This window comes from Kytococcus schroeteri (assembly GCF_002847825.1).
In the GTDB taxonomy this organism is placed as follows: Bacteria; Actinomycetota; Actinomycetes; order Actinomycetales; family Dermatophilaceae; genus Kytococcus; species Kytococcus schroeteri.
In genome coordinates this window covers 57,672-100,188 of the sequence record NZ_PKIZ01000011.1, presented here as the reverse complement: position 1 = coordinate 100,188, position 42,517 = coordinate 57,672, and the positions used below count along the sequence as shown (strand labels likewise).

The 42,517-nt window shown below is 74.1% G+C and carries 48 protein-coding genes and 1 riboswitch (1 of these 49 running past the window's edge); of the genes, 21 read left to right on the top strand and 27 right to left on the bottom strand.

The annotated features are described in order from the left end of the window. The first annotated feature begins 367 nt into the window (after positions 1–367). From CYJ76_RS13200 to CYJ76_RS07110, 3 genes are all read left to right on the top strand, one after another. On the top strand, positions 368–601 hold the full coding sequence (locus CYJ76_RS13200; protein ID WP_414467282.1) for an integrase core domain-containing protein: 234 nt from the start codon (positions 368–370) through the stop codon (positions 599–601). 350 nt (positions 602–951) lie between these two features. Further along, positions 952–1,326 (top strand): hypothetical protein, encoded by a 375-nt coding sequence (locus tag CYJ76_RS12205; RefSeq protein WP_141762151.1) that lies wholly within the window; start codon positions 952–954, stop codon positions 1,324–1,326. Between the two features lie 148 nt (positions 1,327–1,474). Next, on the top strand, positions 1,475–2,317 hold the full coding sequence (locus tag CYJ76_RS07110) for a DUF1963 domain-containing protein (RefSeq protein WP_180802242.1): 843 nt from the start codon (positions 1,475–1,477) through the stop codon (positions 2,315–2,317). A 15-nt stretch (positions 2,318–2,332) separates the two neighbouring features. Here CYJ76_RS07110 and CYJ76_RS07105 read toward each other — a convergent pair whose 3' ends face one another. Beyond that, complete coding sequence (locus CYJ76_RS07105; protein WP_070706135.1) at positions 2,333–2,965, bottom strand: LysE family translocator; 633 nt, start codon at positions 2,963–2,965, stop codon at positions 2,333–2,335. A gap of 78 nt (positions 2,966–3,043) precedes the next feature. Here CYJ76_RS07105 and CYJ76_RS07100 point away from each other — a divergent pair, with 78 nt between their 5' ends. Then, positions 3,044–3,574 (top strand): DUF1697 domain-containing protein, encoded by a 531-nt coding sequence (locus CYJ76_RS07100; RefSeq protein WP_070706137.1) that lies wholly within the window; start codon positions 3,044–3,046, stop codon positions 3,572–3,574. Between the two features lie 27 nt (positions 3,575–3,601). On the opposite strand, the gene CYJ76_RS07095 is transcribed toward CYJ76_RS07100, so the two are convergent. Together CYJ76_RS07095 and CYJ76_RS07090 are read right to left on the bottom strand one after the other, a co-directional pair. Beyond that, on the bottom strand, positions 3,602–4,423 hold the full coding sequence (locus CYJ76_RS07095; protein WP_070706139.1) for a cytochrome c biogenesis CcdA family protein: 822 nt from the start codon (positions 4,421–4,423) through the stop codon (positions 3,602–3,604). Further along, a complete protein-coding gene (locus CYJ76_RS07090; protein ID WP_070706141.1) occupies positions 4,424–5,194 on the bottom strand; it encodes a DsbA family protein in 771 nt (256 codons plus the stop codon). Between the two features lie 113 nt (positions 5,195–5,307). On the opposite strand from CYJ76_RS07090, the gene CYJ76_RS07085 reads away from it, so the two are divergent. Beyond that, positions 5,308–6,000 carry a maleylpyruvate isomerase family mycothiol-dependent enzyme gene (locus CYJ76_RS07085; RefSeq protein WP_101849658.1) on the top strand — a complete coding sequence of 231 codons (693 nt, stop codon included), beginning with the start codon at positions 5,308–5,310 and terminating at the stop codon, positions 5,998–6,000. Between the two features lie 9 nt (positions 6,001–6,009). Here the strand turns inward: CYJ76_RS07085 and mnhG are convergent, their stop codons facing one another. The 6 genes from mnhG to CYJ76_RS07055 are packed head-to-tail and all read right to left on the bottom strand — an operon-like array spanning position 6,010 to position 12,271. After that, positions 6,010–6,399 carry a monovalent cation/H(+) antiporter subunit G gene (gene mnhG, locus CYJ76_RS07080; protein WP_070706143.1) on the bottom strand — a complete coding sequence of 130 codons (390 nt, stop codon included), beginning with the start codon at positions 6,397–6,399 and terminating at the stop codon, positions 6,010–6,012. Beyond that, positions 6,396–6,686, bottom strand: coding sequence for a monovalent cation/H+ antiporter complex subunit F (locus tag CYJ76_RS07075; RefSeq protein WP_070706145.1), 291 nt, complete (start codon positions 6,684–6,686; stop codon positions 6,396–6,398). The genes mnhG and CYJ76_RS07075 overlap by 4 nt, the downstream gene beginning before the upstream one ends. Next, positions 6,686–7,300: a Na+/H+ antiporter subunit E gene (locus CYJ76_RS07070; RefSeq protein ID WP_070706147.1), complete on the bottom strand. Its 615-nt coding sequence runs from the start codon at positions 7,298–7,300 to the stop codon at positions 6,686–6,688. Before CYJ76_RS07070 ends, CYJ76_RS07075 begins: the two co-directional genes overlap by 1 nt. Beyond that, positions 7,297–8,862: a Na+/H+ antiporter subunit D gene (locus tag CYJ76_RS07065; protein WP_070706149.1), complete on the bottom strand. Its 1,566-nt coding sequence runs from the start codon at positions 8,860–8,862 to the stop codon at positions 7,297–7,299. The genes CYJ76_RS07070 and CYJ76_RS07065 overlap by 4 nt, the downstream gene beginning before the upstream one ends. Beyond that, complete coding sequence (locus CYJ76_RS07060; protein ID WP_101849657.1) at positions 8,859–9,347, bottom strand: Na(+)/H(+) antiporter subunit C; 489 nt, start codon at positions 9,345–9,347, stop codon at positions 8,859–8,861. Before CYJ76_RS07060 ends, CYJ76_RS07065 begins: the two co-directional genes overlap by 4 nt. Then, positions 9,344–12,271: a Na+/H+ antiporter subunit A gene (locus CYJ76_RS07055; RefSeq protein WP_101849656.1), complete on the bottom strand. Its 2,928-nt coding sequence runs from the start codon at positions 12,269–12,271 to the stop codon at positions 9,344–9,346. Before CYJ76_RS07055 ends, CYJ76_RS07060 begins: the two co-directional genes overlap by 4 nt. 238 nt (positions 12,272–12,509) lie before the next feature. Between CYJ76_RS07055 and CYJ76_RS07050 the strand changes: the two genes are divergently transcribed. The 5 genes from CYJ76_RS07050 (at position 12,510) to CYJ76_RS07030 (ending at position 17,347) form a co-directional block, all read left to right on the top strand. Then, positions 12,510–13,304: an N-formylglutamate amidohydrolase gene (locus CYJ76_RS07050; protein WP_101849655.1), complete on the top strand. Its 795-nt coding sequence runs from the start codon at positions 12,510–12,512 to the stop codon at positions 13,302–13,304. After that, the gene (locus tag CYJ76_RS07045; protein ID WP_101849654.1) at positions 13,301–14,524 is read left to right on the top strand and encodes a flavohemoglobin expression-modulating QEGLA motif protein; all 1,224 of its coding nucleotides are present in this window, start codon (positions 13,301–13,303) and stop codon (positions 14,522–14,524) included. The genes CYJ76_RS07050 and CYJ76_RS07045 overlap by 4 nt, the downstream gene beginning before the upstream one ends. Continuing rightward, on the top strand, positions 14,521–15,564 hold the full coding sequence (locus CYJ76_RS07040) for a glutathione synthase (RefSeq protein ID WP_101849653.1): 1,044 nt from the start codon (positions 14,521–14,523) through the stop codon (positions 15,562–15,564). The genes CYJ76_RS07045 and CYJ76_RS07040 overlap by 4 nt, the downstream gene beginning before the upstream one ends. Before the next feature lie 75 nt (positions 15,565–15,639). Beyond that, positions 15,640–16,857 carry a tyrosine/phenylalanine carboxypeptidase domain-containing protein gene (locus tag CYJ76_RS07035; protein WP_101849652.1) on the top strand — a complete coding sequence of 406 codons (1,218 nt, stop codon included), beginning with the start codon at positions 15,640–15,642 and terminating at the stop codon, positions 16,855–16,857. Positions 16,858–16,891: 34 nt separating this feature from the next. Next, positions 16,892–17,347, top strand: coding sequence for a Rieske (2Fe-2S) protein (locus tag CYJ76_RS07030; protein ID WP_070704794.1), 456 nt, complete (start codon positions 16,892–16,894; stop codon positions 17,345–17,347). A 7-nt stretch (positions 17,348–17,354) separates the two neighbouring features. Here the strand turns inward: CYJ76_RS07030 and CYJ76_RS07025 are convergent, their stop codons facing one another. From CYJ76_RS07025 to CYJ76_RS07015, 3 genes are all read right to left on the bottom strand, one after another. Beyond that, positions 17,355–17,969, bottom strand: a complete 615-nt coding sequence (locus CYJ76_RS07025) for a LysE family translocator (RefSeq protein ID WP_083323506.1) — start codon at positions 17,967–17,969, stop codon at positions 17,355–17,357. Positions 17,970–18,200: 231 nt separating this feature from the next. Then, positions 18,201–18,584 (bottom strand): type II toxin-antitoxin system VapC family toxin, encoded by a 384-nt coding sequence (locus tag CYJ76_RS07020; RefSeq protein ID WP_070705955.1) that lies wholly within the window; start codon positions 18,582–18,584, stop codon positions 18,201–18,203. 54 nt (positions 18,585–18,638) lie between these two features. Beyond that, a complete protein-coding gene (locus CYJ76_RS07015) occupies positions 18,639–19,256 on the bottom strand; it encodes a DnaJ family domain-containing protein (RefSeq protein ID WP_101849651.1) in 618 nt (205 codons plus the stop codon). A gap of 185 nt (positions 19,257–19,441) precedes the next feature. Between CYJ76_RS07015 and CYJ76_RS07010 the strand changes: the two genes are divergently transcribed. Further along, positions 19,442–20,611: a metallophosphoesterase family protein gene (locus tag CYJ76_RS07010; RefSeq protein ID WP_101849650.1), complete on the top strand. Its 1,170-nt coding sequence runs from the start codon at positions 19,442–19,444 to the stop codon at positions 20,609–20,611. An 84-nt stretch (positions 20,612–20,695) separates the two neighbouring features. On the opposite strand, the gene CYJ76_RS12460 is transcribed toward CYJ76_RS07010, so the two are convergent. Beyond that, positions 20,696–21,022 carry a snapalysin family zinc-dependent metalloprotease gene (locus CYJ76_RS12460; protein WP_180802241.1) on the bottom strand — a complete coding sequence of 109 codons (327 nt, stop codon included), beginning with the start codon at positions 21,020–21,022 and terminating at the stop codon, positions 20,696–20,698. A gap of 275 nt (positions 21,023–21,297) precedes the next feature. Here CYJ76_RS12460 and CYJ76_RS07000 point away from each other — a divergent pair, with 275 nt between their 5' ends. Then, positions 21,298–21,687, top strand: a complete 390-nt coding sequence (locus tag CYJ76_RS07000; protein WP_101849648.1) for a thiol-disulfide oxidoreductase DCC family protein — start codon at positions 21,298–21,300, stop codon at positions 21,685–21,687. 102 nt (positions 21,688–21,789) lie between these two features. On the opposite strand, the gene CYJ76_RS06995 is transcribed toward CYJ76_RS07000, so the two are convergent. Beyond that, the gene (locus tag CYJ76_RS06995) at positions 21,790–22,767 is read right to left on the bottom strand and encodes a polysaccharide deacetylase family protein (protein ID WP_101849647.1); all 978 of its coding nucleotides are present in this window, start codon (positions 22,765–22,767) and stop codon (positions 21,790–21,792) included. 63 nt (positions 22,768–22,830) lie between these two features. After that, positions 22,831–24,126 (bottom strand): MFS transporter, encoded by a 1,296-nt coding sequence (locus CYJ76_RS06990; protein ID WP_331250397.1) that lies wholly within the window; start codon positions 24,124–24,126, stop codon positions 22,831–22,833. Positions 24,127–24,309: 183 nt separating this feature from the next. On the opposite strand from CYJ76_RS06990, the gene CYJ76_RS06985 reads away from it, so the two are divergent. Genes CYJ76_RS06985 through CYJ76_RS06970 form a run of 4 tightly spaced genes read left to right on the top strand, consistent with a single transcriptional unit; the run spans position 24,310 to position 28,235 of the window. Next, positions 24,310–24,543, top strand: coding sequence for a ribbon-helix-helix domain-containing protein (locus CYJ76_RS06985; protein ID WP_070703542.1), 234 nt, complete (start codon positions 24,310–24,312; stop codon positions 24,541–24,543). A 1-nt stretch (position 24,544) separates the two neighbouring features. Beyond that, positions 24,545–24,862 (top strand): type II toxin-antitoxin system PemK/MazF family toxin, encoded by a 318-nt coding sequence (locus CYJ76_RS06980; RefSeq protein WP_070703534.1) that lies wholly within the window; start codon positions 24,545–24,547, stop codon positions 24,860–24,862. Positions 24,863–24,897: 35 nt separating this feature from the next. Beyond that, positions 24,898–27,534: an excinuclease ABC subunit UvrA gene (locus CYJ76_RS06975; RefSeq protein WP_101849646.1), complete on the top strand. Its 2,637-nt coding sequence runs from the start codon at positions 24,898–24,900 to the stop codon at positions 27,532–27,534. 35 nt (positions 27,535–27,569) lie between these two features. Further along, positions 27,570–28,235, top strand: a complete 666-nt coding sequence (locus CYJ76_RS06970) for a lytic transglycosylase domain-containing protein (protein WP_101849645.1) — start codon at positions 27,570–27,572, stop codon at positions 28,233–28,235. Positions 28,236–28,274: 39 nt separating this feature from the next. Here the strand turns inward: CYJ76_RS06970 and trhA are convergent, their stop codons facing one another. The 7 genes from trhA to CYJ76_RS06935 form a co-directional block, all read right to left on the bottom strand. Next, positions 28,275–28,961, bottom strand: a complete 687-nt coding sequence (gene trhA, locus CYJ76_RS06965; RefSeq protein ID WP_070703537.1) for a PAQR family membrane homeostasis protein TrhA — start codon at positions 28,959–28,961, stop codon at positions 28,275–28,277. Further along, entirely contained in the window at positions 28,958–29,668 is a 711-nt protein-coding gene (locus CYJ76_RS06960; protein WP_101849644.1) for an alpha/beta fold hydrolase, read from the bottom strand. Before CYJ76_RS06960 ends, trhA begins: the two co-directional genes overlap by 4 nt. Before the next feature lie 58 nt (positions 29,669–29,726). Beyond that, positions 29,727–29,975: a hypothetical protein gene (locus CYJ76_RS06955; RefSeq protein WP_141494347.1), complete on the bottom strand. Its 249-nt coding sequence runs from the start codon at positions 29,973–29,975 to the stop codon at positions 29,727–29,729. A 282-nt stretch (positions 29,976–30,257) separates the two neighbouring features. Continuing rightward, a complete protein-coding gene (locus CYJ76_RS06950; RefSeq protein WP_070703540.1) occupies positions 30,258–30,581 on the bottom strand; it encodes a hypothetical protein in 324 nt (107 codons plus the stop codon). Positions 30,582–30,650: 69 nt separating this feature from the next. Continuing rightward, on the bottom strand, positions 30,651–31,349 hold the full coding sequence (locus CYJ76_RS06945) for a 5'-methylthioadenosine/adenosylhomocysteine nucleosidase (RefSeq protein WP_180802240.1): 699 nt from the start codon (positions 31,347–31,349) through the stop codon (positions 30,651–30,653). Between the two features lie 68 nt (positions 31,350–31,417). Beyond that, positions 31,418–32,521 carry a homoserine O-acetyltransferase family protein gene (locus tag CYJ76_RS06940; RefSeq protein WP_101849643.1) on the bottom strand — a complete coding sequence of 368 codons (1,104 nt, stop codon included), beginning with the start codon at positions 32,519–32,521 and terminating at the stop codon, positions 31,418–31,420. After that, a complete protein-coding gene (locus CYJ76_RS06935) occupies positions 32,518–33,918 on the bottom strand; it encodes an O-acetylhomoserine aminocarboxypropyltransferase/cysteine synthase family protein (RefSeq protein ID WP_101849642.1) in 1,401 nt (466 codons plus the stop codon). The genes CYJ76_RS06940 and CYJ76_RS06935 overlap by 4 nt, the downstream gene beginning before the upstream one ends. Positions 33,919–34,168: 250 nt before the next feature. Then, positions 34,169–34,269, bottom strand: a riboswitch (SAM riboswitch). Between the two features lie 102 nt (positions 34,270–34,371). Between CYJ76_RS06935 and CYJ76_RS06930 the strand changes: the two genes are divergently transcribed. Together CYJ76_RS06930 and CYJ76_RS06925 are read left to right on the top strand one after the other, a co-directional pair. Further along, a complete protein-coding gene (locus tag CYJ76_RS06930) occupies positions 34,372–35,091 on the top strand; it encodes an aminotransferase class IV (RefSeq protein WP_180802239.1) in 720 nt (239 codons plus the stop codon). Continuing rightward, positions 35,088–37,166, top strand: coding sequence for a chorismate-binding protein (locus tag CYJ76_RS06925; RefSeq protein ID WP_202820463.1), 2,079 nt, complete (start codon positions 35,088–35,090; stop codon positions 37,164–37,166). The genes CYJ76_RS06930 and CYJ76_RS06925 overlap by 4 nt, the downstream gene beginning before the upstream one ends. A 30-nt stretch (positions 37,167–37,196) precedes the next feature. On the opposite strand, the gene CYJ76_RS06920 is transcribed toward CYJ76_RS06925, so the two are convergent. After that, the gene (locus CYJ76_RS06920) at positions 37,197–38,315 is read right to left on the bottom strand and encodes an alanine racemase (protein WP_083323636.1); all 1,119 of its coding nucleotides are present in this window, start codon (positions 38,313–38,315) and stop codon (positions 37,197–37,199) included. A 1-nt stretch (position 38,316) separates the two neighbouring features. After that, the gene (locus CYJ76_RS06915) at positions 38,317–38,904 is read right to left on the bottom strand and encodes a TIGR03086 family metal-binding protein (RefSeq protein WP_070705544.1); all 588 of its coding nucleotides are present in this window, start codon (positions 38,902–38,904) and stop codon (positions 38,317–38,319) included. A 152-nt stretch (positions 38,905–39,056) separates the two neighbouring features. On the opposite strand from CYJ76_RS06915, the gene CYJ76_RS06910 reads away from it, so the two are divergent. Both CYJ76_RS06910 and CYJ76_RS06905 read left to right on the top strand, forming a co-directional pair. Then, positions 39,057–39,596: a YbhB/YbcL family Raf kinase inhibitor-like protein gene (locus CYJ76_RS06910; protein WP_070705545.1), complete on the top strand. Its 540-nt coding sequence runs from the start codon at positions 39,057–39,059 to the stop codon at positions 39,594–39,596. Further along, positions 39,597–40,121 (top strand): hypothetical protein, encoded by a 525-nt coding sequence (locus CYJ76_RS06905; protein WP_101849640.1) that lies wholly within the window; start codon positions 39,597–39,599, stop codon positions 40,119–40,121. 70 nt (positions 40,122–40,191) lie between these two features. Here CYJ76_RS06905 and CYJ76_RS12860 read toward each other — a convergent pair whose 3' ends face one another. Both CYJ76_RS12860 and CYJ76_RS06895 read right to left on the bottom strand, forming a co-directional pair. After that, positions 40,192–40,506, bottom strand: a complete 315-nt coding sequence (locus CYJ76_RS12860; RefSeq protein WP_101849639.1) for a hypothetical protein — start codon at positions 40,504–40,506, stop codon at positions 40,192–40,194. After that, entirely contained in the window at positions 40,503–40,850 is a 348-nt protein-coding gene (locus CYJ76_RS06895; protein ID WP_070703410.1) for an ArsR/SmtB family transcription factor, read from the bottom strand. Before CYJ76_RS06895 ends, CYJ76_RS12860 begins: the two co-directional genes overlap by 4 nt. An 88-nt stretch (positions 40,851–40,938) precedes the next feature. Here CYJ76_RS06895 and CYJ76_RS06890 point away from each other — a divergent pair, with 88 nt between their 5' ends. Continuing rightward, complete coding sequence (locus CYJ76_RS06890) at positions 40,939–42,120, top strand: NYN domain-containing protein (RefSeq protein WP_070703409.1); 1,182 nt, start codon at positions 40,939–40,941, stop codon at positions 42,118–42,120. A 4-nt stretch (positions 42,121–42,124) separates the two neighbouring features. On the opposite strand, the gene CYJ76_RS06885 is transcribed toward CYJ76_RS06890, so the two are convergent. Further along, positions 42,125–42,517, bottom strand: partial view of a siderophore-interacting protein gene (locus CYJ76_RS06885; RefSeq protein ID WP_070703408.1) — the end only. It continues 540 nt past the right edge of the window; the window shows 393 of its 933 coding nt (coding positions 541–933); its start codon lies off the right edge, out of view; it ends in the stop codon at positions 42,125–42,127.

Below are 42,517 nucleotides of genomic sequence, written 5' to 3'. Positions count from 1 at the left end.
TCGGTGTAGGAACCCCCATCATCAGGGGACCTCGACCCCTACCTCGACCCGGTCACACCACCACTGCTACACCCTCAGATCGGAAGAGCCGCTTTCGCGGGGTGGGTGTACGCCGTGTTCGTGATCGACGTCTTCTCCAGGATGGTCGTGGGCTGGCAGGTCTCGAAGTCGCTGCGTACCGACCTGGCGCTGGACGCCCTGGAGATGGGGCCGGTGGAACCGGTGCCGTCAGTGCCAGGACGTCACGGGGTTGAAGCATCACAGCGACAAGGGCGTCCAGTACGTCGCCATCGGCTACACCCAACGACTGGCCGGGGCCGGTGTGGTCGCGTCGGTTGGGTCCACAGGTGACTCCTAGGACAATGCCCTGGCCGAGGCGTTCAACTCGCTGTTCAAGGCCGAGTTCGTCGGCAACCACGGCCCGTGGCGAGGCATCGACGACCTGGAGATCGCCACCGCGGAGTGCATCGACTGGTTCAACCACCAGCGCCTCCACGGCGAACTCGGCATGGTCCCACCCGCTGAGAAGGAAAACAGGCTCTTCCGATCTGAGGGTGTAGCAGCGGTGGCGCAGCCATCGCTCGTCACCCTCCGGAGCTGACGGCGGGAACCACATCGCTGGGGTGACCTACGGCCCTTGCACCCTGAAGCCGGAGAACGTCCATCTACGCACTTCCACCGGTCGCAGTAACGTGGGCTTCAAGGCGCGCACGTCGTGCAGCGTCCGCGTGACCTCGATCCACCACACATCCGACCTTCGCCACAAGCGCCTCCTCTGGTGGGTCAAGGATCCCTCGAAGTCTGGCGGCAACACCGGACAGAAGACCTACCACCAGAAGAACCTCTCGCACTCGTGCTCTGGGGGCAAGCGCACCCGATGGGGAGGAACCACCCTGGGAACGATCACCCGGAAGGGGAAGAAGTACTATGCCCGCGTCTACCCGACCACAAATGCTCTCAACTGTGGCGCGTAATTGGATCAACCTGATCCACGGGCGCCGGAGGGGTCGAGAAATAATTCTGCTCTATAAGGACGAGACCTTTGGGGACAGGGAATACATCTGGGCGGCAACACCCTCGCAACGCATCGCCCTGGAGATGACCGCCCGGGAGCACCAACTCCCCGGAACGGAGAAGTGGTTCACCACCGTCCCATGGGTCACCGATGGAGAAGATCGTCCCGAATCTCTCTTCGTCGTCGCAGCCGGGGATCTCGATACTCATTTCGGTCGAATCGCGTACTCTACCCGGCGAGCGGCTGAAGAACATGTGATGCAGTCACGGGAAGACGACCTACTGGTCCTCGAGGTGCCTGTGACAGGCTGACGTCGCCGCCGGTACGGCGGGCCGGGTTCCTTCTTGTTGCCCGCGTGAGTTCACGACCCCGGGAACGACCCCGGCCACGAGGGCACGGAGATCGTCGGTGGCCGCAGATATGTTGCTCGCGCCAGAAGCCCCCTACGAGGACGACGACGTGGAACACCTGCAGGATCCGTTCGAGGCCGTGGCGCGCGAGTACCTCGACCCCGAGACTGCCCGGCGCTGGCTGGCGCTGGGCCGCCCGACGGTGGAGCTGGTGGGCGGCGAAGGCCCCGTGGTGGCGCGGCTCGGCGGCGTTCCGCACCTGCCCGCCGGCACCCCGTGGCCGCACTGGGAGGGCCACGGCCCGTTGGCGTTCGTGGGCGAGGTGGACCTCGCCGCCCTCGCGGCCGCTGGGCTGCGCACCGGCATCGAGCTGCCCACGACGGGGCGCCTGCTGGCCTTCCACTGGGACGGCGAGGTGGACGACTTCGAGACCCTCGTGGGCTGCTGGGACCCTGCCACGGCCGCCGGCGCGGTGCTGCTGCACGTGGCCGCGGGGCGCGACACCTGCCCGCCGACCCAGGTGCCCGAGCCGCTGGAGTCGTGGACCGAGGTGGAGCTGACCGGCCGGCAGGCCATGAGCTACCCGGCCTCGGACCACCCCGCGGTGTCGCTGGAGTTCGGCGTGGGCCCGGTGGACGACCACCCGGTGACCAACGAGGACTTCGAGGACGAGGTGATGACCCTGCAGATCGCCCAGGCCAGCCACCGCCTGGGCGGGTACACCCTGCCCGACCAGGGTCCGACGGAGTTCGAGGTCATGGCGTTCAAGGGGCTCTCCGCCGAGGGGGAGGATGGCGACCGGGAGGCCGTCCGGTGGCACAACCTGCTGCAGGTGGGCAGCGACGACGCCACCGGCATGTGCTGGGGGGACGAGGGCAAGCTCTACTGGATGACCCGCCCGGACGCGGAGGAGCCCGTGGCGGACGCCGGGTTCACCTGGCAGTGCGCATGAGCACCCGGCCCGTGCTCAGCGCGAGGTGGCCAACCGGGCGCCGAACAGAACCAGCACCGTGCCGGTGACGGCATCGATGGCGCGCTGGGCCACCGGGCGTTGCAGGAGCCCCCGCACCGAGTGCGCCCCGGCGATGATGAGCGCGAAGAAGACCAGCGACTCGACCACGTGCACCAGCGCCAGGAGCAGGCCCATCACAGCGGTGGGCACCCCGTCGGCCATGAAGTGGGGCAGCACCGCCACGTAGAAGGCGCCCACCTTGGGGTTGAGCACGTTGGTGAGCAGGCCGCGACGGAGGTGCTCCCACGCGCCACCGCGGGTGCGCGGGGCGGCGTCGAGGTCCACGTGACCTGTGCCCCGCACCACGCCCCACAGCATCCGCAGGCCGAGGAAGAGCATGTAGGCAGCACCCACCAGCTTGAGGACGGTGAACGCGGTGGCCGAGGCGGTGAGCAGGGCGCTCACCCCCACCGCGGCGGCCACGGCCCAGACCAGGGAACCGGCGCAGATGCCCACGCCTGTGGCCACGGCGGAGCCGCGCCCGTCGCGGAGGGCGGAGCGCAGCACGAGGGCCATGTCGAGCCCCGGCGTGATGGTGAGCACGGCCGCGACGACGGCGAAGGAGAGCAGGGCCTGGGCGAGCGTCATCGGCACATCATGGGGGATGGCCCGACGCCGCCGTGATGAGGAGGGGACACCGGCACCCTCTCCGGGCAGACTGACCCCATGAGCACCTGGATCGGCTTCCTGCGCGCGGTGAACCTGGGGGCGAGGCGGAAGTTCCCGGCCGCGGAGGTGCGCACCTGCGTGGAGGCCCTGGGGTTCACCGACGTGGCCACCCACATCAACACCGGCAACGTGCGCTTCAGCACCACGATGCACTCGCGGGAGCGCATCACCGAGCGGCTCGAGGCCGCCTTCGCGGCCGACCGCGGGTTCGACGTGCCGGTGGTGCTGCTGACGCCCGCCGAGCTGCAGGAGGTGGTGGACTCCCTGGACGAGGTGGCCGCCGGGCACGACGGTGCGCACTACGTGTCGCTGCTGCGCGCCAAGCCCGGCGCCGACGCGGTCGCCGCGCTGGAGGGGCTGGAGTTCCCCGGCGAGCGGGTGATGGTGCGGGGCCGCGCCGCCCACACGCTGATGGGGCCGGACGTGCATCGCTCGAAACTCTCCAACGGGCTGGTGGAACGCCACGCCGGCACGGCCACCTCCCGCAACCGCACGGTGCTGGCCGCCATCGCCGGGAAGTGGTGCTGAGGCACGCCCGACCGACGGCGCCCAGCCCTACCGTGGGCCCCGGGACGGTCGGCCCACCGACCACACCACCAACCCCAGCACCACCAGGGCCGCCACCACGACGAACCAGGTGTCCGAGACCCCCGAGGCCCACTCGGCCAGGGCGGTCTCGGCGTCGCGCTGGGCGCTGACGGTGACCAGCCCACTCAGCCCCGCCGTGCCGTCGGTGACCAGGAGCAGCACACCGATGGCCACGCAGAGCAGCCCGGAGACCACCATCGCCCAGGTGTTGCGCCACGGCCCCAAGGAGACCTCGCGGGGCGCCACCAGAGCGCGGCCTCGGGAACCCAGCCGGTCCCACACCGCAGCCAGGACCAGCAGCGGCACCGTCATGCCCAGCGCGTAGAGGGCCAGCACGGTGCCGCCGTACACGGCGCTGCCGCTCACGGTGGCCACCATGAGGACCGAACCCAGGATGGGCCCCGCGCAGACGCCGGCCACCGCGTACACGGCCCCGAGGGTGAACACCGACACCACCGAGGTGGTGTCGCGGCCTCCGCCGGCGGTGCGGCCCAGACCGGGCACGGGCAGGCCCGAGAGCTGCCACAGGCCCAGCACGATGACGACTGCGGCGGCACCGGCCACCAACGCCGACCGGTGCGCGGTGAGCAGCGAGCCCACGGCGCCGGAGAAGACGCCCAGCGGCACCAGCGTGGCGCACAGGCCCGCGTAGAACACCATCGTCCGCCCCACGAGCGCCCCCGGGGAGGTGAAGGCGTAGGCGAAGAAGGCCGGCAGCAGCATCACCGAGCAGGGGCTCAGCAGCGCGAGGACGCCCCCGAGGAAGGCGCCGGTGTACCCGATGTCCACTCAGCCCTCCCGGCGCGCGGCGAGCTGCTGGTCGATCACCCGGCGGAAGGTCTCCGCGGACTGGGCGCCCACCATCCGCTGGTCGTCGATGACGAAGGTCGGCGTCCCCGTGGCACCCACCTGGGAGCGGGCCTCCTCGGCATCGGCGCGCACCTGCTCCAGCAGCTCGGGGGACTCCAGGTCGCGGGCGAACCGCTCCATGTCCGGCACCCCCACCTCCTCGGCCCAGGCGGTGAGCTTCTCGTCGGTGACCTCCAGGTGCCCCCGCTCGGGCGCGGCCTCGTACACCGCGCGGTGGTACTCCCAGAACCGCCCCTGCTCACCGGCGGCGCGCGCGGCCACCGCGGCCTTCTCCGACTCCTCGCCGAACAGGGGGAGGTCGCGCCACTCCACCCGGAGCCGGCCGGACTCCACGTACTCGCTCACCAGCTCCGGCATGGTGTCGCGGCTGAACACCGCGCAGAAGGGACAGCGGTAGTCGGCGTACTCGATGAGCACCACGGGGGCGTCCACGTCACCGAGAGCGGTCACGTCATCGGCGTCGCGGCGGGTGAGGCCGATGCGCTCCTCGGCGGCCGAGGGGCCACGGCCTCCCTCCCCGGCGGCGGAGGACTCCCCGGGGGACGCCGGTGAGGACGCGCCGGCATCGCCCCCGGAGGCCTTCTGGGGCGACGGGCCGGAGCGGCCGGCCAGCAGGGCACCCACCGCCAGCAGCAGGACGACGGCGGCGCCGGCCGCGATGGTGAGGAGGCGTCGGGAGGAGGCGGTCATGCCCGGACCGTACCCAGCCGCCCGGCGCACCCGGAGGGAGGGTGGGCCGGATGCACCTGGCCCGGAACGCGGCCCGAGGACGACCCCGCCGGAGCGTGGCCCACACTGGGCCCATGCCCCTCCTGCGCCGCCGCCCCCGCACGCCCGGACCCGCACGCCCCTCCCCCGCGGAGGCCACCTGGCGCCTCGTGCACGCCGAGCGGTGGGCGCTCGTCGCGGACCTCGCCGACCTGGACCGCGCGGCGTGGGACACGCCCTCGCTGGCCCCCGGGTGGACGGTGATGGACGTGGCCGCCCACCTGGTGGACAACGCCCGCACCACCCCGTGGCGCCTCACCCGCGCGATGGTGGCCGCGGGCGGCAGCCTCGACCGGCAGAACCAGGCCGGCGTGGACGCCGAGCGACGCCCCACCCCGGCGGCGATGCTGGACGCCCTGCGCTCCGTGGCCGGGCGCACGAGCGGCCCGCCCACCTGGCTGGCGCCCGTGGCCAGCCGGCTGGTGGAGGAGATCGCCCACGGCGAGGACGTCCGCCGCCCGCTGGGCATCCGCCACTTCTACCCGATCCCCGCCGTGCAGCAGGCCCTGGCCCACCAGCTGGGCACCCGGGAGGCCCTCGGCGGGGCGCCGGCGGCCCTGCGCCGGGTGACCCTGGTGGGCACCGACGGCAACGTGGCCCTGGGCAGCGGGCCCGAGGTGCGGGGCCGGCTGCTGGAGCTGCTCATGGCCGCCACCGGGCGCCCGTGGGAGCCCGGTGCGCTCACCGGGCCGGGCGTGGCGCTGCTCGAGGACGCCTCCGCGCGCTGAGGCACCGCCTCAGGTGCGGGGTGCCTGCTCCTGCCCGGTCACCGCGTCGTCCTGCTCCTCCAGCTCGGCCAGTCGCTCCTCCCAGCGGCGGGCCACCTCCCCCTCGGAGTCGCCCTGCCCGATACGCAGCGCCGCCCGCCCCACCATCTGCGCCGCCACCGGCACGGTGATGAGGTGGCACACCGCCAGCAGCACGAGCATGCCCACGTCGCTGGGCTGACGCACGCGCAGCCCCACCCCGAGGGCCACCAGCAGCACCCCCAGCACCTGCGGCTTGCTGCTGGCGTGCATGCGGGTGAAGAGGTCGCCGAAGCGCCACAGCCCCAGCGAGGCCGAGAGGCACAGCACCGCCCCGCCCAGCAGGCAGAGCATCCCCAGCAGGTCCAGCAGCCCCGTCATCGCGGCACCTCCTCGGTGCGCGGCGCGTCGGCCGGGCGCATGAACCGCGCCACGCTCACCGACCCCAGGAAGCCGATGAGCGACAACGAGATGAGCACCGGCAGCGAGGTGGTGTGCCGGTTGACGGCGGCCTCAGTGCCCAGCGCGCAGATGAGCACACCGGTGACCACCTCCAGGCCGATGACCCGGTCCATCATCGTGGGACCGGTCACCACCCGGAGCACGGTGAGCAGGGCCGAGGCGGCGAGCAGCAGCCCCACCGCCCAGGCCAGCACGGTCTCGACCATCAGCCTCCTCCTCCGTCGCTGGTGCGCACGCCGCCGGTGAGCGCCGAGCGGCCCTGCAGGGGCCCGCCCGGGTCGCGGGCCATGACCTCGTCGACGTCCGGGGCGAGCGCCCGCAGCAGCAGCTCCTCCTGCCGCCACACCTTTTTGCGGAACTCCTGCTGCTGCTCGGGGGTGTGCACGCGGAACCCGTGCACCAACAGGGTGCCCACCTCACGGTCCAGGTCCAGCACCACGCTGCCGGGAACGAGCGTGGTCATGCCCGCCGTGGTGGCCACGAACAGCTCGTCGGTGGAGCGCAGCGGCACCTCGAACACCGTGCCGCCGGGCGAGCGACGGCTGGTGAACACCGCCCAGGCCACGGACGCCGAGGCCGCCACGAGGTCCACGAGGAAGGTCACCACCAGCCGCACGAACGCCACCGGCCGCAGCACCAGGCGCAGCTCCAGGCGTGGCAGGGGGAAGAGCAGGCACACCAGCACGGAGACCAGCACGCCCCCCAGCAGGTCCAGCCACTTCAGGTGCCCCCAGAGCAGCATCCACGTGGCGGTGAGCAGCACCACCGCCCGCAGGTCGATGCGGTCGCGCAGCGTCTGGCGCAGGTCGGCGGGCATCATCGCGGCACCCCGTCGGGGAAGACCGCGTGCGTGTAGACCGTGGTGCCCAGCAGGTCGTGGGCGGCGCGGTCGGTGTATGCGTACACCGGCCCGGCGGCCACGCTCAGCGCCAGCCCCACCCCCACGAGCAGCACCGTGGGACCGACCACGCCGGACACCAGCGCCTCCGAGACGTCACGGTCCGGGTCCGGCAGGTCGCGCAGCGGGTGGCCGTCCTCGCTGAACGGGCGGCGCCAGAAGGCCCGCGCCCAGGTGCGGGTCAGCGCGTACAGCGTGAGCAACGAGGTGAGCAGCGAGGCCCCCACCAGCGTGTACGCCAGCCACCCGCCGTGGTACAGGCCCGCCTCGATGAGGCCCACCTTGGCCAGGAAGCCCGAGAACGGAGGGATGCCGCCCAGGTTCATGGCCGGCACGAAGAAGAGCACCGCCACCAGCGGCGAGGCCGTGGCCAGCCGGTCCAGCCGCATCGAGGAGGAGGTGCCGCCGCGGCGCTCCACCAGGCCCGTCACGAGGAACAGCGCCGACTGGATGAGGATGTGGTGCACCACGTAGAAGATGGCCGCCGAGAGCCCCAGCTCCCCACCGAGCGCGATGCCGAAGATCATGAACCCGATGTGGCTCACCAGGGTGAAGGAGAGCATGCGCTTGATGTCGTCCTGCACGATGGCGCCGAGGATGCCCACCACCATCGTCAGTGCAGCCGCGCCCAGCAGCAGGGGGCTCACCCGGTCGTCCGGGAAGAGCAGCACCTCGGTGCGGATGATGGCGTACACACCCACCTTGGTGAGCAGGCCGGCGAACACGGCCGTCACCGACGCCGGCGCCGTGGGGTAGGAGTCCGGCAGCCAGCCCTGCATCGGGAAGACGGCGGCCTTGATGCCGAAGCCCAGCAGCAGCACGAGTTCCAGGGCCAGGCGGGTGTCGGCGTCGACCTCCGCGAGCCGGTGCGCCAGGTGGGCCAGGTTGACCGTTCCCGTGGCGGCGTAGACCAGCGCGATGGCGGTGAGGAAGACCGCCGAGGACACCAGGCTGACGGCCACGTAGTTGGTGCCCGCGCGCACCCGCGCCCGGGTGCCGCCGAGCGTCAGCAGCACGAACGAGGCCACCAGCAGCATCTCGAAGCCCACGTACAGGTGAAACAGGTCGCCCGAGAGGAAGGTGGTGGACACGCCCGCCGAGAGCACCAGCAGGGTGGGGTGGAAGATCGGCAGCGGGGACTGGCCGTCGCTCTCCTCGTCGAAGGACGACCGGCCCTCCCCGATGGAGTAGAGCACCACCGCCAGCGTCACCAGCACGCTCACCAGCACCATGAGCGAGGCGAGGCGGTCGGCCACCAGCGCGATGCCCTCCGTGGGCGCCCAGCCACCCACCTGCACCACCTGCGGCCCGCGGGTGTCGCTGAGGTGCACCAGCAGGGCAGCCACCACGAGGCTCGTGGTGAGGGCCGCCACGGTGACGGCGCGCTGCACGCCCGTGCGGCGGTTGGCCACCAGGGTCAGGCCGGCGGCCACCAGTGGCACCACCACGGGCAGGGGCACGAGGACGTCGGGCGTGGGCGTCATCGGGCCTCCTCGGGGTGCGTGGTCTCGTCGGCGGGCGGGGCGTCGGGTGGGTCGTCGCCTTCCGCGGCGGGGTCGTCGGCGGAGTCGCTGGACCCCTCTCCGAACACCTCGGGTGTGTAGCTGTTGGCCTCGGCGCGGCGCGAGATGCGGCGGCTCTCGGCATCGGTCTGCACCACGTCGGTGTGCGCCACCTGCCACGAGCGGTGGGCCAGCGCCATGACGAAGCCGGTCATGGCCAGTGAGATGACGATGGCGGTGAGCACCATGGCCTGCGGCAGCGGGTCGCTCAGGGGCCCGGTGCCGGCGGCGTCGGAGATGGGGGCGCGTCCGGGGTCCCCGGACGCCACGAGGAAGAGCAGGTTCACGCCGTTGCCCAGCAGCAGCATGCCGAAGAGCATCCGCACCAGGCTGCGTGAGAGGAACAGGTGGACCCCGCAGGCGGACAGCACACCCACCAGCAGGCACAGGGTGAGGCTCGGCGTCACCGGGAACCCTCCTCCTCGTGGCCGGCGAGCACCGCCGAGGCCCGGCCGGTGTGGTCGCCCCGCTCCTGGGCGTCACGGTCCAGGGCGGAGCCCAGCGAGGAGAGCAGGTCCAGCAGCAGCCCCACCACCACCAGGTAGACGCCCACGTCGAAGGCCACCGAGCTCACCAGGTGCAGCTCGCCCACCGGCCCCAGGTGCAGGTCGTATGTCCAGGTCTGCAGCACCTCGCCGCCGGCCAGCAGCGAGACCAGACCGGTGCCGGCCGAGAGGAACAGGCCCGTACCCAGCAGCCAGCCGGGCACCACGGGCAGGGCGGCTCCCAGCTCTGCGCGGCCACCGGCCAGGTAGCGCAGCAGCAGTCCCAGCCCGGCCACCAGACCGGCCGCGAACCCGCCGCCGGGGTGGTTGTGCCCGGCCAGCAGCAGGTAGACCGACCACACGATGATGACGTGGAAGACCAGCCGGGTGGCCACCTCGAGCATGAGGCTGCGGCCGCCCGGCGGCAGCGCGCCGGCGTCGGGGATCCACCGGGCCCCGCCCTCGCTCACCGCGGCGTGGCTGCGGCGGCGGCCCAGGGCGTCGCGGACGCGGTCGTAGCTGGTGGTGACGCGCTCGCTGTGCAGGAAGACCAGGCTGGCCACGCCGGTGGCGGCCACGAGCACCACGGAGAGCTCCCCCATCGTGTCCCAGGCGCGGATGTCCACGAGGATGACGTTGACGATGTTGGTGCCGCCCCCGAAGGTCTTGGCGCGCTCGGCGAGCGCCTCCGGGTCGTGGGGGGCCGTGCGCACCGCCGAGGCGGTGACCGCCAGCAGGCACATGACCGTGCCCACGGCCGCGCCCAGCAGCCAGCGCAGGCGGCGGTCCAGCGGGGTGGAGAAGTCGCGGAAGCGCACCGGCAGGTGGCGCAGCACCAGCACGAACACGGCGATGGAGACGGTCTCCACCAGCACCTGTGTGAGCGCGAGGTCCGGGGCGCCGTGCAGCAGGAAGAGCATGGCCACGCCGTACCCGGTGACGCCCACGAGGAAGACACCGCGCAGGCGGCGGCGGGAGCGGGCGGCGGCCACCGCGGCCAGGGCCACCACCACGGCGGTGCCCACCTGGGCCGGGCCGTCAGCCAGGCGGACCCGCTCGGGCCAGGCGACGCCGGTGGCCAGCGCCCACCCGGGCAGCAGCACGAAGGTGCCGAAGACCAGCGCGAGGTTGAGCTCCAGGGAGCCGCGCTGCAGGTGACCGGTGAGCTCGTTGGCGCCCCGCTCCACGGTGCGCATGGTCCAGCGGTAGCCGCGCTGCGCCGAGAGCAGCTGCGGCAGCGAACCCGCCCAGCGCGCCACCGGCCGGCCGGCCAGCACCAGCGCGCCACCGACCAGCAGCACCACACCGGTGAGGGCCAACGGCACGCCCACGTGGGGCACGAGCGCCAGGTGCACCGGGTCCGGTGTGGCGGGCCAGGGGCCGGCGGCCGGGGCCAGCCAGTGCTCCACCCTTCCCGCGAAGGGGGCCAGCAGCAGGCCGGCCTCGGCGAGCACCACCGGCACGGCCACGGCCCAGGGCGAGACGTGGCCCACCGGAGTGGGGCCGGAGGGGGCGGGCCGCTCGTCGGTGCCCGGGGCGTGGTCGCCCAGGCCCAGCACGAGGAAGCGGCCACTGTAGGCCACGGTGAGCGCCGACCCGAGCACCACGGCCACCAGGGCGAGGGTGGAGAACCCGTCCCCGGGTGTGGGACCGCCGTGCTCCAGGGCTCCGAGCGCCGCCTCCTTGGCCACGAAGCCGTACAGCGGCGGGATGCCCGCCATGGAGGCCAGGGCCAGCACGCAGGTCCAGAAGGTCCACGGCATCGAGCGGCGTAGGCCGCGCAGCAGACGCAGGTCGCGGGTGCCGGTGGCGTGGTCGACGACGCCGACGGCCAGGAAGAGCGAGGACTTGAACAGCGCGTGCGCCACGAGCAGCGCCACCCCCGCCAGCGCGGCGTCGCCGTTGCCCACGCCCAGCACCAGGCAGAGGAAGCCGAGCTGGCTCACCGTGCCGTGGGCCAGCAACAGCTTGAGGTCCACCTGCCGCATCGCCCGCCACGCGCCGAGCAGCATCGTCAGGGCACCCCCGAGCACGAGCAGCCAGCGCCACACCGGCACGTCCGCGAGCGCCGGGGCGAGACGGGCCACGAGGTAGACGCCCGCCTTGACCATGGCCGCGGCGTGCAGGAAGGCGCTCACCGGGGTGGGCGCGGCCATCGCCGCCGGGAGCCAGAAGTGGAAGGGCACCTGGGCCGACTTGCTGGCCACCCCCAGCAGCACCAGCACGACGGCCACCGAGGTGGTGAGCGTGGCGGCCGGCGGGTGGGCCACGAGCTCCGAGAGGCGGTGCGTGCCGGCGTCACGGGCCAGCAGCAGCAGGCCGGCCAGCATCGCCAGACCGCCGAAGGTGGTGACCACCAGGGCCTGCCCGGCGGCCACGCGGCTGGCGCGCCGCTGCGAGGAGTGGCCGATGAGCAGGTAGGAGAGCACCGTGGTGACCTCCCAGAAGAGGTACAGTACGAGCACGTCGTCGGCGGTGACCAGTCCCACCATCGCGCCGGCGAAGCCCACCAGGCAGGCGGCGAAGCGGCCCAGGCCCTTCTCGTCGTCCTCGAAGTAGCCGGTGCAGTAGGTGAGCACCATGGCGCCCACCGCGCCGACCACCAGCACCATGAGCCAGGCCAGGGGGTCGAGGCGGAAGGCCAGCTCGAGGTCCAGGCTCGGCACCCACGGCACGGTCTCGACCGGCGGTGCGTCCCCGCGGGCGGCCACCGACCGGGTGAGGGCCCACACCGCCGTGCCCGCCGGCACGAGGGCCAGCAGGGGGAAGACGCGGCGTCCCAGCCGGGCGGCGCCCAGCGGGGCCAGGAGCGCGGCGAGCAGGTGGAGTGCGATGGCGATGAACACGGCGCACTCCTCGGGGGTCGTCGGTCACAGCGGCCAGGCTCCCCGGAGGGGACGGGCGGGGCCGGGGCGTCGGGCTGCTCCGCGGCGCCCGACGCATGCCAGACGGGGCCGGCACCACCGTGGGGGTGGTGCCGGATTCTACCGAACGGTCCGCCCGGAGGCGGATCGACCGGCAGGACCGGGGGCGGACCGCCGGGCGCACTGGCCCCGCGCCTCCTCCTCGAGTAGACAGAAGCCCATGACCGAGAACCCGACGCACGAACTCGTGGGCGACTTCTCCGGCCAGTTGGTGGGCACCTCCATCCACGCCGGCCACGGCCTGCGCGAGGAGACCGCGGCGGCGATGGTGCTCGACGAGGACACCCGCTTCCGCGAGGAGGACCCCTTCACCGACCGCATCGCCGCCGGCGCCCCGGCGCGCGTGCTGGTGCACCACTCGCGCTTCGAGGTGGACCTCAACCGCCCCCGCGAGGAGGCCGTGTACCGCTCCCCCGAGGACGCCTGGGGCCTGGACGTCTGGGCCGACGGGACGCTGGACGAGGACGTGGCCGCCCGCAGCCTGGAGCAGTACGACCGCTTCTACGCCGACCTGGCCGAGCGCCTCGACGAGCTGGCCGCCCGCGGACCGTTCGTGGTGTACGACGTGCACTCCTACAACCACCGCCGCAACGGCGCCGACGCCGAGCCCGAGCCGGTGGAGGAGAACCCCCAGGTGAACCTCGGCACCGGCACCGTGGACGCCCACTGGCGCCCGGTGGTGGACGCCTTCACCCGGTCCCTGGGGTCCCAGGAGGTGGACGGCGAGCGCATCGACGTGCGGGAGAACGTGAAGTTCGAGGGCCGCGCCCTGGCGTGGTTCGTGCACGAGCGCTACCCCTCGACCGGCCTGTGCCTGGCGCTGGAGTTCAAGAAGCTCTACATGGACGAGTGGACCGGCCGGCCGGACGACGCCCACGTGGAGCAGCTGCAGCGTGCACTCACGGCCACCCACGAGCCGGTGCTGGCCGCCCTGCGCGAGGTGGGCACCCGATGAGCGGGGCCCCGCAGGACCCGTCCAGCACCGACTCCACCGCCCTCGAGGGGTCCTCCGAGGAGGCCACCTGGGACCCGGCCGACCTGGCCGTGGACCACACGCTGGCCATGCTCTCGGACTCCCTGCGCTTCCTGCTGGACGTCACCCCGGAGAACGCCGAGGAGCAGAAGAAGCGCTTCCTCGACGGTGAGGTCGCCGAGCCGGAGTTCACCTACCGCGAGCTGGACGCCGACCCGGACGTGGTCTCCGCGCAGATCGCCCAGGTGCCGGTGGACGAGGTCACCGACCCCACGCTGGCCGAGCTGCTGCGCCACAAGCGGCGCGAGATGCAGCTGCAGCTGGACATGCTGCGCTGCCGCGGCTCGCAGACCTTCCGCGAGCTGTCCGTGGAGCTCTACGGCGCGGTCTCCACCGAGCTGTGCGACGCCGCCCGCCGCATCGTGGCCGGGCTGGACGTGCCCGGCTCCCCCCGCTCGATGGTGGACGCCGAGGACTTCCTCGAGGCGGCGCAGGACGAGATCGCCCGCTACCGCGAGGTGGACCCGGACGTGAGCATCCACGCCGAGGTGCGCAGCGACACCTCGGGCGTGCTGGTGGAGGGCGACACCCTCCTCATCAGCGAGGCCGCGAGCGTGCCCACCAACCGCGTGGACGCCCTCATCCACCACGAGGTGGGCACCCACCTGGTGACCCAGGTGAACGGCTCCGGGCAGCCCATGAAGACCCTCGGGTCCGGCCTGGCCGGGTACGACGAGACGCAGGAGGGGCTGGCCGTGCTCGGCGAGATCGCCGTCGGCGGGCTGACCCCCTTCCGGCTGCGCCAGCTGGCCGTGCGCGTGCTCACCGTGGACCGGATGCTCGAGGGCGCCGGCTTCGCCGAGGCCTTCGGCGCCCTGGTGGACGAGGGCGTGCCGAGACGCTCGGCGTACACCACGACCATGCGCGTCTACCGCTCCGGTGGGCTCACCAAGGACGCCGTGTACCTGCGCGGCCTGCTCGACCTGCTCGAGCACCTGCGCACCGGCGGCCGCCTGGACACCCTGTTCCTGGGCAAGTTCGCCCTGTCGGACCTGCCGCTGGTGCAGGACCTCGATGCGCGCGGCCTGCTGCGGCCGGCCCGCATCACCTCCAACTGGCTGCTCGACGCCGGCGCGACCGAGCGTCTGCAGGCGGCCGTGAAGACCACCGACCTGTCCACCCTGACCCAGGAGATGACATGAAGATCGCGTTCGTCGTCAACGACGTCATGACCGAGAAGCACGTCTACACCACCACCCGCCTGGCCATGGCCGCCACCAACCGCGACCACGAGGTGGTGCTGCTGGGCATGGGCGACTTCGGGTACGAGCCCGACGGCACCCTGGTGGCCCGCGGCCGCAGCGCCAAGGACAAGAACTACCGCTCCCTGGAGCGCTACCTCGAGGACGTGCAGAAGCCCGAGAGCGAGGAGCAGTTCGCCGTCTCCGAGTTCGACGTGGTGATGCTGCGCGCCGACCCCGCCGACGAGGGCGAGAGCAGCGCGTGGGCCAACAACGCCGGCATCGCCTTCGGCGAGCTCATGGCCGCCCAGGGCGTGCTGGTGGTGAACGATCCCAGCGCCCTGAGCAAGGCCCTGAGCAAGGCCTACTTCCAGCAGTTCCCGGAGCGGGTGCGCCCCCGCACGCTCATCTCCCGCGACGAGAAGCGCATCGAGGAGTTCGTCCAGGAGCTGGGCGGCAAGGCCGTGCTCAAGCCGCTGCAGGGCTCCGGCGGGTCCGGCGTGTTCCTGGTGAACGAGGACGAGGCCCCCAATCTCAACCAGATCATCGAGGCGATTGCCCGCGACGGCTACGTGGTGGCCCAGGAGTTCCTGCCGGAGGCCAAGGACGGCGACGTGCGGATGTTCCTCATGAACGGCCAGCCGCTCACGGTGGACGGCAAGGTGGCCGCCTTCCGTCGCCGCAGCGGGGGCGACGACATCCGCTCCAACATGTCCGCCGGCGGCTCCGCCGAGAAGGTGGAGGTCACCGACGGCATGCTCGAGCTGGTGGAGGCCGTGCGCCCCAAGCTGGTGGCCGACGGCATGTTCCTGGTGGGCCTGGACATCGTGGGCGACAAGCTCATGGAGGTGAACGTGTTCAGCCCCGGCGGCCTCGGCTCCTGCCAGGCGCTGTACGAGGTGGACTTCGCCCCGGCCGTCATCGAGAACCTGGAGCACAAGGTGACGATGCACGAGCACTACGGCCGGCAGCTGCGCAACGCGGCGCTCGCCACGCTCTGACACCCACCGACCGGTGCGGGCGCGGAGGACTCCGCGCCCGCACCGGTCGTCCCAGCCCACCCGCGAGAGGACACCGTGAACAGCTCGCCGACACCGCCCACCCCGCCCGCCGCCCCGGGTTCCGCCACATGGGAGACCCGCGACCTCGCCATCGAACACAACGTCTCGCTGCTGGCCGACTCCGTGAACTTCCTGCGCGAGGTGACGCCCGACGACGCCGAGGTGCACCGCGAGGAGTTCCTGACCGGCACCCACGACGAGCCACCGTTCACCTACCGGCGACCGCAGGCGGACCTGGAGGTGCTCTCAGCGCAGATCGACCTGCTGCCGGTGGACGAGGTGGGCGACCCCACCCTGGCCTCCCTGCTGCGCCGCAAGGTGCGCGAGATGCGCGTGCAGGTGGAGATGCTGCGCACCCGTGGCACCTCGATCTTCCGTGACCTCTCGGTGGAGCTGCACGGCGACGTCTCCGACCGCCTGCGGGCCTTCGCCCAGCACGTGGTGGACGACCTCGAGGTGCCCGAGCCGCCGCAGGAGACGGTGGGCGCCGAGGAGGTGCGCGAGTCGGCCGAGGCGCTGTTCGAGCGCTACCGCCGCATCGACCCGCGGGTGCGCGTGCACACCGAGGTGCGCCGCGACTTCACCGGTGTGGCGCTGCTGGGCGAGCGCCTGCTCATCAGCAGCGCGGTCCGCGTGCCTCCGCACCGCCTGGAGGTGCTGGTGCAGCACGAGCTGGGCACCCACCTGGCCACCCAGGTGAACGCCGTCGGCCAGCCCCTGCGCACGCTGCGCACCGGCCTGACCAGCTACGACGAGACCCACGAGGGGCTGGCCGTGCTGGGCGAGCTGGCCGCCGGCGACCTGAGCCCCTTCCGCCTGCGGGAGCTGGCCGTGCGCGTGCTCACCGTGCACCGGATGCTGGAGGGCGCCACCTTCCGGGAGGCGTTCACCGCCATGACCGAGGTGGGCGTGCACCCCGCCGCGGCGTACAACACGTGCGTGCACGTCTTCCGCTCCGGTGGGCTCACCAAGGACGCCGGGTACCTGCGCGGCGCGCTGAACCTGCTCGACCACGTGCGGGCCGGGCACCCCATCGACCTGCTGCTGCTGGGCCGCTTCCACCTGGAGGACCTCCCGGCCGTCACCGACCTGCACCACCGGGGACTCCTGGCACTGGTGCGGGCCCGTCCCGACTGGATGGAGATCTCCGGTTGGCAGGAGCGCGTGCGCGCGGCCGCCCAGGCCGACGACCTCTCCACCGTGGTGAGCTCCCCACCGCACGAGGCAGACTGACCCGGACCCACCGCCACCCACCCAGGAGGAAGCCATGAACGACTCGACCGGTTGCGCCACCTGCCCCGGCGCCCCCGCCCCCGCCACCGGCCCCACCCGCCGCCAGGTGGTCACCGGCGCCGGTGCCGCCGTGGCCTTCGGGGCACCGACCCTGGCTGGGTGCGCGGGCGGCAAGGGGTCCACCAGCGACGGTGCTGACGCTCCGGGCGTGGAGTTCCCCGCCTCCGACGTGCCCGTGGGCGGCGGCGCCATCAAGCAGGGCTGGGTGGTCACGCAGCCCACCGAGGGCACCTACAAGGCGTTCAGCAGCAAGTGCACCCACCAGGGGTGCGGGGTCTCGCAGATCAAGGACGGCGCCATCATCTGCACCTGCCACGGCAGCGAGTTCTCCGTGGAGGACGGGTCGGTGCTCGCCGGGCCGGCGCAGGACGCGCTGCCCGAGGGCAAGGCCGAGGTCTCCGGCGACACCGTGAAGGCCGGCCCCGCCTGAGCAGGCGTCACTCGAGCAGCAGCCCGACACCCAGGACGACGAACGCGACGGCCGCCACGGTGTCGATGGTGCGCCCGGCCCGCTGGTAGAGGCGCACCAACGGCGGGCGGCTGGCGGCCCACGTCACGGCCAGGAACCACGCGGTGGCGATGAGCAGCATCATGAGCAGCACCCCGCCGCGGGCCGCCCAGGACATCTCCGGGGGCAGCAGCGTGCTGAACAGCGCGCCGAAGAACACCAGTGCCTTGGGGTTGGCCACGTTGGTGGCCAGGCCCAGGCGGAAGGCTGCGCCCGTCGGCGGGGTGGCCTCGGCGGCGCCCTCGTCCGCCTGCCCGCGGCTGCGCCACAGGCCCCACAGGATGGACAGGCCGAAGCCGACGAGGAAGACCGCGCCGGCCAGCTTCATCGCGACGGCGATCCACGGCTGGGCACGCACCAGGGCGGTGAAGCCCACGAGGGCCAGCACGATCCACAGGCCGATGCCGGTGACCACGCCCATCGCGGTGGCCGAGGCGGCCCGGGCGCCGCGGCGCATGGCGGTGCGCAGGACGGCGACGAAGTCCGGCCCCGGGCTCATGACGCCGAGGGTCCAGACGAGGGCCAGCGGCAGGTAGGTCTCCACGGCGGGCGAGTCTAGGAACCGGTCAGTACGCGGGTCCCCACGGACGCGGACGAGAACCGCACCGGTGCCGATCTCGGCCTGCCGCCACCGTGACCTCCGCACCGGTGCCGAACTCGACTGTCGAGTTCGGCACCGGTGCGGAACTGGGCCCGGTGTCAGCCCGAGTGCAGCACCGGTGCGGGTCTCGCCGCCTCGCCCCACCCGGTGAGGACGGCCGCCCCACCGCACCGCTCAGGCCACCACGCGCACCTCGGCCCGGTGTCCACCGGAGAGGAGCTTGGCGTCGCAGGTCACCAACGGTTGCCCGGTGATCTCCGCGAGCGCCACGTACGCCGCGTCGTAGGCCGACATCGCGTGGCGGAGCTCCCAGATGCGCGGCGCCAGCCCCCGCAGCGGTACCCGCTCCACCGGCCAGGCGAGGAAGGCGCCCAACCGGTTCAGGGCCACGCCCTCGGCGAGCTTGCCCCCGAGCACCTGGCCCCGCAGCGCCGAGGTGATTTCCACGTCGATGTGGTGCGGTGCCGTCACACCGCGCACCACCAGCCCGGAGAGGTCCGGCTCGGTGGTCCGCCCGAGCAGCACGTTGACGGCGGCCGAGGCGTCGAGGACGGTCACTCGCCGCGCCCGGACCGCACGATGCCCACAGCCTGCCCGATGCGGTGGGTCCCCTCAGCGGCGCCGGCGCCACCACCGCCGCGGCCGGGCGGCCCGCTCCGCCTCCTCGTGCGCGCGGCGGGCCTCCGCGGCCTCGGCAGCCAGCCGGGCGGCCTCGGCCTCCACGACGGGGCGACCGGCACGCCATCGGGCCAGGTACTCCTCCACGTCCACCCGGCCCACGACCGGCGGGGAGTGCTCCGTGGCCGGCGGACGACGGCGGTCGGCCAGCACCCGGGCGTTGAAGTCCTCCAGGTGCGCGCGGGCGGCGTCCTCGGTGGGCAGGGCCAGCACCGCCTCGAGCAGGCCGGCCTTCTCGCGCCGCAGCTGCAGCACCACGGGCAGGGCCGCCGAGAGGTCGGCGTTCTCCCGGCGCAGCTTGTCGCGGGCCCACCAGTCAGGGTCGTGCGGGCGGTCCAGCCCCTCCAGCGGGCGCCCGGCGCCGGGCAGGTTCTCGAAGGCGCCCTCCCGCTGCGCCTGCAGGATGGCCTGCTCGGCCACCGAGCGGGCCTTCTCCACGGTCAGCTCGCCGCCGGGCTGCGGCTCGGGCTCCTCGGGCCGGGCGCGCTGCTCCGATGCGGCGCGGCCGCGTTCGGCGGGACCCTCCCGGCGCGGGGGCAGCGGCGCGTCCATGCATCGAGGCTACGCCGGGCCGCCCACACCTGCCGGCCGCCGCTCCCCCACCGGCGACCACCCCCGGCCTGTTCGCCGGCCGTTCGGTTCGGCGCCACCGCCCGGCCACCCGGCATCGACGCACCGGCCACCGGGGCCTCCTACGGTGCGCGCGCCCGCCCCCACTCCCGGACGAAAGGCCCCTCATGACCTCCCCCATCGACCGCCGTTCCCTGCTGCGCGGCGCCGGCCTCGGAGCCGCCGGCGCAGCCGCCACCGCCGCCGCCTCCCCCGCGCACGCCACCCCGGTGCGCGGCGGCATCGAGCGCACGCACCTGCGCTTCCGCCGCGACGGCCGCTTCACGGTGGTGCAGTTCAACGACACCCAGGACACCCACACCACCGACCGCCGCACCCTGCAGCTGCAGGCCGCGGTCCTGGACGACGTGCGCCCCGACCTCGTGGTCATCAACGGCGACGTGGTGAACGGCGACATGGACAGCGCCACCCAGGTGCGCCAGGCGCTCAACAACGTCGTCATGCCGATGGAGGAGCGCGGCATCGCGTGGGCGGTCACCATGGGCAACCACGACGAGGACTCCGCCGAGCGCACGGGCATGACCGAGCGCCGCATCCTGGAGTTCGTGCGCCGCTACCGCCACAACGTCAACGGCGAGGGTGCCCGCGGCATCACCGGCACCGGCAACATGGTGCTGCCCATCCGTGGCTCCAAGGGTGGCCGCGCGGCCGCCGCCGTGTGGCTGCTGGACTCCGGCCGCTACGCCCCGGACGAGATCGCCGGCCAGGACTTCGAGGGCTATCCCGACTGGGACTGGCTGCGCTTCGACCAGGTGGACTGGTACGCCCACACCTCCGCCCAGCTGGAGCGCGCCACCGGCCGCCCCGTCCCCGGCCTGGCCTTCCAGCACATCGCCCTGTGGGAGCACCGCTTCATGTGGTGGGACAGCGTGGACAGCCGCACGCCGGCCGACCACGCCCGCGCCGTGGCCAAGCACCGCATCACCGGTGAGCGCAACGAGGACGAGTGCCCCGGACCGTTCAACTCCGGCCTGTTCAACGCGATGCTGTTCCGCGGCGACGTGCGCGGGCTGTACGTGGGGCACGACCACGTCAACACCTACGAGGGCGACTACTTCGGCATCCGCCTGGGCTACGGGCCGGGCACCGGCTTCGGCGCCTACGGCCTGGGCGGGGCGCAGGACCACCGCCTGCGCGGCGCCCGCGTGTTCACCCTCACCGAGGGCAGCGACGAGCTCTACACCAGCCGTGCGCTCTTCGCCGCCGACTACGGCATCGACCTCAGCGAGGGCTACCAGCCGAGCACCCCGCGCCCGCTGCCGCCGTACGTGCGCTGAGGCGTCCGCGCACCGAGGTACGCGACGGCGCCCCGCCCACCGGTGTGGTGGGCGGGGCGCCGTCGGCTCGGTCGGTGCCCCTCCTCAGCGACCCAGGCCGTCGAAGAGGTACCCGGCGCCGGCGTTGGCCTCCATCTGGGCGATCTCCTGCGCGTTGGGCTGGGCGTCGTACTCCTGGGCCTGGGCGTGGTCGATGAAGACCTCGCCCTCGCCGAAGCCCCAGGTGCGGACCCACGAGCCGTTGAGGTCGTCGCCCTCGGTGTCGGTGAGCATCGCCTGGCCGCCGTCGCCGGCATCGACCAGGTGGATGGAGCTCACGGCGGAGTTCCAGATCTCGGCGCCACTGTCGATGAGCTGGTCGTAGGTGGGGGCGGCGTCGTCGTTGTCGGTGATCTCCACCTCGGCGGTCACCGCGTCAGTGCCCTCGGGGCCGGGGCGGCCGAGGCGGGGCCGGCGGCCAGGCAGGTCACGGTGACAGCAGCGGTCAAGCGCGCTGCCCGCGCACCCGCACGAGTTCGTCAGGATGCGCGGGCGCCGCAGAGGTCCGCCTGTGGTCCAGAGGTACGCCCGAGAGTGCGTACCTCTGGACCACAGGCGGGCTTCTGCAGGGCGAGGGCACGCCTCGAGAGAGCGGGGCCGGGGCTGGCCGGGCGGGCGCGCACGCGGCCCCGGGCACACTGGATCCCGTGAGCACCCTGCTGTACGACCCCGACTGCGGCTTCTGCACCCGCGCCGCCCTCCTGCTGGCCGGCTGGCCCGTCACCTGCGTGGTGGCCCCGATGACGGACGCGCGCCTGGCGGAGCACGGCATCGATGCACGGCGCGCGCAGCGGGAGATCCCCTTCGTGGACGATGCCGGCCGCGTGCTGTTCGGCGCACCGGCCGTGGCGGCGGCCCTGCGCACCGCCGAGCGCACCACCCTCCGGGGCGCACTCCTCCACGCGGCCGGGGTGGTCCTGGCCGCTCCCCCGGTGGCGTGGGTGGCTCCGGCGACCTACCGGTGGGTGGCCGACCACCGCCACCAGCTGCCGGGCGGCACCACGGCGTGCGCCCTGCCTCCCCCGCCGCACGCCTGACCGGAACCAGGACGGCAGGCAGCGCCCCAGCGTGCCTCAGGGCCCACACCGCTCACCCCCAGCAGGCCCGTCCGCGGCCAGCCCCCGCCGCGCGGCGGCGCGTCACACCATGTCGTCGAGGTGGCTGAACACCAGGCCCCGGCCGAGCAGCTCGGGCAGCGCACGGGCATGACCGGCGGCGGTGCCGGACTCCGGGTGGTTCATGTGGGCGATGACGATGTCCCCCGGCCCTGCCGAACCGACGGCCCGCGCCACCTGCTCGGCAGAGAAGGTGGCGCCGCCGTCGCCGTTGACGCTGAAGCCGACCACGGGCGTGCCCACGTGTGCGGCCATGGCCGAGGCCACCTCGTCGCAGTGCGCCGTCCCGGGGCGGAACCAGCGCACCGGCCGACCGGTGTGGCGCTGCAGCACCGGGATGCCCCGGGTCAGCTCGGCGTGCGCCTCGCGGACGCTGCCGGTGCCGCGGATGCCGTACGCGTGCCGCCCCGTCACCGACAGTGGCACGTGGCGCCATCCGTGGCTCTGCAGGGAGAACAACGGGTCGCGGGCGAGGTCCCGCGTGGTGCTCGGGTTGGCCCGCACCCACCGCGCGTTGAGGAAGAGCGTGGCCGGCACGCGCAGGTCCCGCAGCACCTCGATGAGCGCCCGGTCGTACCCCGCACCCGCCCCACCCCCGCAGGCGTCCAGGGTGAGCGCCACCCGGCGGCGGGAGCGTGCGAGGGCACTCCCCCGGGTGACCACGCCAGGCACCGCCGAGCCCCAGTGCCGCGGACGGCGCCCGGCGAACTCCTCCTCGACGGCGCCGCGGTGGCGTGAGCTCCCGGGCGGCTCGGACGAGAGCTCCGGCGCGGACTCGCGCGCGGGCTCCGGTGCGGCGGGGGTCGATGTCGTGGTGCCCGGCGAGGACGGGGACACCGGCGCGGACCGCGTCGGGAGAGGCGGGGCCTTCGCGCCGTTCGGCTGCGCGGACGGCGCCGGCTCGAGGCTCCGCGGGTCGGGCACGCTGCAGGACGTCAGCCCCATCGCGGCCAGTCCAGCGAGCACCGACCGACGCGGCGTGCTGTGCGGTCCCCAGGTCATCCCTACACCCCCCGCAGGCAGGTTAGACCAAGCCGAGGGGCCGGCGCCTCCGCCGGCGTGGGGTCAGGCCGCCGCGGGCTCCTCGGCGTGCGCGATGTGCGCCAGCGACCGCCAGATGAGCACCAGCGTGAGGCCCGACCCCGCGAAGCCCACCCAGAACGGTGCGGTGATGCCGAACGCGTCGGCCAGCAGACCTCCGATGGGCATGCCGATGACCATGCCCCCGGTGAGGCCCACCAGGTTGATGGCGCTCATGCGCCCCATCATGTGGTCCGGGGTGGCGCGCTGCCGCACGGCCGACGAGGTGGAGGCCCACACGAAGCCGTACAGGCCGAACACGAACATGGCCGCATAGCCCACCGGCGCCGAGGTGGTGGTGGCCAGGGTGAGGTGCCAGAGCACCTCGAGGGCCAGGCACACCCTCATCACCGAGGCCAGCGACCACCGGGCGGCGATGCGGTCGTAGGCCAGCACGGCCACCACCCCGCCCACCGCGGAGGCGGTGTTGAGCAGGCCGAACCCGACGGCCCCCAGCCCGAGCCGCTCGTGCGACCAGACCACCAGCACGCCCCACCCCATCGCCCAGGTGACGTTGAACGTGAGGATGGTGAGCACGAGCGTGCGCACGGCGGGGGCGTCCTTGAGCCACGCCAGGCCGGCCACCACGTCGGCGTGCAGGCCCCGCAGCCCCGTGGGCGTGCCGGGGTCGGGCGCGGTCTCGCGCGCGGGCAGCACCATCCGGCTCACGGCGGCGGCGGCCAGCAGGAGCAGCAGCGCCGAGGAGCTGAACGCCCACGCGCTGCCCAGGGCGAACAACCCCGCACCCACGGCGGGGCCCAGCATCTGGTTGGCCACGAGGTTGGCCGACATCATGCGCGCGTTGCCGGTGGTGAGGTCCCGGCGGTCCACCACCGAGGGCAGCAGGGTCATGGAGGCCGAGTCGGTGACCACCTCGCAGACGCCCAGCAGCAGCGAGACCGTGAGCACCACGCCGATACTGGCGTGGCCCGTGACCAGCGCGGTCACCAGCAGCGTGAGCACCACCACGCGGGCGAGGTCGCCGGCCATGGTCATGCGGCGGCGGTCCACCCGGTCGGCGACGGCGCCGGCCCCGAGTCCCAGGAGCAGCCACGGCAGGCGGTTGAGCATGGGCGCGGCGGCGATGAGCAGGGCGGAGTCGGTGAGCGTGGCCAGCAGCAGCGGGGCGGCAGCCAGGATGATGCCGTCGGCCAGGTTGGCCGCGTAGGCGCCACCCACCAGCCAGCGGAAGGTGCGCCCCATGCGCGGCGGGAGGAACCAGTCCACGGCACGCGCGACGGGCCCGGGGGCGGGCGCGGCGGGTGGGGTGGCGAGGGGCACGGCGCAAGGGTAGGCGGGCCTGCGGCCGGGTGGCGCGGGATTTTCGGGGGTCCGGCGCCCGCCGGTCACCGACCGCCGGCTCGCCGTGGAGCGGAGCCCCGCGTACCGGGCACTCCGCTCCACCTCGACCTCGACACCACGCGCTGCATCCCATCGCGGGATGCGCCGCGCTACCCTGTGGCCATGAGCACCCAGATCGCCGTGCGCCTGCCCGACGAACTCGTCGCCTCCCTCGACCGTCTCGTGAGCGACGGCACGGCAGCCAGCCGGGCCGAGCTGGTCTCCTCCGCCCTGGAGCGTCACCTGCGCCACCTGGCAGCCCTGCACGACGCCGAGGTGCTCCGGACCAGAGGCGCCGAGGACGACCTGGACGACCTCGTGGCCTGGACCGTCGGCCACGTGTCCGTGGGTGACTGACGTGCGCGAGATCCGCCTCGCCCAACTCGACAAGACCCGCCCTGTCCTCGTGCTGACTCGCGACGCGGCCCGCCCCGCCCTGACGAAGGTGACCGTTGTTCCGGTGACCCGCACCGTCAAGGGCCTCTCCAGCGAGGTCCCCCTGGGCCCGACCAACGGCCTCGACGCCGAGTGCGCGGCCTCGCTGGACAACGTCGTCACCGTGCCGACCGCCTCCCTGGGGCGTGTGGTCGGGTGGCTGCACCCCCGGCAGGAGCGCGACCTGGCGGTGGCCATGGTGCGCGCCTTCGACCTCGACCTGCCCGTGCTGGGCGGCTGAGCCCCGCCTCCCCGCCCGGCTGCGACACTGGCCCGATGACGTCCGGTGCCACTGACTCCCTCGCCCAGCCCCCGAGCCAGCCCGCCGCCGCGAGCCCGTCCACCCCCACCGACGCCACGCACATCACCGTCACCGGCGCGCACCTGCACAACCTGCGCGACGTGTCGGTCACCATCCCGCGCAACCGCCTGGTGGCCGTCACCGGCGTCTCCGGCTCGGGCAAGAGCTCCCTGGCCTTCGGCACGATCCACGCCGAGGCCCAGCGCCGCTACCTGGAGACCGTCGCCCCCTTCGCGCGGCGCCTCATCCACGGCGCGCTCGACCCGCAGGTCCGCAGCATCACCGGTCTGCCGCCGGCGGTCGCGCTGGGCCAGCAGGCCACGAGCAGCGGTACCTCCTCGCGCTCCACCGTGGCCACGGTCAGCCAGACCGGCAGCATCGTGCGGATGCTGTACAGCCGCTGCGGCACCTACCCCGAGGGCGCCGAGACGCTCTACTCGGACGCGTTCAGCACCAACACGGCCACCGGCGCCTGCCCGGCGTGCTCGGGACTGGGCGTGGTGCACGAGCCCACCGAGTCCTCGATGGTGCCGGACCCGGACCTCTCCATCGCCGAGGGCGCGATCGCCGCGTGGCCGGGCGCCTGGCAGGGCAAGAACTACCGCGACATCACCGCGACGCTCGGGTACGACGTCACGGTGCCGTGGCGCACCCTGCCGCAGGAGAGCCGGGACTGGATCCTGTTCACCGACGAGCAGCCAGTGGTGCAGGTGGTGCCCGAGCGAGACCCCGAGCGCATCCAGCGGCCGTACTCCGGCCAGTTCTCCTCCGCCCGCCGCTACCTGATGCGCACCCTCGCCGAGACGAAGTCGGCCACCCAGCGGGCCCGGGCGCTGCGCTTCGTGGAGTCCCGCCCGTGCCCCACCTGCGGCGGCGCCGGCCTGCGTCCCGACGCGCAGCAGGTCACCTGGCAGGGCCACGGCATCGTCGGGCTCAGCGCGCTGCCGGTCACCGAGGTGGACCGCCTGGCCCGCGCCCGCCTGGCCGTCCTGCCCGATGCGGACGCGCCGGCCGGGGACGCCACCTCGCCCGACGTCCCGCCCCCCGCCGCACCCACCGCGCAGGAGGCCGCCGAGCGGGCCCTCCTGACGGATCTCGTGGCTCGCACCGCCGTGCTGCTGGAGCTGGGCCTGGGACACCTCTCCCTGGACCGCCGCAGCCCCACCCTCTCCCCCGGCGAGATGCAGCGGCTGCGCCTGGGCACCCTGCTGCACACCGGGCTGTTCGGTGTGGTCTACGTGCTCGACGAGCCCTCGGCCGGCCTGCACCCGCGCGACGCCGAGGCTCTCCTGCGCGTGCTGCGGCGCCTGGTGGAGGACGGCAACACGGTGCTGGTGGTGGAGCACGACATGGCCGTGGTGGCGGCCTGCGACCACGTGGTGGACGTGGGGCCGGGCGCCGGTCAGGACGGCGGGCTCGTGCTGCACTCGGGGCCGGTCGATGAGTTGCCGGGGGTGTCCGCATCGCTCACCGGGCGGTACCTGGAGCGCCCCGTGCACCCCGAGGAGGTCCGCGAGGGCGGGCCCCGGGCGGCCACCGGGTGGCTGCGAGTGCACGGCATCCACCGCCACACCGTGGCCGGCGCGGACGTGGACCTGCCGATGGGGGCCGTCACCGTGGTGACCGGCGTCTCCGGCTCCGGCAAGAGCTCGCTGCTGGACGGCATCGCCGAGGCGGTGCGCGCCCACGCCGAGGAGGTCGCCACCGAGGCCGACGACGCCGACGCCCCCGCGGACGACGCGCCCGCCACCCCTGGCACGCCCGGTGAGTCGTCGCTCGTCGGGGTCGTGAGCGCCATCGGACCCCGGGAGTCGACGACTCAACACACTGGCGGAACCGTTGGAGGGGCCACTCCTGGGGTCGATGACGGGGACCCCGCCGAGGTGCCCGGGCGCCTGGTGCGCATCACGCAGAAGCCCATCGGCCGCTCGCCGCGCTCCACCCTGGCCACCTACACCGGTGCCTTCGACCGGGTGCGCAGCCTCTTCGCCGCCACCCCCGAGGCCAAGGAGTGCGGCTTCGGCGCCGGCCGGTTCAGCTTCAACACCGCTCCCGGCCGCTGCCCCACCTGCGAGGGCCAGGGCTCGGTCTCGGTGGAGCTGCTCTTCATGCCCGGCACGTACTCGATCTGCCCGGACTGCCACGGCGCCCGCTATGACGACGAGACCCTCGAGGTGCGCTGGAACGGGCTCACCATCGCCGAGGTGCTGGACCTCACCGTGGACGAGGCGCGCACCGTCTTCGCCGACGAGGCCCCCGTGCGGCGCACCGTGGAGGCGCTGGCCACCCTCGGTCTGGGCTACCTGCGCCTGGGGCACCCGGCCACCGAGCTGTCCGGCGGCGAGGCGCAGCGCATCAAGCTGGCCACCGAGCTGCGCACCCGCCGCCGCCAGCCCACCCTGTACCTCTTCGACGAGCCCACCACCGGTCTCCACCCGGCGGACACGCACCGCCTGCTGCGCCAACTGCACACCCTGGCCGATGCCGGGCACACCGTGGTGCTGGCCGAGCACGACCCAGTGGCCCTGGGCACCGCTGACCACCTGGTGGAGATGGGGCCCGGCGCCGGTTCCGAGGGCGGACGGGTCATCGCATCCAGCCCGGCTGGGTAGGCTGCGCCCGCCCCTCACCCCGTCCCAGGAGTCCCATGTCCGCGCCCCGCGCCAGACGACGCCGCCCGGCCCGCCGCCCTGGCCGGTCGGACCGCCGTGTCTGGATCGCCCTGGTGGTGCTGGGCGGCATCGTGCTGGCCTGGCTCGTGGCCACGCTCAACCCGGCCAACGAGCGGGCCGACGACATCCCGCCGACCGCCCTCGACGCCTACCAGAAGGCCGCGAAGGGCGCCGAGGAGTTCGACCGCCCGTGCCATGACCTCGACTGGCAGGTGCTGGCCGGCATCGGGCGGGTGGAGTCCAAGCACGCCAACGGCGGCAAGCTCGACGACACCGGCCGCGCCGACCCACCCATCTTCGGAGCGCGGCTCGACGGCTCCGGCGCCGGCGGCAACGTGACCGGCCACGGCGACACCGACGGCGGCGAGCTGGACGGTGACGCCGAGTACGACCGCGCCGTGGGACCCATGCAGTTCATCCCGCTCACGTGGTCCGAGCTGGGGCAGGACGGCAACGGCGACGGCCAGAAGGACCCGCAGAACATCTACGACGCCTCACTGGCCGCGGCGCGGATCATCTGCGGCAACCAGGAGCGCGACCTCCAGGACGACGCCACGCTGCGCGCCGCCATCAAGCGGTACAACAACTCCGGCCAGTACGTGGACGAGGTGCTCACCTGGGCCGACCGCTACGGCCGCTGAGCGCGCCACGCCCACGCCCGTGCCGCGCGCCGGCCTGCCTCAGGCGGGCACCACGTACGCCGCCACCATCGCCCAGTGCAGGGCCGCGGCCAGCACCACCAGCACGTGCCAGATCTCGTGGAAACCCACCACCCCCGGCCACGGGTTGGGCCGTTCGAGGATGAACACGACGAAGCCGAGGGAGTAGACCACCCCGCCGGCGGCCAGCAGCGCCAACATGCCGGCCGGGAGGGTGACGTCCCCGGCCACCAGGGCCACCGGCATCCACCCCAGCACGATGTAGAGCGTGTTGGTGACCTCCTTGGGCAGCCGGGGGTTCACCGCGCGCAGCACGATGCCGCCCACGGCGATCGCCCACACCGTGCCCAGCACCGCCCACCCCAGCGGCGTGCGCACGTCCACCAGCACCAACGGCGTCACCGTCCCGGCGATGAGGGCGAACACGGCCGTGTAGTCCAGGGTGCGCAGCACGGTGTCGCCCCGTTCCCCCAGGTCGAGACCGTGGTGCAGGGTGCTGGCCACGAACAGCAGGAGCAGGGTGGCGGAGTAGACGCCGGCACCGACGATGCGCCAGGGGTCACCGGTGGTGGCGGCCTGCGTGACGAGCACCGCGCCACCGAGCAGCGCGAAGCAGGAGCCCACCAGGTGGGAGAGGGTGTTGACCCGCTCGTCGGTGACGTGGACCGAGCCGTCCTTGCTGCGCTCCGGGAGGGGGCCGCTCCTCACGCGGTGAACTCCACCACCGCGTCGGCGTAGGCCTCGGGGGCCTCCAGCGCGGGGCGGCGGCCGGCGCCCGGGATCTCCTGCACGCGGCCGTCGGGCAGCAGCTCGGCCACCTGGCGGGCCATCGCCCTCCCCGCGCGGTCACCGGCGCCCACGAGCACGAGGGTGGGCTGCTGCACGGCCCGCAGGGTCTCGGTGAGGTCCAGCCCGGCGAGGGTGTCCAGGGTCTGCAGGGTGCGTTGGCGGTCGATGCCCTGGGCCACGAGCGCGTTGCGGGTCTGGGCCTGCAGGGCGAGCTTCTGCATGCGCACGGCCATCTTCGGCATCGAGACGAAGACGCCCGAGAGCACCAGTCGACGCACCTTCTCCGGGTGCTCGGCCGCCAGCGTGGCACCCACCATGCCGCCCACGTCCTGCCCCACCAGGTCGAACTGGCGCCAGGTCATGACGTCGCCGGTGTAGAGCACGGCCGAGGCGCAGGCGGAGAGGTCCAGCGGGCCCGCCGGGCGGTTGGGCTTGAGCGCGTCCACCCACGGCGCGGCCATGGGGCGCGAGGCCCCCACCCGGCTCACGACGTCCTGCCAGTCGATGGGGTTGGAGCCCAGCCCGTGCACCAGGGCCAGCGGGGTGGGGCCGGGCGTGGCCTCCTCGAGGCCGGAGAGGTCGTCCGGGACGGTCACGTCGGGCAGTTCAGGCAGGTCGTCGCTCACCCGCGCCACGCTACCCGGGCCGTCCTGCTGGCCGCGGAACCCCTCCGGCCCCGCGGGATCAGACGCCGCGGGCCGCGCGCCGCTCGGCGGAGCTCCCGCCGTAGCAGGTGGTGTCCGAGGGGATCTCCCCCGCGACCACGGCCGCCCACTTGCGGGTCAGGTAGGCACCGTCGTCCGCCACGGCGTCGCGGTAGCTCATGTAGTCCTTCTTGAAGGGCGTGCGCACGTGGTAGCTGCCGGACCCCATGTCGATCACGGTGACCAGCCGCCCGGAGGCCCGGTGGAAGAAGTCCTTGTGGTCGGTCATGCGCACCCCCCTCGTCCCACCCGATGCGGCGCAGCGACTCGGTGCGGGTCACGTAGTTCTGGGCCACCATGAGACGCACCGGCAGGCCGTTGAGCGCCTCGTCGTCCTCGCGCAGCGGCGGGAGGGTCCCCTCCACCATGCGCGGGTAGCGCAGGTCACCGGCCTCGTTCTGGGGCAGCCCCACCAGCGCCAGGCCCACGATGTCGACCTCCGGCGTGGCCCGCAGGTACTCCACGGCCCGGTGGATCTGCGTGGCGGCGGTGAAGACGTGGTCGTCGTCGGTCACCAGCGTGAACTCGGTGTCCACCATCGAGAGGGCGAGGTTGCGCCCCACGGGGACCCCGGAGTTGAACGGCAGAGGCACCACGTCCGCGCGGAGCGGATGAAGCGGCGGCAGGTGGCGGGCCGCATGAAGGTCTTCACGGCGATGGTGACGTGCTCGGCGGTGTCGGCTCGCTGCTCGGGGGTGGGCAGCCCGACGGTGCGGCGGTCGTGCCGGGCGGCCCGGGCGAGCTGGGCGGTGGCCAGGGCGGTGAAGGCGGCGCGCGCCGGGATGCCGGCCACGGGGTGGTCGAGGGCACGCCTGGCGCGCTGCTTCCAGGTCATGGGTCACCGTAGCGGCGCAACCAGGCGGGTCAGGTCGGGGCGACACCCGCGGCTGCCGGGCAGCGGACCTCAGGCCAGCTCGCGCACCACCTGCCGCACCAGCGCCTCCCCGCGGCGGGCGGCCATCTCCAGGAACGCCGGGAAGTCCTCCACCGCTCCCTCGTCGGCGCTGTCGCTGATGCTGCGCACCACGGCCCAGGGCAGCCCCATGCGTGCGCAGGCCTGGGCGGTGGCGGCACCCTCCATCTCGGCGGCCAGGGCGCCGAACACCTCGTGGATGCGGGCGCGCGCGGCCCCGCTGGCGACGAACTGGTCGCCCGAGGCCACCCGCCCGGTGTGGACCGCGGCGTCCTCGGCGATGGCGCGAGCGGCCCGTTCGCAAGCGGCGCGCAGCCGGTCGTCGGCCGACCAGGCCAGCGGCTCGCCGAGGAGCTCGCCGGGCCCGCGGCCCAGCGGGGTGACGTCCACGTCGTGCTGCACCACGTCATCGGCCACCACGAGGTCCCCGACGGCCACCCCCGGCGCGATGCCGCCGGCCACCCCGGTGAAGAGCACCGCCTCGGCCCCGGCGACCCGCAGGGCCGCGGCACCCAGGGCCCCGTTGACCTTGCCCACGCCGCACCGCGCCAGCACGAGGGGGATGCCGTCGAGCACGCCGCGGGTGACGGTCAGGCCGAGCACCACCTCCTCGTGGGCGTCCTCCAGCGCCGCCCGCAGCGCCACCACCTCGGCCTCGATGGCACCCAGCACTCCCAGCACGCGTGTCATGGCGCGCATCGTGGCACGGTCAGGCAGGTTGTCCACGACCCGGGCCGCGCACGCCCTGCCACCCTCGCTCAGGCCAGCACCGAGCCCAGCAGCCCCGCCACGGCCTCGGTCTCGGTGAGGAACCCGTCGTGGCCGCTGGCGGACTCCACCTGCAGGTAGCGGCCCCCGGCGAGCGCCGCCACCCGGCGCACCTCCTCGGGGCGCACCAGCCGGTCGCTGCTCACGCCCACCGCCGTCACCCGGGCGTGGACGGCGGCCAGGGCCGCCGGCACTCCCCCGCGCCCGCGCCCCACGTCGTGGCTCGCCATCGCGTCGATGAGGGCGAGGTACGCCCCGGCGTCGAAGCGCCGCACGAACGAGTCCCCGTGGTGGTCCAGCCAGGCCGTCACCGAGCCACCCGAGGCGCAGGTGCCCGGCGACCCCTCCCCGAAGCGCTCCTCGAGGCCGTCGGCGCTGCGGTAGGTGAGCATCGCCATCCGCCGGGCCAGGGCGAGCCCGGCCACCGGGCCCGCCCCCGACGGGTGGTCACCGCCCCGCCACGCCGGGTCGGCGGTCACCGCCTGCCGCTGCAGGGCCAGGCCGCCGCGCAGGTCCGCCGAGGCCACGGCCGGCGCGGCCACCACGCACAGGTGCCCCGCCTCCACCTCGCGCTGCAGGCCCCACTCCAGGGCGCGCATGCCACCGGCCGAGGCGCCGAGCACGTACCCCACCCGGCGCAGGCCCAGCGCGCGCACGGCGGCCACCTCCACGGCCACCTGGTCGCGCACCGTCACGGCCGGGAAGCGACTGCCCCACCGGCGCCCGTCCGGGGCGGGGCTCGCCGGGCCGGTGGTGCCGCTGCACCCGCCGAGCACGTCCGGCGCCACCACGTGCAGGCGCCGCGTGTCCAGGGGGCGCCCGGGCCCGATGAGGTCCGGCCACCACCCGCGCGGGCAGTGCGCCGGGCCACCGGGGCCGCCCACGTGGGAGTCGCCGGTCAGGGCGTGCAGCACCACCACCACGTTGGAGCCGTCGGGCGCCGCGGGGGCTCCCCAGGTGCGCAGCGACACCTCGGGGTCCAGCAGCGCACCACCCTCCAGGCGCACCGGCCCGGGGCGCACGACGCGGTGCCGCGGTGCAGGTGCCCCGGCGCCGGCGGACACCGCGCCACGCCTCGGGAGCGTGGCGGTCACCGCGCACCCCCGACAGCCACGGCCGCGAACCCCCGCTCGAGGTCGGCGCGCAGGTCGTCCACGTCCTCGATGCCGACGCTGAGCCGCACCAGCCCGGGGGTGACGCCGGCCGCGCGCTGGTCGGCCTCGGAGAGCTGGGCGTGCGTGGTGGATGCCGGGTGGATGACCAGCGAGCGCACGTCGCCGATGTTGGCCACGTGGCTGTGCAGGCGCAGGGCGGAGACGAAGGCGCGCCCCTCCTCGGCACCGCCGGCCAGCTCGAAGGAGACGACCGAGCCGGGACCGTCGGGCAGGTAGCGCGCCGACACCGCGTGGGAGGGGTGGTCCGGCAGCCCGGCCCAGTGGACGCGCTGCACCTGCGGGTGCTCGGCCAGCCAGTGCGCGAGGGTGCGCGCGTTGGACAGGTGGCGTTCCAGACGGAGCGTGAGCGTCTCCAGGCCCTGGGCGATGAGCCACGCGTTGAAGGGCGAGACCGAGGCCCCCAGGTCGCGCAGGAGCACCACGCGGGCCCGCAGCACGTAGGAGAGGTTCACCCCGAACACCCCGTCCGCGCCCAGGTCACGGCCGAAGACGATGCCGCCGTAGGTCTCGTCCGGCTCGGTGAAGTGCGGGAAGCGGTCGCCATGGGCCGTGTAGTCGAAGCGCCCGGCATCGACGATGGCACCGGCCACCGCGGTGCCGTGCCCGCCGAGGAACTTGGTGGCCGAGTAGACCACCACGTCGGCCCCGTGCTCGATGGGGCGCAGCAGCGCCGGGGTGGCGATGGTGTTGTCCACCACCAGCGGCACGCCCACCTCGTGCGCCACCTCCGCCACGGCGGCGATGTCGAGCACGGTGCCCGAGGGGTTGGAGACGGTCTCGCCGAAGAACGCCTTGGTGGCGTCGGTGGCCGCGGCGCGCCAGGCGGCGGGGTCGGCCGGGTCCACGAAGGTGACGTCGATGCCCAGGCGCTTGAGGGTGACGGCGAAGAGGTTCTGCGTGCCGCCGTAGAGGTGGGACGAGGCCACCACGTGGTCGCCGGCGTCGCACAGGTTGAGCAGCGCCAGGGTGGTGGCGGACTGGCCGGAGGAGAGCAGCAGGGCGCCCACCCCACCGTCCAGGGCGGCCAGGCGGTCCTCCACCACTTGCGTGGTGGGGTTGTTGAGGCGCGTGTAGATGGGGCCCAGCTCGGCTAGGGCGAACCGGTTGGCGGCCTGGTCGGCATCGGCGAAGACGTAGCTGGTGGTCTGGTGGAGCGGCAGCGCGCGGGATCCGGTGTCGGAGTCGGGCACCTGGCCGGCGTGGACGGCGCGGGTGGCCAGGCCCCACGTGGTGGGGTCCAGGGCCTCGACGGAGGGGGCGTCGGCGGTGGCGCGGGTGGTCGGGGTGGTCTCGGTGGCGGTGGTGGGCTGGGTCATGGCGTCTCCTGGGTACGGGGGACCGCCCCGGCGCGAGGGCGCACCGGGGTGCGGTCAGCCGGCCACCCGATGGGGCGGCGGCGGGGAAAGGGGGTCGTCAGCCTCAGGACGAGGCTCGGCGCAGGGGGCTCAGGCGGCCCGCTGCGCCGCCGGCATTCGCCGCGACGCCCAGGAGGTGCCCGACATCGAGGTGCGGGCGGCGCCACTCAGGCGGGGGTGAGGGGAGGTGCGGTGCTGCATCTCGAACTCCTTCGCATCGTTCGTGGCAGTGGCACCCGTGGTCGGACCTGTCGGTCCGCCGGGTTGCCGCGGCGTCGTGGAGCCACGTCTCTCGGCCGCTCTGGATGAGGTGTCCACGACCGTAGGCCACGGACCCGGTGACCGCAAACCCCTGTGACCGATGCCGCACAATGAGCGGCCGTGCGAGTGATGCCCGGAGAGCGGAGGAGGAGCGTGGAGGCCGCAGCAGCACCCGAGCCGGTGGTGGTGACCTCGTGGCGCCACGTGGACGGCTGGTGGCCGGGGCGCCTGCACCACCTGGAGCGCACCGTGGCCGCGGCCGCGCGCACCTGGCCGGGCGTGCCGGACTGGGCCGAGAAGGTGGTGGCCGCCACCCACGAGATGCCGGCCGAGCTGGCCGAGGGCGAGTGGTTCCCCCGGCTGGAGGTGCGCACCACCGGGGTGACCGTGCTGCTGCGCCCCGCGCCGCCGCGTCGTCCCGCATCGAGGCTGTGGACCCTCCCGGGAGCCGACCCGCGCACCGCTCCCGAGGTCAAGGGGCCGGACCTGGCGGTGCTCGCCGACGCACGCCGCACCGCCCTGGGGCGCGGCGCCGACGACGCCGTGCTGCTCTCGTCCGCCGGCCACGTGCTGGAGGCGGCCCACGGCACCCTGGCCTGGTGGGAGGGCGAGGTGCTCACCACTCCCCCGGCCGCCGGGCGGCTGCCGTCGGTCACCGAGCTCCGGCTGCGCGAGCTGGCCGCCCGCCGCGGGGTGCGCACCGCCAGCGCGCACCGCACGCCGCAGGAGCTGGCCGGCCACGAGCTCTGGCTGCTCAGCGCACTGCACGGCATCAGCGGGGTGACGGCCTGGGAGCACGGCGGGCGGCCGCTGGTGCTCGCCGCCCCGGGACGCGCCCTGGCGTGGAACACCGCCCTCGACGAGGTGCCGTGACCGCTTCGCTCCCGCCGCGCCCGCTGCATGCCCTGCTCGTGGACAACCACGACTCCTACACCCACGTGCTGGCGCACCTGCTGACGGCGGCGCTCGGCCGCGAGCCGCTGGTGCTGGCGCACGACGACCCCGGCATCCGCACCGCGGTGCGCGCGGTGGACTGCCTGGTCATCTCCCCCGGGCCGGGCCACCCCGCCCGCCCCGAGGACGTGCGCCTGGCGGCCTGGGCGCTGGAGCACTCCGGCCTGCCGACGCTGGGGGTGTGCCTGGGCCACCAGCTGATGGTGGTGGCCACCGGCGGGCGGGTGGAGCCGGCCCCGGCCCCGCAGCACGGGCTGGTGGACGCCCTGGAGCACCACGGCACGGGGTTGGCGGCGCACCTGCCACCGGCCACCGAGGTGGTGCGCTACCACTCGCTGGCGGCCGTCGAGCCCCTGCCCGCGGGGTGGGTGGTGGACGCCCGCACCCCCGACGGCGTGGTGCAGCTGGCCCACCACACGCAGCGGCCGTGGTGGGGCGTGCAGTTCCACCCCGAGTCGGTGGGCACGCCGCACGGGCTGGCGGTGGTGCAGGCCTTCGCCGATGCGGTGCGCGCGGCGGCCCCGCGGCCGTGGACCCTCGTGGCCAGGCCGGTGCCCGGGCTCGAGCGGGTGGGCGCCGAGGTGGTGCACGCACGCTGGGCGGCCCGGGTGGCCGGCGGGGCCGGGACCGCACCGCCGGCCGGGTCGGGGCCGGTGCCCGACCCGGCCGGCCCCTCCTCGTGGTGGTTGGACAGCGCCCGCACGGGCGAGGGCGGGGGCCGGTTCACGATGCTCGGCACCCCCACCGGACCCCATGCGGTGGTGCTGCGCCCCTCGGCCGCACAGGACCCCTTCGCCGTGCTGGAGCACGCCCTGGCCGCGCGCCCGACCCCGCACCGGCAGGATCTGCCCTTCGACCTGCAGGGCGGCTTCGTGGGCTGGCTGGGCTACGAGGCACGGCGCTGGACCGACACCCGCTCGGACGCGCCCCCGGTGGTCCCCGCGGCCACGCCCGAGGCGGTGTGGATGTCAGCCGACCGGTACGCGGTGCTCGACCACGCCACCGGGGACGGGTGGGTGGTGGCCCACTGCCCCGACGAGCCGGCCGCCGTGACCGCTGCAGAGGCCTGGGCCGCCTCCACGCAGCGGGCCCTGCTCGGCGAGGGCGAACCCGGCGCGGACACGGGCCCAGGACCGGACCCGCTGCTCCTGCCCCGGCCAGCGGGCACACCACTGGTGGCCGACGTGGAGGGCTCCCTGCTCGTGGACGCCGCCACCTACGCCGAGCACGTGGAGACCGCCCGCCGGTGGTTGCGCGAGGGCGAGTCCTACGAGCTGTGCCTCACCACGGCCGTGGACGCCCCCTTCACCGGGGAGGTGCTGCCGACCTACCTGCGCCAGCGGCGCACCAACCCGGCGCCCTTCGCCGCCCTGCTGCAGGACGGCGGCACCGCCGTGCTGTGCTCCAGCCCGGAGCGCTTCCTGCACGTGGACGCCCACGGCTCGGTGGAGACCCGCCCCATCAAGGGCACCGCGGCCCGCAGCGACGACCCGGCCGAGGACGCTGCCCGCGCCGCCGCCCTGGCCACGGACCCCAAGACCCGCGCCGAGAACCTCATGGTCGTGGACCTGCTGCGCAACGACCTGGCGCGCGTCTGCCGGCCGGGCACGGTCCGGGTGCCCCGCCTCATGGCGGTGGAGACCCACGCGACGGTGCACCAGCTGGTCACGACGGTGACCGGGCGCCTGCGCGAGGGGGCCGGGGTGGTGGACCTGCTGCGCGCGGCCTTCCCCGGCGGCTCGATGACGGGAGCCCCCAAGGCCCGCTCCACCGACCTGCTCGACCAGCTCGAGGGCCGACCGCGCGGGATCTACGCCGGCACGCTCGGCTACCTGTCGGCCACCGGGACGGCCGACCTGGCCATCGTCATCCGCACCGCCGTCGTGCACGGCGGACGCGTCACGGTGGGGGCCGGCGGGGCCGTGGTGCTGGCCTCGGACCCGCGGGCGGAGTACGAGGAGATGCTCACCAAGGCCCGTTCCGCCTGCCGGTGACCCGGCGGAGCCGACGCCGAGTCCCGCCCCTCAGCTGTTGCGTCCCCGCGCCGCGACGGGCCACCGCTCGGTGACCACACCGTCGTCGGCCACGAGCAGCTCCTCGGCCAGGTTGACCGCGTTGCACACGTGGTTGGGCACCACGCGCACCACGCTGCCCCGCGGCGGCAGCGGCTCGCCGTCCGGCAGCACCGCCACCGCGTGGTGCTCGCTGAGCACCTCGATGCGCGCACCCGGGTGGTCCAGCAACCGCCCGAAGCCGGTGGCCCAGCCGGCCCGGTCCGCACCGAGGGCCTTGCTCCCGGCGTCCAGGACGAGGCGCCCACCGGCGTGCGAGACCACCGTGGAGTGCACGGTGAGCGCGATGTCCTGGGGCGCACACGTGCCCAGCTCCCACTGCTGCGCGTCGCCGAACACGTAGACGCCCGGGCGCAACTCGTCGAAACCGGCCTCCTCCAGGGCCACCGAGGGGGTGGACCCGCCGGAGACGTGCGGGGTCGGCACCCCGGCGGCGCGCAGGCCGCGGGCAGCCTCGGCCACCGCGTCGGCCTCCTGGCGCACCACCTCCCGCCGGCCCGCGGGCGTGTAGCTGTGTCCGGGGAAGGTGAACAGGCCGCGCACCACGAACCCGGTCTCGATGCCGGCACGCGCCACCGCGCGGGCCTCCTGCGGGGCGCACCCGCTGCGGTGGTGGCCGCTGTCCACCTCCACCACGAGCTCCGGCAGGGCCACCGGCCCCGCGGCGGGCTCCCGGGTGCGCCCCCGCGGTACCTGCCACAGCTCGGCCAGGTGCTGCACACCTTCCACGGAGTCCACGCCCACCGCCAGCCGCACCCGGGTGGCCAGCTCCGCGGCACGCCACGCCTGGTCGGACGTCCACCACACCGGGTAGGCGATGAGCAGGTCGCCGCACCCGGCCTCGGCGAACGCCTCGGCCTCCCCCAGCGTGGCCACGGTGAGGCCCACCGCACCGGCTGCCAGCTGCAGGGCGGCCACCTGCGGGCACTTGTGGGTCTTGGCGTGGGGTCGCAGGGCCTGGCCGCGCTCGGCGGCCGTCGCGGCCATGCGGTCGACATTGGCCTGCAGTCGGGCGCGGTCCAGCACCACCCGCGGGGTGGGCGGCAGGTCGGTCAGGGGAGCGAGCGCCACGTCAGCGCCCCAGCAGCGCGACGAGCTGGTCCATCGGATGGTCCGAGCGGGGCCGCCTGGGCGGCGCAAAGAGACCGGCGGCCTCGCCCTGCGCCACCCGCGGCTTCTCGTAGGCGAAGGCGACGCCCACGGCGTCGGGGAGCACCGGCACCGAGACCCCACCGCCCTGCGCCACGTCCCAGGCGTGCACGGTGAGGTCCACGAGCATCTGGTGGGCGTACTCCCCCGCGGTCTGCATGCCGCCGGAGAAGGCCACCGGCTGGTCCACCTCCTCCACCTGCGCCCACGCCTGGAGCGAGCCCAGCATCGCCATCTGCCACGCACGGCGGGCAGCAGCCGGCGAGCCGCCGAGCCGGTCCCCGTCGTACCGGTCCCCCACCTGCTCCACGCCCTCCCCCCGCAGCAGGTGGGGCACCCACTCGTGCTCGGCCACCACGTGGTTCACCACGTCCTTGACCGACCACTCGCTGCATGGCGTGGGGCGGCCCCAGGCGTCGTCGGGCAACCGCTCGAGCACCACGGCGAAGGCGCGGGCGGACTCCGGCAGCAGGTCGATGGCCTGGCGCGACGTGCTGGGTGCAGTGGTCATGCGCGCACGCTATCCGTCGGCGCCCGGCCTGCCCCGCCCCCGCCCGGCGGACCTGTGGACGAACGGCGGCCGCCACGACCGGCTGGGGACGGGCCGGGCGGCCACACCCCGCCGGGATGACGCACGCCACACCGGACGCATACGGTGGGCCCATGGACCTGCACCGCCCCGAGGCCCCCGAGCCCTACAGCCTGCTGCCGAAGACCGCCGACTTCACCGTCACCAGCGCCGACCTGCGCAACCACGAGCCGATGTCGCGCCGCCACGCCGCCGAGGGCGACGAGACCTCCCCGCAGCTCTCGTGGACCGGTGCCCCCGAGGGCACCAAGTCCTTCGCCGTGTCCTGCTTCGACCCGGACGCCCCCACGCCGGCCGGCTTCTGGCACTGGACGGTCCTGAACATCCCCGCCTCGGTCACCGAGCTGGCCGCGGACGCCGGCGCCGAGGGCGGCCACAACCTGCCCGAGGGCGCCTTCATGGTCTCGGCCGACACCGGCGCCAAGGCCTGGGCCGGCATGGCCCCGCCCCCCGGCGACCGCCCGCACCGCTACATCCTGGCCGTGCACGCCCTGGACACCGAGGACCTGGGGCTGGACAACTCGGCCAGCGCCACCGTGGCCGCGTTCACGATGCTGTTCCACACCATCGGCCGGGGGACCCTCACCGGCACCTACCAGGCCCGGGAGGACTGAGTGGACCGCTCGCTGCCCCAGCAGACCGTGCGCCGGGACGCCTTCCAGCTGGCCCCGGCGCTGGTCCTGACCGGCCTGGTCACCGCGAGCACCGCGCTGCCGGAGTGGATCCCGGACTGGCGCCGCCGCTGGCCCGTGCAGGGGCTGATCATCGCCGGCGCCGCGGCCACCATCGCACTGCGCCCCGACCCGGTGGCCCCCGGCACCGCCGAGGCCTCGTGGAGCCTCACCGAGGGCGCCGAGCCCGTGGCCGGTGAGGACACCACGCAGCTCGCGGAGCACCCCACCGAGGCCGAGCTCCCGAGCACGGCCCAGGGCCTCGACGAGCCGGAGATCCCCTGGCAGCGCATCGTCTTCCCCGGCGTGGTGCTGCTGGCGGCCGGCGCCGCCGGTGGACTGTGGCTCGAGCGCCAGGCCATCGCCTGGGTGGCGCGCCGCGGCGTCTCCCACCCGCGCACCGCGCTCGCCCTGGCCGCCGTGCCCGTCAACTGGTGGGCGCTGCGCCATGACGTCCTGGACGGCTGACCCCGGCACGCACGACGGAGGGGGCGGACCACCAGGTGGTCCGCCCCCTCCGTCGTGCCGGGAGGCCTGCTCAGCCGTGCTGGCAGGTGGAGCAGGTGCACTGCGTGCAGGTGCAGGTGCTGCAGCTGTCGGAGCAGTTGGAGCACTCGCAGGTGGCGTGCACGCACTCGGTGCAGGAGCACTCCGTGCTGGCGCAGGTGGCGCAGGGGCCCTCGCAGCCGCAGGTGCAGGTGGCGCACTCGTCGTAGTGGCCCTCGTGCTCACGGTGGGCGTGGCCGTCGTGCAGGTAGTCCACGTGGTTCAGGTGCACCACGGCCTGGTGGCCGCAGTTGGGGCCGTGGGTGTGGGCGTGGGTCTCGTGGGTGGGGTGGGCGGTGGTGGTCATGCGTCCTCCTGGTCGTGCTTCTCGGTGGCCCCGGGGCCGGGGTCGTCGTGGCAGTGCTCCCGGGCGTGCGCCAGGGCGTCGGCGACCACGTGGAGCACGTGGTCGTCCAGGACCGAGTAGTGCGACTCCCGCCCCTGTCGCCGGGTGGTCACCAGGCACTGGTCGCGCAGCACGCGCAGGTGCTGGGAGACCAGCGGCTGGGAGTGACCCGTGGCCTCCACGAGCTGGGTGACGGTCCGCTCCCCACCGGCCAGCAGCTCCAGGAGCTGCAGGCGGATGGGCGAGGAGAGCACCCGGAACATGGCGGCGGCGCGAGTACGGAGGTCGACGTCCTCGTGGTCCATGCCCTGATCGTAGTATGCGATTCCGCGCATATGCAAGGGGGTGCATGCTTCGGTACTGGCCGGGACCGGGTCGCGTAGGCTCGGGCGGGTGGAAGAAGACCGCATCGCACTGTTCGTCGACTACGAGAACCTCGCGCTCGGGGCACGCGACCACCTCGGGGGCATGGCCTTCGAGCTCAAGCCCATCGCCGACGCCCTGGCCGAACGCGGCCGCGTGGTGGTGCGCAAGGCGTACGCGGACTGGTCCTACTTCGACGAGGACCGCCGCATGCTGACCCGCAGCCACGTGGAGCTCATCGAGATGCCCCAGCGCATGGGGGCCAGCCGCAAGAACGCCGCCGACATCAAGATGGTGGTCGACGCCATCGAGATGGCCTTCGAGCGCGACTACATCACCACCTTCGCCATCTGCACCGGTGACTCCGACTTCACCCCGTTGGTGCACAAGCTGCGCGAGCTGAACAAGAACGTCATCGGCGTGGGCGTGCGCAACTCCACCTCGGCGATGCTGCCGCCCAGCTGCGACGAGTTCCTCTTCTACGACACCCTCGACGGCGTGGACCCGCACGTGCCCGCCGAGGACTCCAAGAAGTCCTCCGGCGGCCGCGGCAAGGGCAAGACCAAGGCCTCCGCCAAGGCCGATGCCGGCCCACCGGAGAGCACGGACACCCCCACCACCCCCGAGGCCGGGAAGGCCGAGGAGAAGCCCAAGGGCGGCAAGTCCTCGGGCCGGGGCCGCGGCGCCAAGACCACCCCGGACGGCGAGGAGGTGGCCACCGCCAACCAGGGAACGGGCGCCATCGCGCCGCTCGTGGCCCAGACGGTGGCCGGCCTGGCACGCACCACCAGCGGGGCCGTCACGGCATCGGCACTGAAGCGCACCCTGCTACGCAAGGACCCCACCTTCTCCGAGGCCGACTTCGGCTTCCGCGCCTTCGGCGAGCTGCTCAAGCACCTCGACGACCGGGGCGTCATCACCCTCTCGGACGGCCCCTCCTCAGGCGACCCGGTAGTGGAGCTGCCCGGCGAGGCCGACCGCGAGGTGGCCTTCGACCTGCTGCGCCGCGTGCTCGACGAGGAGGACCCCGAGGGCGACGGCGTGCCGCTGTCCGGTCTCAAGGACCGCCTGCGCCACCACGAGAGCGAGTTCACCGAGAAGGCCCTCGGGTACTCGAGCTTCCTGCAGTTCTGCAAGGCCGCCGACACCGAGGACGTGGCCGAGCTGTGGTGGGACGACGAGCACGACGGCTACCTGGTGGCCGCCCTCTGAGCGGTCAGACCTGGCTGACGCCCTGCTTCCAGTAGCCCATGAAGGCGACCTGCCGGCGGTCCCAGCCGCGCTCTCGCACGAGGTGGCGGCGCAGGGCCTTCACGGTGCCGGACTCGGCGGCCAGCCAGGCGTAGGCCTGCCCGGCGCCGGTCACCTCGGCGAGCTCCCACGGCACGGCCTCGGCGTCGTCGGTGACGTCCGGGGCGTCGGAGGCGTGGGTATCCGCCGCGACCCCTGACGCCCCGGGCTCCACCGTCAGGCGCGCCGGCAGCTCGGCGACGAGGCGCTCCCCCGGTGCCTGCCCGGCATCGCGCGGGAGCCAGACCACGTCCACCCCCGTCGGCGCGATGACGGGACGCACGTCGTCGGCCGAGGGCACCTCGAGGAAGGCCTGGCC

Bases quoted from the DNA above. Each gene is read 5' to 3' on its own strand.
- CYJ76_RS12205 (WP_141762151.1), top strand. From the start codon at position 952: ATGCTCTCAACTGTGGCGCGTAATTGGATCAACCTGATCCACGGGCGC.
- CYJ76_RS07105 (WP_070706135.1), bottom strand. From the start codon at position 2,965: ATGACGCTCGCCCAGGCCCTGCTCTCCTTCGCCGTCGTCGCGGCCGTG.
- CYJ76_RS07100 (WP_070706137.1), top strand. From the start codon at position 3,044: ATGAGCACCTGGATCGGCTTCCTGCGCGCGGTGAACCTGGGGGCGAGG.
- CYJ76_RS07090 (WP_070706141.1), bottom strand. From the start codon at position 5,194: ATGACCGCCTCCTCCCGACGCCTCCTCACCATCGCGGCCGGCGCCGCC.
- CYJ76_RS07085 (WP_101849658.1), top strand. From the start codon at position 5,308: ATGCCCCTCCTGCGCCGCCGCCCCCGCACGCCCGGACCCGCACGCCCC.
- mnhG (WP_070706143.1), bottom strand. From the start codon at position 6,399: ATGACGGGGCTGCTGGACCTGCTGGGGATGCTCTGCCTGCTGGGCGGG.
- CYJ76_RS07075 (WP_070706145.1), bottom strand. From the start codon at position 6,686: ATGGTCGAGACCGTGCTGGCCTGGGCGGTGGGGCTGCTGCTCGCCGCC.
- CYJ76_RS07070 (WP_070706147.1), bottom strand. From the start codon at position 7,300: ATGATGCCCGCCGACCTGCGCCAGACGCTGCGCGACCGCATCGACCTG.
- CYJ76_RS07065 (WP_070706149.1), bottom strand. From the start codon at position 8,862: ATGACGCCCACGCCCGACGTCCTCGTGCCCCTGCCCGTGGTGGTGCCA.
- CYJ76_RS07050 (WP_101849655.1), top strand. From the start codon at position 12,510: ATGACCGAGAACCCGACGCACGAACTCGTGGGCGACTTCTCCGGCCAG.
- CYJ76_RS07045 (WP_101849654.1), top strand. From the start codon at position 13,301: ATGAGCGGGGCCCCGCAGGACCCGTCCAGCACCGACTCCACCGCCCTC.
- CYJ76_RS07040 (WP_101849653.1), top strand. From the start codon at position 14,521: ATGAAGATCGCGTTCGTCGTCAACGACGTCATGACCGAGAAGCACGTC.
- CYJ76_RS07030 (WP_070704794.1), top strand. From the start codon at position 16,892: ATGAACGACTCGACCGGTTGCGCCACCTGCCCCGGCGCCCCCGCCCCC.
- CYJ76_RS07015 (WP_101849651.1), bottom strand. From the start codon at position 19,256: ATGGACGCGCCGCTGCCCCCGCGCCGGGAGGGTCCCGCCGAACGCGGC.
- CYJ76_RS07010 (WP_101849650.1), top strand. From the start codon at position 19,442: ATGACCTCCCCCATCGACCGCCGTTCCCTGCTGCGCGGCGCCGGCCTC.
- CYJ76_RS06995 (WP_101849647.1), bottom strand. From the start codon at position 22,767: ATGACCTGGGGACCGCACAGCACGCCGCGTCGGTCGGTGCTCGCTGGA.
- CYJ76_RS06985 (WP_070703542.1), top strand. From the start codon at position 24,310: ATGAGCACCCAGATCGCCGTGCGCCTGCCCGACGAACTCGTCGCCTCC.
- CYJ76_RS06975 (WP_101849646.1), top strand. From the start codon at position 24,898: ATGACGTCCGGTGCCACTGACTCCCTCGCCCAGCCCCCGAGCCAGCCC.
- CYJ76_RS06970 (WP_101849645.1), top strand. From the start codon at position 27,570: ATGTCCGCGCCCCGCGCCAGACGACGCCGCCCGGCCCGCCGCCCTGGC.
- CYJ76_RS06955 (WP_141494347.1), bottom strand. From the start codon at position 29,975: ATGACCGACCACAAGGACTTCTTCCACCGGGCCTCCGGGCGGCTGGTC.
- CYJ76_RS06950 (WP_070703540.1), bottom strand. From the start codon at position 30,581: ATGACCTGGAAGCAGCGCGCCAGGCGTGCCCTCGACCACCCCGTGGCC.
- CYJ76_RS06945 (WP_180802240.1), bottom strand. From the start codon at position 31,349: ATGACACGCGTGCTGGGAGTGCTGGGTGCCATCGAGGCCGAGGTGGTG.
- CYJ76_RS06935 (WP_101849642.1), bottom strand. From the start codon at position 33,918: ATGACCCAGCCCACCACCGCCACCGAGACCACCCCGACCACCCGCGCC.
- CYJ76_RS06915 (WP_070705544.1), bottom strand. From the start codon at position 38,904: ATGACCACTGCACCCAGCACGTCGCGCCAGGCCATCGACCTGCTGCCG.
- CYJ76_RS06910 (WP_070705545.1), top strand. From the start codon at position 39,057: ATGGACCTGCACCGCCCCGAGGCCCCCGAGCCCTACAGCCTGCTGCCG.
- CYJ76_RS12860 (WP_101849639.1), bottom strand. From the start codon at position 40,506: ATGACCACCACCGCCCACCCCACCCACGAGACCCACGCCCACACCCAC.
- CYJ76_RS06895 (WP_070703410.1), bottom strand. From the start codon at position 40,850: ATGGACCACGAGGACGTCGACCTCCGTACTCGCGCCGCCGCCATGTTC.